Genomic DNA, 57,671 nt, shown 5'->3' with positions numbered 1-57,671 from the left:
ATCACGGTTAGCCTGCTCTCTGACACGAGCAGCACCACCCTCCGGCTGTATAACGCTCGTCCGTATGTCACCCACAAGGAGGAATCGGCGTGGACGACCGGTCGCGGAGGCCTGACCGCCCCCACGGGCAGCCCGGCCGACCCGTCCCGGGACGGGGAAGCAATCGACAACCCCACCCGGGAAGAGGCGGCGCACCCCCTCCCCATCAGCGGGGTGGCGCAGGCCCCACCGGCGGCCCGGCGGGAGGCCCCGGCGGAGGCCCGGAGCATCGTCGGCCGAAGCGAAACCAGCCCGAACGTCCTCCGGACAGCCCGATTCCCGCCGCGGAAGCACCGCGGGAGGACACCTGGAGCCGCGGCAGCGGGGGCCGAGGCCGCCGCGGCAGGATGATCGCCGCGCGCACCCTCGCAGCACTGCTCTCGGTCATCGTCCTGAGCTCGACCGGCATCGCGTGGGGGTACCTGCGAAACCTCAATTCCGGCCTCACCGGCAGCGACGTGATCAGCCAAGGCCTGAGCTCCCCCGACGGCGCCACCGACATCCTGCTGATCGGCAACGACTCCCGCACCGACGCCCAGGGGAATCCGCTGTCCGAGGAAGTGCTGCGCGCGCTGCGCACCACCGACGACGAAGGTGGCGACCTCACCGACACGATGATCCTGGTGCGGATCCCCAACGGTGGCCAGCGGGCCAGCGCGGTGTCCTTCCCCCGGGACACGTTGGTCGACATGGAAGGCTACGGCGAGAACAAGCTGAACTCCGCGCTGAGCAGGGCGAAGGCGAGCGCGGAAGAGGACTTGACCCAGCAGGGCGTCACCGACCCGAAGGAGCTGGAGAAGCGCTCCCGGGCCGAGGGGCAGAAGTTCCTGATCAAAACCATCGAAGACCTCTCCGGTGTCAGCATCGACCACTACTCCGAGGTCAATCTGCTCGGCTTCTACGAGATCACCAAGGCGGTCGGCGGAGTCGACGTCTGCCTGAACGACGCCGTGGACGACAGCGACTACTCCGGCGCCGTCTTCCCCGCCGGTCCGCAGACCATCGCCGGTTCGGACGCGCTCGCGTTCGTTCGCCAGCGCCACGGCCTGCCGCGCGGCGACCTCGACCGGGTCGTCCGCCAACAGGTGTTCATGTCCGGCCTGGCCCGGAAGATCCTGTCCAGCGGCACGTTGAGCAACCCGTCGAAGCTCTCGGACCTGATGAAGGCGTTGAAGAAGTCGGTGGTTCTCGACCAGGGCTGGGACGTCGTGGAGTTCGCCCAGCAGATGCAGGGCATCGCGGGCGGCAACATCGAGTTCCAGACCATCCCGGTCGAGCTGGTGGGTTCGTCCGGATCCGAGGACGTCGAAGCCGATCCGCAAGACGTGAAGCAGTTCGTCGACAACCTGCTGCTCCCCCCGCAGGAACGCGCTGCCAAGCAGCAGGCCCAAGCCGCGGCCGAAGAACGCCGGTCAGAGACCACTGTGGACGTTTACAACACGACCGGCGAGGGCGGCCTCGCGGGCCGCGTTCTCGACTCGCTCTCCGACGAGGGGTTCGGCCAGGGAGGCAGCGGCAACGCCGAGGGCATGAGCAGCTCGGTCGTCTACCACGCGGCGGGAGACGAAGCGGTGGCCAAGGATGCCGCGGAAGTCCTCGGCGGGGTCAAGACCGAGGTCAGCTCGAACGTCACCGCGGGAAGCCTCGAGGTCTACCTGGGCAGCGACTACAGCGGTCCGGGCATGCGCAACCTCACCGGCTCCCAGCCACTGCGGCTGGACGCGGTCCGCGGCGCGGGCCCCGCACCGCAAGTCGGTCCGGCACCGCAACAACAGCAGGGCGACGAGCAATCCCGCATCACCGCGGACGGCGTCCCCTGCGTCAACTGATCGTCGTTCGGGTGCGGTCCGTTGCCGCGGCAACGGACCGCACCCGAATGCCTGCCCTCGGTGATCCACCACCGCTACGCTGATCAGCACGCGCCGGCACGCGAGAGGGGGATTCGTGAACGAGCCGGATCAGCCGCTTTCCGGGGAACCGCTACCGCGCGGGGCCCGCGAAGGCCCCGAAACCCCGGAATCGGACGCCGAAGCTCCCACCTCCGCGGCGGACGCCCCCGGGCGCCACACCGGACGCAGGGTCGCGGTGCTGACGGGACGTTCCGCCCTCGCGCTCCTGTCGGTGGCCGTACTGGTCGCCACCGCGGCGGGGTGGCTGGCCCTCGACCGGATCGCCGATGAGGTGAGCACCTCGACGGTGCTGGCCGAGACCGCTCCGAGCGCGCCGGTCGACAACGACTCCGCCACCGACATCCTGCTGGTCGGTAGCGACAGCCGCACCGACGCGCAGGGCGATCCGCTCCCGCTGAGCGTGTTGAAGGCGCTCCGCACCGAGCGGACCAACGGGATCAACACCGACACCCTGATCCTGGTCCGGGTCCCGCACAACGGCCGGACCCCCACGGCGGTCTCCATCCCGAGGGACGCGTACGTGCCGGTCACCGAGGACCGTTCGGAGAAGATCAATGCCGTGTACGGGTTGGCCAAGCGCCGCGCCACCGACCGGCTGGAGACCGACGGGAGCGCCCGATCCGAGAGGATCGAGCGGGAGTCGGCACTGGCCGGGCAGCGCGCGCTGGTCCGGAGCGTCCAGACGCTGACCGGAACGCGCATCGACCACTACGCGGAAGTGAACCTGCTCGGCTTCCACGAGTTCACCGAGGCCATCGGTGGCGTCGAGGTCTGCCTCAAGAAGGCGACCAGCGACAAGGACTCGGGGGCGGACTTCAGCGCGGGCAGGCAGACGATCCGAGGTGGGGACGCGCTGGCGTTCGTCCGGCAGCGGCACGGCCTGCCGCGCGGAGACCTCGACCGAATCGTGCGTCAGCAGGTGTTCATGGCGGCGCTGGCGAACAAGGTGCTCTCCAGCGGCACGCTCACCGACAGCGCGAAGCTGCGGGACCTGATGTCGGCCGCCAAGCGGTCGGTGGTGCTGGACGAGACCTGGGACATCCCGGGTTTCGCGCAGCAGATGCAGAGCCTGGCCACCGGCAGCGTGGAATTCGTCACTCTGCCCGTCGAGGACGCCACGGCGCGCAACGATCGGGGGCAGAGCATCGTGGCCGTCGACCGGGCACGAGTGCGCGAGTTCGTCACCGGACTGGCGAACGAGCCGACCGCGACAGGCAACTTCACCGGGTCCGCACCGCTGCGGTTGGACGGGTCCGCCCGGCCTGGGCAGCCCGCCACCGAACCGCCCCCGATCAGTTCGGCGGGGGTGCCGTGCGTGAACTGACCGCTCCGGCAACCCTCCGACGAACGGTGTCACCGGCCGACGCGGGCGCATCAGACGAGCAGCGCGGCGGCTACGCTCGCGGGTCGGCTCGTCGGTGCACGGGCTTTCCCTCCCGCGAATTGGAGTTTCGTTGAGCGTCACGCAAGCACTGCTGGGACCGCTGCTGACGAGCGGCGCGCCTCGGCCACTGATCACGCACTACGACGACGCGACCGGCGCCCGGATCGAGCTTTCCCGCGCGACGGTGGCGAACTGGGCGGCCAAGACGGCCAACTGGCTGGTCGACGAGCTGGACATCGAGCAGGAGGCACCGGTGTCGGTCGCGCTGCCCGCGCACTGGCAGACCATGGGAGTCCTGCTGGGTGCGTGGTGGTGCGGTGCGCACGTGACCTCCGATCCGACCGGGGCCGAGGTGGCGTTCGTTCCCGCGTCCGACACCGGGGCCGGCTCGGGCGCGCACGTGATCGCCGCCGTCGGCCTCGACGCTCTCGGCGGCCCCGTACGCGACCTACCCGATGGGGCGGTGGACTACGTTTCGGACATCCGGGTGCACGGGGACGACTTCACCCCGCTGATGCCGGTGTCGGGAAGTGCTCCCGCACTGCTGGGCGCCACCACCGACGAACTGCTCGACAGGACACGGGGACGAACCGCCGAGCTGGGCATCGGAAAGAACGATCGGGTGCTGTCCACCCTCGACTGGGACTTGTCCGGCGGGGTCGTCGACGGGTTGCTGACCGTGCTCTCGGCGCAGGCTTCCCTGGTGCAGTGCACCAATCCGGACCCGAGCAAGCTGGACCAGCGACGGGCCGACGAGCGGACGACGTTGGAACTCGGCGACCGGCCGGTCTGACCCGCGCGACGCGGCGACGTCGTTCGAGACCCAGCCACGTGGTTCACACCGCAGCCACGTGGTGCGAGACACAACCACAGAAAGCTACCAGCGAGTAGCCTGTGTTGCGTGTCAGAGATCGGGACCCTCTTCGAACCGCACGGCGACTTGTTCCTGCCGACCGAGGCAGCAGGCAACCCGTGGGGTGAACTCACCGGCGGCGGCCCGGTCGCGGGCCTGTTGGCGCGAGCCGTCGAGTCCGCCATCGACGACGACCAGCTGGTCGTCGCCCGGCTGACCGTGGACCTGCTGCGACCGGTCCCGCGCACACCCGTCGACGTCTCGACGCGTGTCCTGCGGGCGGGCAAGCGGCTGCAGGTCCTCGAAGCCGTCCTCACCGCCGACGGCGTCGAGCTCGCCCGCGGCGTGGCCCAAGCCCTCCGCCGCACCGACGTCGACGGTGACGGCCCGACGACACCGGTCCCGTTCGAGGGTCCGGAGGGCATCGAGGACGGCGCGCTCCTGCCCGCCGAACTCGGACTGCGGTGGGGCGTGCACGACGTCATCGACGTCCGCTGGATCGCCAACCAGCTGACCGAGGACGGCACCAGCAGGGCGTGGATGCGGATACCGCTGCCGCTGCTGCCCGGCGAACCGCTGAGCCCGCTCGCCAGGACCTCGATCCTCGTCGACTGCATCAGCGCCGCCAGTCCGCTCGGCACCATCTTCGGGCCGTGGATCAACAGCGACATCACGCTCTACCTGCACCGCGAGCCCGAAGGCGAATGGCTCGGCATGGAAATGACCCGCGACGTGCAACCCAGCGGGCTCGGTGTGGCGACGGCACGGCTGTTCGACGAACACGGCCCGGTCGGTAGCGCCAGCGAGGCCGTGCTGGTCAACCAGCTCGGCTGACCGGCCGGTCGACCGAGTCACCCGCACGAGACCGACCGGGCCACCCCGCGCGAGACCGACCGGGGGCCGTCAGCCCTCGTCGACCTCGGCCAGCAAGGCGGCGTGCTTGTCGTGGACCGCGCTCTCGAGGTTCGCCTGGAACCCGGCCATGCTCGCGCGCAGCCGGGCACCGCGCTGCCCGCTGTCGGCGGCGAGCGTGCGGACCGCCAGCAGACCCGCGTTGCGCGCGCCTCCCACGGACACCGTCGCCACCGGCACCCCGGCGGGCATCTGGACGATCGACAACAGCGAGTCCATGCCGTCGAGGTACTTCAGCGGGACGGGGACACCGATGACCGGCAGCACCGTCGCCGAGGCGACCATGCCCGGCAGGTGCGCGGCACCTCCCGCACCCGCGATGATCACCCGGATGCCCCGCTCGGCGGCGTTGCCCGCGTAGTCCAGCATGCGCTGCGGTGTCCGGTGGGCGGAGTACACGCCCACCTCGAACGGCACGTCGAACTCCGCGAGCGCCTGTCCGGCGGCCTCCATCACGGGCCAGTCCGAATCGCTGCCCATGATGACGCCGACCAGCGGTCGTTCCTCGGTCAAGATGTTCCTCCGGGAGGTCTCCGGCCACCGCCCCGGACCGCGGCCGGGGCGGGCGCTTCGCGTTCGGGTCAGTGAATTTCGTAGCCGTCGGGCCATTCGGCGTTCGACAGCCAGTGCGCGGCGAGACCGGCTTGCGAACGCACCTCGGACATCCGCTCACCCAGTACGGTCACGTGCCCGATCTTGCGGCCGGGCCGTGCGCTCTTGCCGTAGAAGTGCACCTTGGCGTGCGGGAAGCGGGCGAACATGTGGTGCAAGCGCTCGTCCAGGCTCATGGTGGGTTCTTCCGGAGCCCCCAGCACGTTGGCCATCACCACGGCAGGCGCGGTGAGTTCCGTGCTGCCCAGCGGGTAGTCGAGCACCGCGCGGAGGTGCTGTTCGAACTGGGAGGTCCGAGAGCCCTCGATGCTCCAGTGGCCCGAGTTGTGGGCCCGCATCGCGAGCTCGTTGATGACCAACCCGTCATCGGTCTCGAACAGCTCGACCGCGAGCACCCCGACGACTTCGAGCTGTTCGGCGATCCGCAGTGCGATGTTCTGGGCCTGCTCGGTCAGCTCCGGGGAAGCGTCCGGTGCAGGTGCCAGCACCTGCACGCAGATCCCGTCGGACTGCACGGTCTCCACCAGCGGCCACACCGCACCCTGCCCGAACGGCGAGTGCGCGACCAGCGCGGCGAGTTCGCGGCGCAACGGGACGCGCTGCTCGATGAGCAGCGGCGCACCACCGTCGAGCAGTTCGGCAACGGTGCGTTCGGCGCTCTCCCGCGAGTCGAGCATCCAGACACCACGACCGTCGTAGCCGCCCCGAGCGGTTTTGAGCACGCACGGCCAACCGTGCTCGTCGCCGAATTCGACGGCCTCCGCGACATTCGTCACCTCGGCGAACTGCGGCACCGGCAGCCCCAGCTCGGCGAGCTTGCGGCGCATCACCAACTTGTCCTGGGCGTGCAGCAGGGCGTCCGGTCCCGGGTGCACCCGCACGCCCTCGTCGGTCAGGGCGCGGAGGTGCTCGCCGGGCACGTGCTCGTGATCGAAGGTCACCGCGTTGCATCCCCGCGCGAACGCCCGCAACGCGTCGAGGTCGGTGTGGTGACCGATCTCGACGTTCGGTGATACGAGCGACGCCGGGTCCTCGGGCGAGGTCGCCAACACCTTCAGCGACTGCCCGAGAGCGATAGCGGCCTGGTGGGTCATCCGCGCGAGCTGCCCACCACCGATCATGCCGACAACTGGGGTTCCGGTGCGGTGGTCCACGAGCACCAGAGCTTAGAGGACGGTTCCGGACGAGCTCGCCGTCGGGAGCGCCGAACGGGACGTGGAGCACAACCGCTACGACATGTCGGCGAGCAGTCGGCAGGCCTCCCCGTGCTCGTCCGGGAGGCGGTTCTCCCGCACCCGCACCGGACCGCACGAGCGCAGGTCCGGGTCACTCCGCATCCGCTGGTTCGTCAACCGGCGAACCAGCTCGCAGCGCCCGTCCAGCGAGCCGTCCCGCCCGGCCAGCACCGCGGCCGTCGAGCCCCGCAGCAGGGTGAGCGTCTCCCCCGAGTCGAACACCGACCGCAGCACATCGGCAGCCACCACCATGCCCATCATGCGCGAGTAGCCGACAACGTCCTCGGTGAGGTCGAGGGTGACGGTGAGCAGGGCGTGGTCCAGGTTCGGTGCCCGCCGCCGCGCGACCGCCGCCCGGTACACCTCGTGCAGGCGCGTCCGCAGGTAGGCCGCCGTCGTCAGCCCGGTCAGGGGGTCCTCCACTTCGCGGCCGACCGCCTGCCGGTCCAGCTCCTCGGCCCAACCGATCGCGGTCGCCCGGACCAGGTGCGCGGGCACCACGTCCGGATCCGGCGCGATGAGCCCCTCGTGTCCGGCCGTGGACACCGCGTGCAGGGCCGCGAGATCGTGCAGCGTACCCGGTAGTGCGACCCCCGCCTCGGCGCGAGCGGCGCCGAACTCACCGAGGGAGGTGACCGGATTCCGCCCGGAAACCACGTCGAGGCAAACCCGGTCCACCGCGTCGGAGGCCCAATCGCTCGGGAACGGCCAACCCGCCGCGAGGCTCGCGGTCCGCCACTTGATCCGAAGCGCTCGCTGCCGTCCCGCCAACGAACACGCGCTCGCGGTGTCGGGGCTCACCCGCCACTTGTTCACCATCTCCTACCGCCTACCTTTCTGTGCACAGGAGGGACGGACGGATCTTTCGCCCATGACGGTGAGTCCGTGGTGCCGCGACGCTGGAACAGATCACAATTGCCCGCGGTAACGGGCCGGGCGGACCGCGCGTTCGGACCTGCCGCTGCGGGCGCTTGTTCCGGGGCGCGTTCCGGGGGCGCGTTCCGGGGCGGTGATCGGCAGCGACCCCACTCCGGAGACATTCCGGCAACGCGTGGAACACGAAGCGGTATCACCGGCCGGGTTCACCCGACCGGTACCTGTGAGGTCGGGCGAATGTCGGATTGAATACGGCATTCGGCGGTGCGTCGTGATCCCCGCGAGCGCATCGTGATCCCCGCGAGCGCATCCGCGGAGACCAACACCCCCGAGCGGGGGAGAAAGGTACGGGCGTGTCGACAGTGCCGGCCGAAACGCAGGGCCCCAGCGACGGGGAACTGATCGAAGCCGTGCGGAACGGTGAGTCCGCCGCGTACGCCGAGTTGTACGAGCGGCACGTCACCGCCGCGCACAACATGGCCAGGCAGGTGTCCCAGTCTCCGTCCGAAGCCGACGACCTGGTTTCCGAGGCCTTCGCGAAGGTCTTGGACACGCTGCGTTCCGGACGTGGCCCGAACACGGCGTTCCGCGCCTACCTGCTCACCGCGATCCGGAACACCGCGTACGACCGGACCCGTCGCGAGCGCAAGATCCAGCTCTCCGACGATGTCACCGCGGTATCCGGCGCGGACGTCAGCGTGCCGTTCAACGACACGGCGGTCGCCGGGCTGGAACGTTCGCTGGCCGCGCAGGCGTTCGAGCGGCTGCCCGAGCGGTGGCGAACCGTGCTGTGGCATCTGGAGATCGAAGGTGAGTCGGCAGCCCAGGTGGCACCGCTGTTGGGGCTCACGCCCAACGGTGTCTCGGCCCTCGCCTACCGGGCCCGCGAAGGCCTCCGGCAGGCATACCTCCAGGTCCACCTCGGCTCGCTCGACGGGAACGAGTCCGGTGTCGCGCAGTGCCGGGCGACCGCGGACCGGCTGGGCTCCTGGACCCGCAGCGGCCTGTCAAAGCGGGAGACCGCACAGGTCGAGACCCACCTGGACGGCTGCGAGCGGTGCCGCGCACTGGCCGCCGAGCTGACCGAGGTCAACGGCTCGCTGCGCGTGGTGCTCGCCCCTGCCGTGCTGGGCGCCTCGGCGCTCGGCTACCTGGCGATGAGCGGTGGCGGTACGGCGGCCGGATCGGCAGCCGGTACTGCGGCCGGTACTGCGGCCGGTACTGCGGCCGGGACCGGCGGTGTGGCCGGCGCTCTCGGTTCGGCACCCCGCCAGGTGCTCTCGAGCGTAGGCACCGTGGCCGCGATGATCGCCGCGATCGCACTCGCGCTAGCCTCCGGCAACGACACGGCGACACCTTCGGCGGCTCCAGCGGCCGCGCCACCTCCCGTTGTCGAGCCCGAGGAGCCAGCGCAACCGCCCGCACCCGAACCACCACCCGCACCCGAACCACAGCCCGAGCCTGAACCACAGCCCGAGCCGCCGCCTGCGGTACCGCCCGAACCGACCCCGGCTCCCGAACCGGCCCCCGCGGCACCCGCACCACCGGCCAACCTCGAACCGTCCCTGCACGCTTCCGGCCCGGCCGAACCGGTCCGGCTGGTGGGAGGGGGTCCCGGTGAGACGGTGCCGATCACGGTGAGCAACAGCGGTACCGCCACTTCCGACCCGCTGACCGCGGACATGTCGCTGCCGCCGGGGATCAGCGCAACCCTGCCGGGATCCGTCTCGAACTCCGGCCCCGCGGGCACCTCACCGCAAAGCGCTTCGAGCGGTGCGACCGCCGTGCGGACCCAAGCCACCGAGTCGCGCCCCGTCAGTTGCGAGCAGCGGCCGGGCGCGATCAGCTGCGTGACCCACAGCGGTCTCGCCCCCGGCGAGTCGTTCACCTTCGACTTCCGGGTGCGCGCCGACGAGAGCGCGACCGGCGGCGAGATCTCGACGGTCGTGCAGGCCGGTGGGCGAATCGAACTGCCGCTGTCGGCCATTCCGGTCCAGGTGAGCCCGCCCGATGTCGACGACGTCGCGGTCGAAGCCTCCGGGTGGGGTGACGTGCCCGCGTTGAACAGCTGGCTCAGCATCAACGTCCGCAACACGGGCACCTCCACCGGCCTGGCCGAAGCGTCCGCCCGAGTTCCCCGAGGGGTGCTGCCGACCGGACTCCCACCCAGGTGCGAGACCTCCCCGAACGCGCCGGTGATCCGGTGCGCGGCCGAGCTGGAACCGGGCGAGAAGTTCACCGGCCGGATCTGGTTGAGCACGTGGCCACTGCCCACCGAACGAGGCGAACAGCGCAGCGCGCACCTGGTGACGATTCCGGTCACGGCCACGTTGGGGACCGCACGGGACGACACCTCGGCCGAGATCCGGTTGTGGCACCCGTGGAAGCCGTTCCCTCCGGGCGATCCGGACGTGGACGAGCCACCCGCGAACCAACCGGCCTGCACGCATCCGTGGAAGCCGGTTCCCGCGCAGTGGGTTTCCGAGACCGCGTGCTGGCTGCCTCCGGACTCCGCACGCCCGCCGTGGCTGCCCGAGCCCTCGGAGCCGACCACGACTTCCCAACACCCGGACGGCACGCCGGGCGGCGACTCGAACGAGCCGGACGCCCCGGACACCACCGAGAAGCCGGGCAACACAGAGAAGCCGGGCAACACAGAGAGCCCGGACACCACCGGACGTCCGAGCACCACGGAGAGCCCCTCGACCACGGAGAGCCCCTCGACCACGGAGAGCCCGTCCACCACGGAGAGCCCGTCCAGCACGGAAAGCCCGTCGGCCACGGAAAGCCCGTCCAGCACGGAGAGCACCGGTGAGACCACGGACGAGCCGCAGCAGTCCGAGACGTCGACGACACCGCCATCGACGACGCCGACCGACCCCGGCAACTCTTCCGGCGCACCGCCGTCCCATCCGGGACAGAACGGGCATCACCCACGAGGACGTCCGCACGAGGAGGCTTGAGCTCGACCGGAACCGCCCGCCGCCCGCCCCGGGCCCCTACACCGACCGGGGGACGGGCGGCGGACGCTCCGTAAACTCGAGCCCGTGTCCGTTGTCGACTCGGTACTGGCCCACGCCCCCAGCTTCTGCCGCGCGATCGCTATCCGACACCGCGAACTGCTCAAGTTCGGGATCGTCGGGGCGGTCACCTTCTTCATCGACACGGCCATCTTCTACACGCTGAAGCTGACGATCCTCGAACCCAAACCCGTCACCGCGAAGGTCATCGCGGTGCTGGTCGCCACGATCGTCTCCTACGTGCTCAATCGGGAATGGTCGTTCCGCACCAGGGGCGGCCGGGAACGCCACCACGAGGCGGCGCTGTACTTCCTGTTCAGCGGTATCGGTGTCGCCCTCTACGCCGCCCCGCTGTGGATATCCCGGTACATCTTCCACCTGCACACCCCGTTCACCACACGGCTCGTCGAGGAGATCGCCGACTTCACGTCCGGGCAGATCATCGGCCTGCTGGCAGGAATGGCGTTCCGCTGGTGGGCCTTCCGCCGGTGGGTCTTCCCCGCCGACGACACGGTCGAGGACGTGCGCGAGGCACGCGCGCGGCAGGACTGACCGCGCGACGAACCGCCCCGGCCCGCGGAACCTGCCCACCAAGCCCGGCTGATCGCCGCCCCGCGAAAATCGCTCAGCGCGGGGTCTGGTCGGTCTTCCAGGGCACGCCGAGCACGTCGTCGGCGCGCGCCACCGGCAGGAAAATCTCGAACGTCGCGGGCCGAGCCAGGCTCAACTCCAACCGCCCACCATCGGCCTCCACCAGAGCGCGGGCCAACGCCAGTCCCACCCCGGTGGACCCCCCTCCGGAGAAACCGCGTTCGAAGACGTACGGAACGATCTCGTCCGGCACCCCGGAGCCGCTGTCGCTGACCTCCACGATGACCGTCCCGCTACCGTGCCTCGCGTGCAGCGTGACCGTGCCCCTGCCGTGCCGCAACGCGTTGTCCAGCAGCACACCGATGGCCTCCCGCAGTCGCGTCTGGGTAGCGCGAGCGAGGAGCCCTTCGGAGACCCGCAACCGCAGGCTGCAGCCGTTGTCCCGCAGCACTTCGCGCCACTCCGACGCGACGTGACTCAGCTCGGCCGACACGTCCAGCGGTTCGGCGTCCCGCGCCCGTGCGGCCGTCGCCGCGGCCAGCAGATCGTCCAGCACGCGGGAAAGCCGTTCGGCCTGCTCCAGCGCCGCCGCGGCCTCCTCGGCGCTGTCCGGTTCCTCGGTTCCCGCGAGGGTTTCGAGTCGCAGGTGCAAGGCGGTCAGACGGCTGCGCAACTGGTGCGAAACGTCGCCGACCAGTTCGCGTTCACGCTGCACCAACTGCGACAACGCCGCTCCGGAGGCGTCGAGGGCATCGGCGACCCGGTCGAGTTCGGGTACCTGGTGTCGTTTCGGGTCGGCCCGGAAATCCCCCGCACCGAGTCGAGCAGCACGTGCCGCGACATCCCGGAGCGGACTGGACAGCTTCCGCGCGGTCAGCGTGGCGACGAACATGCCGGTTCCGGCGGAGAGGACGACCAGCATCACCACCAACCCGGCCACCTGCCACTGCTGGGCGCGCACCGGTGAGCTCGGAGCCGATAGCGTGACGCTGCCGCTCTTGACCATCGACGCCGACTCCTCGATCGGCTCCTTGCCGGGGTCCACACCCAGCTTGTAGACGCCCTTCTGGGTGCGCACGGTCAACATCGCCTCTCTCGGGACGGCGAGTCGAGCGGACTTGATGCTGATCGGCTCGTCGCTGGCCACCTGCTCGTCGAGGAGGGTCGCGATCTGCTGGGCGCGGTTGGACAGGTCGCCCCTGGTGAAGTCCTCGACCAGCTTCAGCGCGCTGAAGCCGAGCGGGAGACCGAGGACCACCGCGGTGACCGCGACCGCGAGCAGGGTCGCCTGCAGGATTCGCCTGCGCATGCTCAGTCCGCGTTGAACCGGAAGCCGACTCCGCGCACCGTCGCGATGCGCTGCTCGTCGGCTCTGCCGTTGCCGTCGCTGAGCTTGCGGCGCAGCCACGAGATGTGCATGTCCAGGGTTTTGCTGCCCTTGCGGCTCGGTTCGGGCCACACTTCTTCGAGGATGTCTTCCCTGGTGACGACTTGGCCCGCGTGTTGCATGAGGACGCGCAGCAGCTCGAACTCCTTGTTCGCCAGCTGCACTTCCCGCTCGTTGACCAGTACGCGGCGGGCGGTCAACTCCAACCGCACCCCGGATGCCTCCAGCGTCTCGGGGGAACCGCGGCGCAGCAGCGCCCGAATCCGGGCCATCAGCTCGGCCAGTCGGAACGGTTTGGCCACGTAGTCGTCGGCTCCGGCGTCCAGCCCGACGACGAAATCGACCTCGTCGGTCCGCGCGGTGAGCATCAGCACCGGCATCCCTCGCCCTTGCGAACGCAGTCGCCGGCAGACTTCCAGGCCGTCCATCTCGGGCAGGCCCAGATCGAGGACGAGCAGGTCGATGCCTCCGGAGGACGCCTCCCGCAACGCGGACGGACCGTCCTCGATGACCTGCACCGAGTACCCCTCCCGCTGCAGCGCTCTCGACAACGGCACAGCGATAGCTGGGTCGTCCTCAGCCAAAAGCACTACGCTCACGTATCCCAGCCTAGAGAGAGTGATTCCGTTCAGGGCAAGTGGCCGACCGATCAACCGCCTTCCGACCACGACGCCGCCCGGCCCACCTGCTCTCGGGCAACCGCACGCGGCGTTCGATTCGACCGTATCGTGCGGTTCTCGATGTTCCCACCTCCCGAAGCGGCGCGGCCGGGCGGACTCGGCGTCGGACTCGTGGTCGGCGGCGAATAGGATTCGCGGGTGTGACCACCGCTGACCTCGAACTCGCGCTGCATCTCGCCGACGTCGCCGACGCGATCACCACCGACCGGTTCCGCGCCCGCGACCTCACGGTAGACCGGAAACCGGATCGCACACCGGTCACCGATGCCGACGTCGCGGTGGAGGACGCCATCCGCGCGGTCCTCGCCGAGCACAACCCCGGCGACGTGGTCGCGGGCGAGGAGCGAGGCGGCGACGCGGGTCCCGGTCGAACCTGGGTCCTCGACCCGATCGACGGCACGAAGAACTTCCTGCGCGGCGTCCCCGCGTGGGCGAGCTTGATCTCGCTGGTCGACGAGGGCCGTCCAGTCGTCGGCGTGATCTCCGCCCCGGCGCTGGGGCGCCGGTGGTGGGCGGCGTCGGGTTCGGGGGCGTGGAGCACCACCGGAGACGGCGCCCCGGAACGGATCTCGGTTTCGGCCGTCGGAGACATCTCCGACGCCTACGTTTCGACGACCAACCTCAGCACCTGGGTGGAGCACCACTCGCGGGAGGCGTACCTGCGGTTGGTCGACGCGTGCTGGGAGAACCGCGCGTTCGGCGACTTCTGGCAGCACTGCCTCGTCGCCGAGGGCGCGATCGACCTCGCCGCCGAACCGATCGTCAACCCGTGGGACGTCGCGGCCGCCCAGGTCATCGTCGAGGAGGCGGGCGGCGGTTTCAGCGACCTGTCCGGACGGGCCCGCTACGACGGTGGCAACGTGCTGACCTCGAACGGACGCCTGCACGACACCGCGCTGAAGCTGCTCTCCTACCAGTGAGCATGTGAGCGGTGACCTGCCGGGTAGTGGTCGGAGTGACCGTGTCGAGGTGATGGCGACCGGCACGCCACCGCCGATGACGAATCCGCTCGCCCACGCTCACTGGCCACCGCTCAGAAGTGCTGTCGACACCCCTCATCCATCGCCGGCTCTGCGATCCGCTCGGCGCCCACGCCCGCTCGGTGGCAATCTGGCTCAGCACCCGGTTCAGCCCTGGTCCCGGACTGGTCCCGGAGTGGTTCAGCCCTGCGCCCGGAGTGGTTCAGCCCTGCGCCCGGATACCGCCAGGGGGCGTACGGGCCGCGTCGACCGGACCGACCACACCTCGCAACGCCTGCGTCCAGGTCAACCTGCCGAAGAGGTAGAAGCAGGCGACCTGCTCGTTGCTGAAACGGGCCCAGTCGTACCGGTTGCCCTGCTCCCGCCAGAACACCTCCCAGCCGGGCACACCGTCGACCTCGTCGCGCAGCAGGCACCACGCGTCGTCGATCTCCGCGCCCACCGAAACCAGTTCGGCCGGCACGCTCATCGCTTCGAGCCAGCCGACCACGGACTCGCTGTTCACCTGGTCGCCTCCTGCGTCTGGGATGCCGGGTCGAGAGCTTTCGCGATCGCGCTCTCCTCGGCGGTTTCGGAGCTGCCGGGCGCCTTGCTCCCGGCGGCCTCGGCCAACTGTTCGCGGTCGATGCGGAGCGTCCGCTCCTCGCTCGCCCGCAGGTCCTCGGTCAGTTCGACGAGCGCCCCCAGCGCGACGAGGTCCACGACCGGATACGTCAACCGGTAGCGGATACCGCCGCCGGGCTGGGCGAACCAGGGCGCGATCGCGACCTGCCACGCGGGCAGCGGACGCATCACCCGGTAGCGGCGGTACGCGCGCCGCAGGTGCTCGGGCGGCAGGCTGCGCTGACCGAACGAGGCGGTCTCGGCGTACAGAACCCTGCCCCGGCCGTCACCGAACCCGTCGACGACGGTTTCCGGATCGAGGACGACCGGCAGCCCGGCCTCGACGCCTCCTTCGGGGAACCGCTCACCGGGTGGCCACGCGTACTCGGCATCGCGTCCGGAGGACTCCGACGCCGCGCTCTTCACGAACTCGCGTTCCCACTCCAGGTCGTTGAGCTCCCCGGTCGGTTCGTACGCCGCGACGAGCGCTTCGGGCGCCTGCTGCCCCTCGTCGGACTGTGCGGGCCCGGCAGCACCGGCGCGTACCCGCGCCAGCGCGTCCTCGTCGCTGATCAGGTCCGAACGCGGATGGTCCTGCGGTGCGAAGCGGTTGTGGGCCCCCGGGGCTTCCTCGACCGCGCCGGGCAGCTGCCTGCTCGCCCGCCCCGAGGCCATCGGCATGTGTCCGATCGGGAATTGGTGCAGCACGAACGCCACCACGGCGGGGTTGCGCTCGCCCTGCCGCAGCGGTCGCTGACCGGCATCCGGCTGGTTCCCGACCGGCTGACCACCCGGCTGACCACCCGGCGGACCACCCGGCTGGTGGGTCGGCGGCTGCGGCGGTGGGACCGCCCCCGCAGCCGGCCGCATCGGCCCTCGATGCGGGGCCTGCTGGCCGTGCGGCGGGAGGTTCTGCGGTGGTGACCCCGGTTGCTGCGGGCGCGGCGGGTTCGCCGAGTTCGGCTGCTGGTGCTGGCCGGGGACGCCGGATGCGGCCGGGGGGCGGGGACCTCCGGCTGGTTGTGGCGGCGCGGCCGGTGGGCGTGGCACCCCCGAACCGGCGGCAGGTGGCGAGGAGAACTGCGCGCCGGGCGGCGGCCCACCCGGCGCCGATCCGGCCGCAGACGGCACGGCACCGCCCGCCGCGGGCGGCGGGGCGGCCGGTGGGGCGCCTGCGGGTGGACCACCGGAAGGCTGGGCGGACCACACCTGGTGCACGGCGTGCGGCGCGGTGACCGACGCCGGGTCCTCGGGGAGCGGCCCGGTTCCCTGGCCACCGATCGAAACGGGGCCCGTGTGTTCGGTACCCGCACGCCACGAAGTCGCTTCGTCCGTTCCGGACCGCCCTTCCGCAGCCACTTCTTCTGCTCCCGATCGCCCCACCGCAGCGGCTTCGTCTGCTGCGGACTCGACCGTTCCGACCCCGGCCTCGGCCACTCCGCCCACGACCTCATCGACCTGACCGACCTGACCGGGAACCTCTCGAGCCCGGTCGAAGGCCGCACCGACCGCGTCGCCGACGTCCTCACGGCCTCCGGTCGGGCCCCGGTCACCGAGCGCACCCGCCGCATCGGCGGCGGACGCACCGGCATGCCCCGCCGCCTCGGCGGCCGAACCACCGAGCCCGCCTACTGCCCCGGCCGTTCCGGTGAGCGAGTTCGCCGCGTCCGATCCCGCCCCCGCGACGTCGGCGAGCGTCCCGCCACCGGCCGTGGCGGCGTCCGCCACCGGTCGCTGGGCCGCATCCGCCAACTGCCCCGGGACGTTCGCGCCCGCACCGGCCGCCACACCCGGCAACCCGGTCTGGGCGGTCGTCCCGGCGTCGACCACGACACCGCTGGAGCTGTCGACCGCCGACCGCAGCGATTCGTGGACCTGCGCGAGCGCACCGGATGCGCCTCGCAACGCGGTGTCGAGGCCCGCGAGCGCCTGCGGGTTTCCGGCGGCAGCGGCCTGCTCCGCGGCAGCCGTGCTCTTGGCAAACGAAACCAGCTCCCGCACGATCCGCACCTTCGCCGCACCGATCTGCTCGGCAGCGTGGTCCAGTCGGTCGGCCGCCGCGGTGCATTCCCGCGCGGATCGGGCGAACCGGCCGCCGTCCCCGGTGAACCCGTCCCACTCGCCGCGCGCGGCCCGGGCCGTTTCCCCGTCGATCGCGCTCAACGCGCCCTGCGCCGCACCATCGGCGTCCCGCGCGAGCGCGTCGATCGATTTCGCGGCCGAGCGCCACTGGTCGGCGGACTCCCGCATGGCGTCCTCGTCGGCCTCCGGCCAGCGAGCACCGGCACGCTCCGCGACGTCCCGCAGTTCCGCGGGAAGTTCGATGCCCACGCCTCGATCACCCCTGTCCGACGATCCGGCCGAGTTCCCCGGCGTTGTCCGAATCGGTTCGTTGCTGATCCGACGCGGTCTCGACGAGTTTCACACCCATCTCGCGCAGACCCGAGACCAGCCCGTCCAGCTCGTCGAGCGCCTGCTCGGTCCCGGGGAGGTGCGTCCCGGCGAACGCCGCTCCGATCTCGTCCCCTCCCCAGCAGGGGCCGGCCGACTCCACGGCCGCACGGGCGTCCCGGGCGGTTTTCCCTGCCTGACCGGCGAGGTCGTCGAACCGTCCGGCGTACTGGCGCAGCTGGTCGAGGTCGCTCCGGAAGCCGCTCATGCTTCGTCCTGCTTCCCGAGCCCCTGCTGCAACCAGCTGTCGGGGGCCGCGTCGTCGTCCTCGTCGGCGAGCCGTTTCCGACTCCCCGATTCCCGCTGCGGCGCCGACTCGTGCTGCTGCGGAGCTTCGGCATCGTTGCTCGCGCCGAGCAAGGCCTCGGGGTCGGATCCGGCCGGCAGCACATCGGCGAGCATGTCGGCGGCTCGTCTCGCGGACTGACGCGCCGCCTCGGTCGTCAGCTCCACGACGCTGCCTGCGAGCCGGTCCGGAGGATGCTTCTCGTACACGTCGGCGGCCAGGTTCAGCTCCCGCAACACGCCCTGCGGACCCACCACGACCTCGATGCGGCCGTCCCCGCTGCGAGCTGTTGTGGTGATCGACGCCAGATCCCGCTGCGTGTCGGCGAGCCGCTCCTGGCTACGCCGGTAATCCGCCATCAGTTCCTCGACCTGCGTGCGGTGGTCGGTCGACACGGCCGCCCCCTTCCCTCCCGGCTCGTCTTCAGGCGCGGTGCGCCGGCGCCCTGGCCGACGTATCCGGTGGCCATCTGCTGGGACGTTCGTCGCAGCGGCGTTGGTTCCCCTTCCGGAGCGATCAGAATTATCGCTGATTCACCGGCGTGTTTCGCCCGCGCGCCGCCGCACGTTTCACCCCGACTTCGCCATGTGAGCACCATCTCAGCTATCGACGGTGGTTGGACTGCGAAAATCGGGCGATGGCCAAGATCGCATACGAAGACCTCGTGCCCGGTTCCGCGTTCGACCTGGGTGCGGTAACCATCGACCGGGACGACATGGTCGACTTCGCTCGGCGGTTCGACCCGCAACCGTTCCACCTCGACGAGCAGGCGGGGAAGGACTCCGTGCTCGGCGGTCTGTGCGCCTCCGGCTGGTACACCGCCTCCTTGTGGATGCGGGCCTACGTCGACGGGCTGCTCGGCGATTCGACGTCCCAGGGGTCGCCGGGCGGGAACGAACTCACTTGGAGCGCCCCGGTCTTCCCCGGCGACACGCTGCGCTTCGAGGCGCGGATCAACGAACGCCGTCTCTCCGGCAGCAAGCCCGGCCTGGGGCTGGTGGAGATCACCGGCACCGCCGACCGCGACGCGGACCAGGTCATGCGCTTCACGTTCCTCGGGATGTTCGGCACCCGAGAAGCTGCCTGACCCGACCGGAGAGCGTCCCGGGCGGAGAAACCCGCCGGGGGGTGCTCAGTGCTGCCCGTACCGGGGACTGCCCACCCGCAGCCCCGCGAGCACGCCCGCGTGCACCGCGCGTGCGAGCGCCGATCCGACGCTCGATCGCGGACCGCCGTACTGTTCTGCTTCCCCGTCGACCGGGCACAGCAGCACCGTGGCGTCCGTGCAGGTACCGGTCCCCTCGACGCCGGAACGGACGAGCGCCTGGGCCTTGGCCTCCGCCACGGTGGCGACCGCGTTGACCAACGCGGCCTCCGTCAACCGCACCGGCAACCAGCAGACCGCGTTGATCGTGCCGGGAAACCACACGGCGGCCTCCCCGCGAACCACCGCCGATTCCTCGGCCGCCCAGATCGGGTAGCCGACACCAGTCGTGGTGGACGCGACGACACCGGTGTCGGCCACGGTCACCTCGTGCCGCACGTCCACGGCCGTGAGCATCCCGACGCCCGCACCGGCGAGGTCCAGTTCGGTGGCCATCTCCCCGACGTGGGCGGACGGGTCGGTCCGGTCGTAGCCCGAGGCCACGGTCGCGTTGAGCACCCAGTCCCGCGCACCGATCCCACCACCGTGCGCGGCCGAGGAGATCGCCAACCAGGGTCGCCGCGCACGCCACACCAGTGCCGGGTGGCCGTCCGCGGTGCCGAGCACCGGCTTCGGGAAAGCATCCGCCGCGGTCACGAGCTCAAGGCCTTGACCACCCGCGAGGGCGACGGCCTGCCGAGCTCACCCGCCATCCAGACGCTCGTCCCGACGAGCGCATCGAGGTCGACCCCGTGCTCGATGCCCAGGCCGTCGAGCATCCACACGAGGTCCTCGGTGGCGAGATTGCCGGTGGCCGACTTCGCGTACGGGCAGCCGCCCAGGCCACCCGCGGAGGCGTCCACGGTGGCCACCCCTTGTCGCAGCGCGGCATAGGTGTTGGCCAGCGCCTGGCCGTAGGTGTCGTGGAAGTGCACCGCGAGCCGGTCCACCGGTACTCCCGCGGCGACGAATGCCCGCACGAGGACTTCGACGTGGCCGGGTGTGGCCACTCCGATGGTGTCTCCGAGGGACAGCTGCGCGCAGCCCATGTCCAGCAGCCGCCTGCCCACCGAGACGACCTGTTCCACCGGGACGGCGCCCTCCCACGGGTCGCCGAAGGCCATCGAAACATAGCCGCGCACGGTCATACCGGCACCGACGGCGTTCGCCACCACCGGCTCGAACATCGCGAACTGCTCGTCGAGACCGCGGTTGAGGTTGCGTCGGGTGAACGACTCGGTGGCCGCCGCGAAGATCGCGACATCCCGCACCTCCGACTCGATCGCGCGGTCGAGTCCCCGCGCGTTGGGCACGAGCACGGGGTAACGCACGCCGTCGATCTTGCGGAGCCCGGCGAGGACTTCGGCGGCGTCGGCCAGCTGCGGCACCCACTCGGGTCGCACGAAGCTGGTGGTCTCCACGATGGGCAATCCGGCGTCGGCGAGCCGGTGCAGGAACTCGATCTTGACTTCGGGGGGCACGATCCCCTGCTCGTTCTGCAGACCGTCGCGCGGGCCGACCTCCCAGATCGTCACCGCCTCGGGCAGCTCGTCCGGACGCGGTGAGGGTACGCGCATCGGCAGGCCCAGGTCGCGTGTACTCATCGCTCGTACTCCCAACCCGACTCATCCCCGTACCGGGATTCGTCGTGAATTTCGCGGTACAGCAGGGTGTGGACCTTCTCCACACCGGGAATGTCGTCGAATTCCAGTGGTTCGTCGGATGCCGACTCCACGATCAGCGTGCCGCACCCCAACATCCGGTCGAGCAGGTTGTGCTCGAACCGCACGCTGTTGATCCGGTTCATCGGGATGTCGATGCCGCTTCGGGTGAACACCCCCTCGCGCACCATCCAGCGGCGCGTGGTGATCACGAAGTGGGTGGTCCGCCAGCGGATCAGCGGGGCCAGGGTGAGCCAGATGACCAGGATCGCGCCCACCCCCGCGAGTGCGATCCACGCTGTCGTCGCCCAGCTCGTCGAGGCGACCAGCGCAGCGAGGTAGGCACCGCCACCGACCACCGCGAGGAACATCAGGACGGGCGTGATCAGCATCTTCCAGTGCGGATGCCGGTGTACGACCACGTACTCGCCATCGCTGAGCAGGTCGTCCGGGTAGGCCATCGAGCTACTTCCTCCTCAATGCGATCGCGCGAGCGTGCACGGATCACGTTAACGCCTTCGCCACGCCACCCTCGCCGCAACTCGGGGAGCCATCAAGCGGGGCGGAGGTGCACCACGTCGCCCGCCGAGACCGGAACCGTTTCGCCTCCGACGTCCCGCACCAGCAGTCGGCCGTGCCCGTCGACGCCGGTCGCCACTCCGCGCAACGACTTGTCGTCGCCCAGCTCGACCCGGACCTGCTTGCCGATCGTGCCGCACAGCCGCTCGTACCGGTTGTGGAGTCCCGCTGCCACCACGTCTCCGGCGTGCTCCCGCCAGCGGTCGTCGACCTCGGCAAGCGAGGTCAGCAATTCCACGGCGAAGCCGGCGCGGTCGACGTTCGCGCCCTGGTCGGCCAGCGAAGTGGCGGGCAGCCCGCCGGAGCCCCGGGGCAAATCGTCGGCACCGTGGTGCACGTTGACTCCCATTCCGAGCACGACGGCCAACCCGTCCGGGGTGGTGATCGCGTCGGCGAGGATCCCGGCGGCCTTCAACCACTCCGCGCCGGCACCGAGCAGCAGGTCGTTCGGCCATTTCAAGGCGGCGGGCAAGCCAGTCGTGCGGTGCACGGTCTCGGCGAGGGCAACCCCGGCGAGCAGCGGCAGCCACGCCACCGACGAAGGGGGGATCGCCGGGCGCAGCACCACGCTGACGTGCAGTCCGTAGCCGCGCGGGGACACCCACTGCCTGCTCATCCGGCCACGCCCGGTCTGCTGCTCCTCGGCCATCAGCACCGTCCGATCCGGCGCGCCCCGGTTGGCCGCGTCGATCAGGTCGGTGTTGGTGGAACCGGTCACGGTGACGACGTCCAGAGCCGCGTACGGCCCGTCGTCGACCAGCCGGGAACGCAAGTGGGCGGTGTCGAGCAGCACGGGAGCGGTCATCGCTCCAGCTTACGAGGGCCCGGAGGCAGCCGGTGCCGGGCATTCCCGGCACCGGCCCTTCCCCAGCGGTAGCCGCACCCCTGCGGGAGGGGGGCCGCGGGGGTCCGGGCGAACGCTCAGCGGGAGTAGTTCAACCCGTGGCCGAGCGGGTACAGCGGCTGCTGTCCGTCCCCGGCGTTGATCGGCTGCTGACCGGAGGAGCGCATCCAGGTCATCGGCAGAGTGCCGGTGGGTTCGTGGTCGCCGAAGAGCACGTCGGCCACCCCTTGTCCCTCGGTGCCGGGCAGCCAGGAGGCCACCAGCGCGTCCCACCCGTCGACTTCACCGATGACGTCGAGCGGTCGCCCCGAAACGGTCACCACGATCACGGGCACGTCGGCCGCGCGAAGCTTGGCCAGGGTGGCGCGGTCCTCGTCGTCGAGACGCAGGTCGTCCGGCCTGTCTCCCTCGCCCTCGGCGTACGGCGTCTCTCCGACGACCGCGATCGCCGCGCGGTAGCTGTTGTTGATGCCGTTGCCGTGGCGGTCGTAGGTCACCTTCGAGGTCGTGGCCGCTCGGACGCCTTCGAGGATGGTGGTGCCGTCGGTGATGTCGCCACTGGAACCCTGCCACGAGATGGTCCAGCCGCCGCTCTGGTTGCCGATGTCGTCGGCGTTCTTGCCCGACACGAACAGCTTCCCGCCGTGTTCGGCGAGCGGTAACGTGCCGTCGTTCTCCAGCAGCACCTGGGACTTCCGGACGGCCTCCCTGGCGAGGTCGCGGTGCTCGGCGCTGCCCACCGAGGGCAGCAGGTCCCGCTGCGCGAACGGGCGCTCGAAGAGCCCGAGCTCGAACTTCTTGGTCAGGATGCGGCGGTTCGCGTCGTCGATGCGTTCCATCGTTACGCGTCCGGCTTCCACTTCGGACCGCAGATAGTTCAGGAACCGCTCGTGATCGCTGGAGAGCATCACCATGTCGATGCCCGCGTTGACGGAGGTGCGCACTTCGTCGGGCGTAAAACCGGGTTCGCCGTCGATCTGGTCGATGGCGTCGTAGTCGGAGATGACGATCCCACCGAAACCGAGTTCGCTCTTGAGCACGTCGTTGATCAGGTAGTCGTGCTCGTGCAGCTTCACGCCGTTCCAGCTGCTGTAGGAGACCATGATCGAACCGACACCGCGTTCGACGGCCGCGCGGAACGGCGGCAGGTGCACGTCGCGCAGTTCGGCTTCGTCCATCCGCGCGTCGCCCTGGTCCTCCCCGCCTGCCGTGCCACCGTCGCCGATGTAGTGCTTGGCGGTCGCCATGATCGACGTCGGCGTCCCGCCGAGTTCTTCGCCCTGGTAGCCGGTCACGGCGGCGGCCATCTCCGAGGGGCGCTCGGGGGTTTCACCGAAGGCTTCGTAGGTGCGGCCCCAGCGATCGTCCCGGGCGACGCAGACGCAGGGAGCGAAGGTCCAGTCGATGCCGGTAGCGGCGACTTCCTCCGCCGTGGCGGCGGCGGCGCGCCGGACCAGTCCGGGATCGTCGGTGGCGCCGAGTCCGATGTTGTGCGGGAAGATCGTCGCTCCGTGGACGTTGTTGTGCCCGTGGACCGCGTCCACGCCGTAGATCATCGGGATGCCGAGCGGGGTGTCCAGCGCCGCGCGCTGGTAGGCGTCGTACATGTCGGCCCACGCCTCGGGCGTGTTGGGGTCGGGCGCCGACCCACCGCCGCTGAGCACGGAGCCGATCCGGTTGTCCGCGACCGCTTCGGGATCGGCGGCCTTCCGTTCGATCTGCACCATCTGACCGAGCTTGTCCGCCGGCGACATCCGCGACATCAGGTCGTCGACCCGGTCGGAAACGGGCTGGTCGGGATCCCGGTAGCTGGGGGCGGCGGCTCCGGCGGCGGGCAGCAGACCACCGAACAGGCCGATCGCGGTGATGCCCGCCAGGACCGGATACAGGTATCGACGTCTTTCACGGACCACCATCGGACCTCCTCGTCGGTGCGTGATCTCGACCCACGACCCTATGGGAGCGCTCTCATCGGCCCAATCGACCAGACGGACGCAACTCCGCAGTCTCCCCCGGCGATCCTGCGGGGCACGGCCGTGCTCGGTGTCGCACCGAGCGCGAGCGGCAGGTAGCCCCGCGCTAGTGTCCTCGCCGTGCGTTTCGTGCTCGCCTCCGCTTCACCCGCCCGCCTCGCCGTGCTCAGAGCCGCTGGGATCGACCCCGTCGTGCGCGTATCCGGTGTCGACGAGGACGCCGTCACCGCGAGTTTGACCAGGCCTGAACCGGACGAACTGGTCACCGCGCTGGCCACGGCCAAGGCCGAGGCCGTCGTTCCCGAGGTGGCGGCCGAGCTGCCGGACTGCGTGATCGTGGGTTGCGACTCGATGCTGTCGATCGGCGGCGCAGTCGTCGGCAAACCCGGCACCGCCGACGTCGCCGCCGAGCGCTGGCGAGGTATGGCCGGGACCACCGGCGAGCTGCTCACCGGGCACGCGGTGCTCCGCCTCCGCGACGGCGCCGTTGCCGAGCGAGCGAGCGAGCACCTGGCCACCACGGTCCGTTTCGGCGAACCGACCGAGGCCGAGATCGACGCCTACATCGCGACCTCCGAACCGCTTGAGGTCGCCGGTGCCTTCACCCTGGACGGCTACGGCGGCTGGTTCGTGGAAGGCATCGACGGCGATCCGTCCAGCGTGATCGGGATCAGCCTGCCGCTGACCCGTTCGCTGCTGGCGGGCGTCGGAGTGGGCGTCACGTCGCTGTGGAACGCGTGAGCACCTCCGGGCGCCGCCCGACCGCACCTTGACGGGCCCACCGGATGTTCGGCGGGCACCGCGATGTCCGCGCTCGAACGTACCTCCGAACCGGTGCTTGCGGGCCTATCATGGACGCGTGGGCAAGAAACCGGGCAAAGACGTGCGCGTCGGCAATCCCGAGCGGGAACGCGCTATCGCGCTGCTCGGTGAACACCTGGCGGCCGGTCGGCTCGATGTCGACGAATACGACCAGCGTTGCTTCACGCTCGCGGGCGCTCGCTTCGCCTCGGAGATCACTGCCGCGTTCGACGATCTTCCCGCTCCGCACCCCTCCACCACGCCCACCACCGAACAACCCGTGCGCGCGGACATCGGCGGCGGGCGGTTGCTCGCGGTGCTGGGGATCGTGGTTGCGCTGCTCTTCGTGGTCCTGACCCGTCAGCTGTGGCTGCTGGCGATCGTCGCGGTCGTCGCCGTGCTGTGGTTCACCCGACGGAGTTAGTACTGCTCAGCGCACCGATCCCGGGCGAGTGGTCGGCGGCACGCGGTGGCCACATCATCTCCATCCGGTGACACGACCGTTGGTTACGGTGACCGCATGCGCAGCTCGCGGAACGCCAGTCCAGTACGGATAGCCGGAGTGCTTTTCGCGGCGGGGCTCCTGCTCGCCGGGTGCGGACTCGGTCAATCCGAGAACACCGCGGACGCGGGGAAGCCGAGTGCACCACCACCGCCCCCACCACCCACCACGAGTGAGCCTCCGCCGCTTCCCGCGCGCCCGTTCGAAGTCCCGCTCGACGACACCGACCCGTGCGAGCTGCTCACCGAGGACCAGCGCGGCCAGCTCGGGTTCGACCGGGACCCGCTGCCCGGCGCCGAAGCCGGTTTCGGCGATGCCGCCACGTGCAGCTTCCGCAACACCAGCGGCAAGGTCGGTGCCCGGCTGGCCCTGATCACCACCGAAGGCATGGGCGTGTGGACCGACGACACGGCCCAGGTCGATGCCACCCCTCTGGTGATCCACGGCTTTCCCGCCCTGGTGATCAAAACACCGGAGCTGGATCTGGCGTGCAACGTGGCCGTCGACACCGCCGAAGGACAACACGTCGACGTGCTCTACCGGGACGACGGCGGCCGACCGGCGCCCCCGCTCGACCAGTTGTGCGCGGGTGCTCGGCGGGTGGCCGAGGACGCCGTCGAAACGCTGATCAATCCGCAGCCGGAAACCTCCATCGCCGAAACAGCTTCCGAACGACCTGCCGCGGACATGAACGAATGAGTTCGATCGTGTCCCTCCCGAGCGTCGCACCACTCACCGCGATTGGAGCACTCCCCAGAGTGACCGTGACTGATTAAGGTGATCGACGGACGTTTTACCTGTGGGAGGGACAACGCGTGCCGCACAGTTCATCGGGCGATGGCTCGTCCACATCCGCCATCAGCCCGGACATACCGGACGTAGCAGGTCTCGGCGGGTCGATGCAGATCGAACCGGCCGCCATTCCGAACCTGGTCAGCGCACTTCAAGCCTCATTGGACACCGTCGGCATCCAGATCGAACACGCGATCACCGAACTCCGAATCCGCCCGTGGGCGGGAGACCCCGTGAGCACCGGGGCGGCCGACGAGTTCAACGAGCGCTCGATCGGCGGCGAGGACGACGCGCTCACCGCCCTGTGCGGTTACCGCGACCAGCTGCAGACGGCGGCCGAATCCTTGGAAATGGCCAGCAGGCAGTACGCGCTCGCGGAGGAGGACAACATCGTCCGCTTCGGCGAGGGTTGCTGACCGCACGGCGGTGGAAGGAGGCGATACGACCGTGAGCGATCACCGCTGGCAGGGATACAGCCACCAGGAACTGTACGACCAGATCCACCAGGGCCCCGGCCCGGACGGTTCGACCGACTCGGTGCGCCGCTGGGGCGAACTGAACCGCGCGCTCGGCGACATCGATACCGACCTGGCTTCGGCGCTGACCGCCGCGATGGCGGGCTGGCAGGGCGTCGCGGCGGAGAACGCGCGCGCCGGTCTGCGCCCGCTGGGCGAATGGGCGGTGCAGGCGCAGCAGGCGGCCCAGTTGATGCGGGACAGGGCCGAACAGCAAGCCGATTACGTCGGGAAAGCCCGGGCCGACATGCCGCCGCCCGTCCCGGTGCGCAACGAGGACCCCGGCACGGCGGTCACGATGCTCACGCACCTCTTCGGCGGCCAGACCGACCACGAAGCGGAGGAAGCGCGCCAGAACGCGGCCGAACAGCGGGCCTTCGAGGTGATGCGCACCTATGAGAGCTCCACCCGGGCCAACACCACCACGCTGGCCTCGTTCGCGCCGGCCCCGCAGGTGGTCGTCGACTCCCCGCCCGCGGTGTCGGGATCCGGCGGGTCGGGAGGTGGCCAACCGGTCACCATCAGCATCAGACGGGCCGCTCCGCCCACGCCGGCCGCGGGTGGGGCCGGACGGGCGAACACGACCGGTTCCGGCGGAGCGGCAGCGCACCGCGGTGGTCGGGTGGACGGCCGCGGCGCGGGAGGTGCCGCTTCCCCGAGCGGTTCGCGTTCCGGTGACGGCGCGCCACGGCACCCCGTCCGACCACGGCGGGACGCGGAACCGGTGGATCACCGGGTCATCGAGGATTCCCGGGGCACCGGCGGATTCTTCGACGACGACCGATCATCCGCCAGGCCGGTGATCGGCGGGGATCCGGCGTGATGTCGTCCGCCACCGACACCGCACGGCGAGCCGTGTCGCTGTCGGCGCTGGAATTCGACGTGCTCACCGAGCACCTCGGGGTGGCCCCAGTACCGCTGGTGCTGCAGGTCCCCTCGCCGGGGCGCACCCACACCGAGCGGGTGGAGCTCGTCGATTCGGCCTGGTCCACGCTCTCCGGACGGGGACTCGGCACTCGAGCGTGCCTCGACGAAGATCTCGAGCGGATGCTTCGGCTGCTCGTGCGGCCCCGGTGCGAGGTCGACGGGAGGCTGTGGCTGCGGCGCAGCGTCCGGGTGCTGGCCGCCTCCGGTGGTGCGGACGGCGCGGAGGGCGTCCTCGTGGTCAAGGACGGGGACACGTTGACGCTGCGGCCTGCCGCCGCGAGCGGGTTGCCGCGAGAAGCCGTGTCCGTGCTACCGCCGATGGGGCCTGGTCCGGGCCGCTCGGTGACCATGCGGAGCGCCGATCTCGACGCGGCGGCCGAGGCCGCGGGCGACAGCGTCGACGATCTGGGCGCGGCTCTGCGGAACCGTGGTGTTCGGGCCGACGACGCCGACGAGCTCACGCGCATGGTCGGGGATACCGATGCGAGCGGACAGTTCGGCGCGGCGGCTCGGGACGAGCGCGGGCGGCGGCTCCGCGCTTCCCACGTCGTCGGGTTCTTCGACCGGCCGCACGGCCGCTATGTCCAGGTGCGGCGAGCATCGGCCTCCGGGGACCAGTGGAGCACGGTCGCACCGGCCGACAGCCGTCGGTTGACCGGACACGTGGGAGAGCTCCTGGGGGCGACCACGGTTCAGCCCGGGTAGTGGGACTCGCCGGGAGTAGCGGGGCCCACGGCTCGGGTGACCGATTGCGACTGGGGCTCGGGGCGCCGGAAGCGGCTCGGGGTCCCGGTGGGGCGGCCCCTTTCCGCACCCCACCGGGACCCCGGCCATACCCGGGCTATTCGGCGCCAGCCCGAGCTGCTCGAACCGAACCGCTCAGCCGAGGGGTTCGATCAGCTCGTCGCGCGCTTCGGGCGCGGCCGAACGCACCTCGTCAGCGGCTTCGTCGTCGGGCTGGCTCTGCGAATCGCGTTCGGCGTCGACCCGGGCCGTGTAGACCTGGATCTCGCGGGCGATCCGCTCCTCGTCCCAGCCGAGAACACCGGCCATCAGGCGCGCGACGGAGTCGGCGCAGTCGACGCCCCGATGCGGGTACTCGATCGAGATCCGGGTGCGCCTGGTCAGCACGTCCTCCAGGTGCAGCGCACCCTCGTGGCTGCACGCGTACACCACCTCGGCCTGCAGGTAGTTCGGTGCGTGCGGGATCGGCTTGAGCAGGTCGGGGCTATCGGCCGCCAACGCGAGCACCTCGTGGATCTCCGCGCCGTACCGGTCCAGCAGGTGCCGGATGCGGTAGGGGTGCAGGCCGTGGTCGGCGGCCAGCTGGTCCGTCTGGTTGACCAGCGCGTGGTACCCGTCGGCCCCGAGCAGCGGGACCTTGTCGGTGATGGACGCGGCGAGCCGTCCCGCCAGGTCCTGGCCGACGGCGTCCACCGCGTCGGCCGCCATGACCCGGTAGGTCGTGTACTTGCCGCCTGCGATCGCGACGAGTCCGGGCGCCACCCGGGCCACCGCGTGTTCGCGGGACAGCTTCGAACTTTCCTCGCTCTCCCCGGCCAGCAGTGGCCGCAGTCCCGCGTAGACACCTTCGATGTCCTCATGGGTCAACGGCGTGGCGAGCACGCCGTTGACGTTCTCGAGGATGTAGTCGATGTCCTTCTTGGTCGCCGCCGGATGCGCGAGGTCGAGGTTCCAGTCGGTGTCGGTGGTTCCGACGATCCAGTGGCTGCCCCACGGGATCACGAACAGCACCGACTTCTCGGTGCGCAGGATCATGCCGCTTTCGGCGACGATCCGGTCGCCTGGGACGACGATGTGCACGCCCTTGCTGGCCCGTACCCGGAACCGCCCGCGACCACCGGACAGGCGCTGCAGTTCATCGGTCCACACACCGGTCGCGTTGATCACCGTCTTGGCCCGGACCTCGGTCTCCTCCCCGGTTTCGACGTCGCGGACGTGCACTCCGGCGATCCGGTCGGCGTCCCGGAGAAAGCCGGTTACCTGGGTGGACGTGCTGATCACCGCGCCGTACTTGCCCGCGGTGCGCGCCACGGTCATGGTGTGCCGCGCGTCGTCGGCCTGCGCGTCGTAGTAGCGGATGCCGCCGACGAGCGAGTCGCGCTTGAGCGCGGGAACCATCCGCAGCGCACCGGATCGGCTCAGGTGCTTCTGCCCCGGCACGGAGCTGGAGCCGCCCATGGTGTCGTAGAGCATCAACCCGGCTCCGACGTACGGCCGTTCCCACACCCGCCGGGTCAGTGGGTAGAGGAAGCTGACGGGTTTCACCAGGTGCGGCGCGAGCTTCGTGAGCATCAGTTCGCGCTCGTGCAGCGCTTCTCGCACCAGGGAGAATTCGAGCTGTTCCAGGTACCGAAGACCGCCGTGGAAGAGCTTGCTCGATCGGCTCGACGTGCCGGCAGCCAGGTCGCGGGCTTCGACGAGCGCGACCCGGAGTCCTCGGGTCGCCGCGTCGAGCGCCGTTCCGGCGCCGGTCACGCCGCCACCGATCACGACGACGTCGAACTCCTCGGAACGCAGCCGTTCCCAGTTGGCGGCTCGATCATCGGGGCCCATGCGTGCTGTGCCGGACTGCTTCGCCCCGGTCGTGTCCTTGGTCACCAGGCGTCCTCCTCGCTTGAATCGCGTCCCACCGCCGACGCGCCGCGGGCTCTCGCCAGCACCGTCCCCGGCGGTCAATCATGCCCGACGAGCAGGCTTTCCGCCCGCCGCGCCACTGCGTTCCACACCCGCTTGTTCGACGGTCGCACCGCGATCCCGGAGGACCTCGATGTCCGAACTCGACGTCTTGGAGTCGACGATCACGATGTCGAAGTCCTCCGCGGGCGCGACCGCGTGCAGCGCGCGCCTGCTGAACTTCGTGTGATCGACGTAGAGCACTCGGCGGCTCGCCGAGGCCAGCATGGCCTTCTTGAGCTGCACCATTTCCTGCTGCGGGTAGAAGCAGGTTCCCCCGGTGACGGCCGAAACCGACATGATCGCCAGGTCCACCCGCATTCCGCGCAGCGCGTCGAGGGCCATCCCGCCGACGAACGCGTCCGCCCACGGCAGGTAGTCGCCGCCGACGCTGATCAGGTGGATCCCCTGCTGCCCGGCGAGCTCGTCGAACACCCCGCGGTGGTTGGTGACCACCGTCAGCGGGGCGCGTTCGGGCAGCAGCCGGGCCAGGTAGACGCCGGTGGTGGAATCATCCAGCATCAGCGCCTGGCCTGGTTCGATCAGTTCGATCGCGGCACGGGCGAGCTCCTTCTTCTCCGCCTCGTTCTGCTGCAGCCGGTACTCGGATGCGGCTTCGTACAGCAGTGACGAAGCAGCCGAGACATACCCGCGGTTGCGGTGCACGAGGCCTTGCGACTCCAGATCGGCGAGGTCCCGGTACACGGTCATGGCGCTGGCACCGACGGTCGCGACCAGGTCGTCGATCCGCATCGTGCCGTCGGCCATGACCAGTTCGGTGATCTTGCGCCGTCGATCCTGTTGTTTTCCGGATGGGCGTCGACCCGTGGTCCCGGACATCGTCGTTCCCCTCACACCGAGGTCTTGCACCAGCGCACTCCATCCTCCTAGCCACGTGCGGAGGCACTTCGATCGGCACCTCCTGGACGGGTCCGCGGCGCGATCAACACCTCGGCATGGGCGACACCTGAACAGGAACACCACCCAAACCGATAAAAACATCATACAGGAACGCTTGCAATGGTTCTTTTCACTTGTCTACTGTGACCTCGCTCGTCAACGGCGACAGCGGAGGGAGATCAACAGTGCTGAAGACATCTCGGAGATCACCCTGTCCAAGATCCGCTGACCGACCGGTGACGGAAATCCAAACCACCCGCTGCCGGGTCGGTTGGTCGGTACGGACCAGTGCACCTCGTGCAAGTGGCGGCAGTCGTGGACACGTGTTGGCAAGCCGCAGTACGGTCCCGGCTCATTCCACGTCGGACAGTCACGCCCGACCGCGCCAACGGCGGCACGATGAGGGGACCACTCGATGAGTCTTGGCGAAATCTTCGTCTCTGAGTTATTCGGTACCGGCCTGCTCGCACTACTCGGTTGCGGTGTCGTCGCGACCGTGACCCTCCGCGACAGCCTCGGGCACAACGGCGGCTGGCTCCTGGTCAACTTCGGCTGGGGTATCGCCGTGTTCATCGGTGCCAGCGTCGCCGCTCCGAGCGGGGCACACATCAACCCAGCCGTCACGTTCGGACTCGCCGTCAACGGCCAGGTCGAGTGGTCGCAGGTTCCCGTCTACATGAGCGCACAGGTCATCGGTGCGGTTCTCGGCGCCGGACTGTGCTATGCCGCGTTCAAGCTGCAGTTCGACACGCACGACGACCCGGCGAGCACGGGGGGCATCTTCTTCACCGGTCCCACCGTCCGCAACTACCCGTGGAACCTGGTCACCGAGATCATCGGTACGTTCGTGCTGGTGCTGTGGATCGCCACGAGCCCCACCGCGCAGGCCACCTCCGCAGGCGCGGTGCCCGTTTTCGGCAACGACGCGCTCGGCTACGCGGCGGTCATGTTCGTCGTCATCGGCATCGGCAACTCCCTGGGCGGCCCCACCGGCTACGCGATCAACCCCGCACGCGACCTCGGACCCAGGATCGCCTACGCGTTGTTGCCGATCCGCGGCAAAGGCTCGGCGGACTGGGCATACTCGTGGGTTCCGATCGCGGGACCACTCATCGGTGGCGCACTGGGTGGCGCGATGGCGCTTATCCTGCCCACCAGCTGACCTCGAACTTCGGTAGTACAGGAAGGTAGGCACCCATGGCCTCCTACGTAGCCGCAATCGATCAGGGCACCACCTCGACCAGGTGCATGATCTTCAACCGATCCGGTCAGGTGGTGGCCGTCGACCAGGTCGAGCATCGGCAGATCTTCCCCAAGGCGGGCTGGGTCGAACACGACCCGGAGGAGATCTGGAGCAACACCCGACAGGTCTGCGCCGGTGCACTGGCCAAGGCCGACCTCGTCACGTCCGAAATCGCCGCGGTGGGCATCACCAACCAGCGCGAAACCACCGTGATCTGGGACAAGTACACCGGAAAGCCGGTCTACAACGCGATCGTCTGGCAGGACACCCGGACCGACAACATCGTCAATGAACTCGCAGGCGATGAAGGCAAGGACCGCTTCCAGCAGAAGACCGGCCTGCCGTTGGCGACGTACTTCTCCGGCACCAAGATCCGCTGGATCCTGGACAATGTGGATGGTGTACGGGCGCGCGCCGAGAACGGCGAGCTGCTCTTCGGCAACATGGACACCTGGGTGCTGTGGAACTCCACCGGCGGCACCGACGGCGGCCTGCACGTCACCGACCCCACCAACGCGTCCCGCACACTGCTGATGGACCTCGAGAACCTGGAGTGGGACGCCGACATCTGCGCCGAGATCGGCGTGCCGATGTCGATGCTGCCGGAGATCCGTTCCTCCTCCGAGGTTTACGGGCACTTCCGGGAACGGGGCGTGTTCGGCGGATTGCCGATCTCGGGAATCCTCGGTGACCAGCAGGCCGCCACGTTCGGACAGGCGTGCCTGTCTCCGGGCGAGGCAAAGAACACCTACGGCACCGGAAACTTCCTGCTGCTCAACACCGGCACCGAGCGGGTCATCAGCGAGAACGGCCTGCTCACCACCGTCGGCTACAAGATCGGCGACAACGACACGATCTACTGCCTCGAAGGTTCGATCGCGGTCACCGGCTCGCTCGTGCAGTGGGTGCGGGACAACCTCGGCATGATCGCCACCGCTCCGGAGATCGAACAGGTCGCGCGAACGGTCGAGGACAACGGCGGGGCCTACTTCGTGCCCGCGTTCTCCGGACTGTTCGCTCCGCACTGGCGGTCCGACGCACGCGGCGCCATCGTCGGGCTCACCCGGTTCGTCGACCGCGGGCACATCGCGCGCGCCGTACTCGAAGCCACCGCCTTCCAGACCCGCGAGGTCATCGAGGCGATGAACGCCGACTCGGGCGTTCCGCTGAAGTCACTCAAGGCGGACGGCGGAATGGTGGGCAACGAGCTGCTCATGCAGTTCCAGGCCGACATCCTCGGTGTTCCGGTGATCCGACCCGTCGTCAGCGAGACGACCGCACTCGGCGCCGCGTACGCCGCGGGTCTGGCCGTCGGATTCTGGGAAGGCGAAGAGGACATCCGCTCCAACTGGTCGAAGAAGAAGCAGTGGGACCCGCTCATGGCCGAAGACCGCCGTGAACACGAGTACCACCAGTGGCAGAAGGCCGTGACGAAGACCTTCGACTGGGTCGAATGATCGTCAGCCCGTAGCGACGTTCAGGCGGCGTGACCTGCACCTTGCGGATCAAGCGCGAGAGCAGGTCACGCCGCCGCGTCTCCGGCAACGTATCCCACAGGACTCGACGCGTCCACTACCGCTGACCTCCCGTAGGACAGCAGTGCGCACCCGTGAATGAACTCCGTCAGCGCCTGTCGCAGGGCCAGTTGCGGACGCGCTCGGGCCTGTTCCTGCTCCTGGTCACGAAGGCCCTGGATTCGTTGCCGTACTCCCGCTGGCCTCATACTGTCCGACCGCTGCACCGGCTGGATCCAGGAGGCCCCGGCTACGACTGGGACGACACCGCCACCGACAAAGGCGAAGACAAGCCACTCAAAGTCGCCGACCGCTCACTCGACGCCGGGCGGTACGGCGCTCTGCTCCTCGGCACGAGCACGGGCCACGCCGCCGATTCCCGTCGCTCGGGCGCACGGCTCGCGCGGGTACGTTCGGCCCATGAGCGATCTCGCGGTGGTACTCGCCTACCTGGCGATCGTCGCCCTGCCGCTGGGCGGAATGCCGTGACTACGCCCGCGTGCGCAGCCGCGGAGTCGATGGTGGACTCATGGGGCCGTTCGAGGGCATGTGGCACCCGGCCGCCCACCGCGCCCGCGTCGAGGTGGAGGTGCGGGAGGAACGGCGCGCACCGGTCGCCGTCACCGGACGACGACCCGTGGACCCTCCTCCGCTGAGCACCGGTGCTCGTCGCGCGAGATCCGGTCACGTCTCCTTCGCGTAGTCCTTGGTGGCGAACCAGTCGACGAGGACCACGTCGTCATCGCCCACGACCCAGGCGTCGTGCCCCTGCGGCAGGCAGCTGACCGATCCGGGCCCCGCTTCGAACTCGGTTCCGTCGGACATCTGCACGTGGATCGTCCCGGCGACGTGGTATTGGAAGTGCGGCGCTTCGCACCACTCCGTACCTGCGATGGGGCGGACGTGCCTGCTCCACTGCCAGCCCGGGTGCAACACCATCCGCCCGATGGTGCCGCCGACCATGTTGAGCAATTCGACATGCCCGTTCTCGAACTCGCGAATCTCGTCCGGCTCGCCGAAAGTCCGGCATTCGACGGCGAGCTTGTGCTGTGTGGTCATGATGTGCTCCTCGCTGAGAAGAACCGACACCACCATCGTTCCTCGCGGCGAACACCGACCCCAGAGGATTCCTGCCCGAGCGAGCCAGGATCAGCAGGCAGGCCGCGCCGACCCGCTCGCCGATCGTGCCGCGTCCGAGGCGGCAACGGCCCGCCGGGAGCGCGGTCACGGAGCGGACACGGCCCCGGTTCGCTCGGGCACGAGGTCGCGCAGCGCGTCCTCGACCATCCGGCGGGTGTGCCGCAACTGTCCCTCCTGCAGCGAGTCCCGAAGCTCGACCAGCTCCCGTACCGTCTCCGACCGACTCCTGCCGCCGCCCCGGTCCAGACTCTTGATCAATCCCAAGGTCGCGAGTGCCTCACCACGCGGCTCCCGGATCGCCCGGAACTTCTCCCGGGCGTCCCGGTAGGCCCGGGCTGCTTCGTCGTGCCAGCCCGCGCGCAACAGCACGTTGCCGCGCATCTTCCGGTTGTAGGCCAGTGCGCTCGACAGATCCATCTCCCGGCAGACCCGCTCCGCCCGGGAAAGCAGGGACAACGCGTCCTGGTGCTCGCCCCGCAGCGATCCCACGTCGGCGAGCCCGCGCAGCGCCCACGCATGACCGCGCTCGTCTCCGGAGTCGGCGGCGATCCGGCTCGCTTCCTCGAAGCGCTCCCACGCCGAATCCAGATCCCCGGTGTGCCGGTCGATCTGCGCGATTCCCTCCAACGCCCACACCACGTGGCGGGACTCGTTGCGCTCCCGCGCATGGGCGAGCACGTAATGGTGCAGCTCGCGGGCCTGCTCGTGGTCGCCCCTGATCCGCAACGTCTCGGCGATCCCGGCGAACGCATAACCGAAAGCCGTGGAATCTCCGGCTTCCTGGGCCAGGTCCCGCCCGGCGGCCAGCCAACGCACCGCCAGATCGAGGTTGCCGCGCTGGCGGGCCAACGTTCCCCCGCTCCACAGCGCCCAGGCCATCGCGGAGCGGTCCCCGGTTCCCCTGGCGATGCGGTAGCTCGACTTCCACGCCGACTCGGCCTGGTCCAGCCGCCCCAGCCTGCGGCACGCCTCGCCGAGAGCCAATCGCGATCGCCCGAGCTCGGCGGCATCGCCGTCGCGTTCGGCCGCGCGTTCCCGCTCCCGTGCCGCCACCAGCACGTCCACGAGCGCCGTGTTCACCGACAACTCGCTGAGCGCGCCCTGGTATTCAGGGGCGAACGCCTTGCCGATCATCCGAGCCACCTTCGTCTCGCCGCACGGGTTGGTGCCGCACGAAGCCAGGCACCAACCCGTTTCCGCGCCGTCGACACCAGCGCAACGAAGGGAGCGGTGACGTCGACGGCCTTTCATCCCCGACGTCTCGAAAACCTACGGACGAGCATCGGGTGCCGGATCGGCCGAAGGGTCGGGCCCGATCATTCGAAAGGCCGGTGGTGCGAAGGGGTTCCGAGCCGATCGCGCGAGACCGTCAGTGATTACCCGGACGCTGGTCGACGGGTAGTTGGCATGCGGGGGTGGAACCGGGCAGTCGGGACCGATTGGCCGACACCCACCGGTAGGCGATATCCGCGAATATGCGCACTACCGGGGCGGAGAGCACCCATCCGAGCAGTCGCCACGGGAAACCGCACTGCATGAGAAGTTCGGCGACCGCCGCCGCACCGCCGAACACGCGGCCACCGGGCGCGACCCAGAGCACCTCATGGCGTGCCCGATCCCGGGTCACGCGCAGCGCCGACAGGTCGGCTTCCTGCCACGGCACGATCTCGGCCCGCACCGGAAGCTGTTCGACCCAACGCGCGCTGCGGGTGCAGAACCCGCAGTCGCCGTCGTAGACCAAGATCGGTGTCTCGTGCATCGGATCCCAGTGTGTGCGCCGAAGGCGGGACGGTCCAGCCGATGCGAGCCCGGCGAGACCGCCCCTGATGGATGACCGGCGGGTCAGTCCAGATCGTCGTGGCGCATCAGCTGCCGGCCCGCCTCGGTGACCGAGCCGGACAGCGACGGGTACACCGAGAAGGTGTTCGCCAGGTTCTCGACCGTGACCTGGTTCTGCACGGCCATGGCGATCGGCAGGATGAGTTCGCTGGCGTTGGGAGCGACCACGACACCACCCACGACCACGCCGGTCTGCGGGCGGCAGAACACTTTGAGGAAACCACGGCGCAAACCGGCCATCTTCGCGCGCGGGTTCGTCGCCAGCGGCATCACGACCGCTCGCGCGGGCACCTCGCCGGAGTCGATCGCCTGCTGGCTGATGCCCACCGTGGCGATCTCCGGGTGGGTGAACACGTTGGCGGCGACGGTCTTGAGCTTGATCGGCGCAACACCTTCACCGAGGGCGTGCCACATGGCGATCCGGCCCTGCATCGCCGCGACCGACGCGAGCAGCAGCAGACCGGTACAGTCGCCGGCCGCGTAGACGCCGGGCACGTTGGTGCGCGACACCCGGTCGACGGGGATGTAGCCGCCGCGATCCAGCTCGACCCCGACGCGCTCCAGCCCGAGATCGTCGGTGTTCGGCACGGAGCCGACCGTCATCAGCGCGTGGCTCGCCTCGACCTGGCGGCCGTCGGCGAGGTGGATGAGCACACCTTTTTCGGTGCGTTCCACCCGCTCGGCCCGCGCGTGCTTGACGACCTCGGTTCCCCGTTCGGCGAAGACTTCTTCCAGAACCCCGGCCGCGTCCGCGTCCTCGTGCGGCAGCACGCGGTCCCGGCTGGAGATCATGGTGACCTTGACGCCCATCTCGGTGTAGGCGGAGGCAAACTCGACACCCGTGACACCGGAACCGATCACGGCCAGGTGTTCGGGGAGTTCGGGGAGGTCGTAGAGCTGTCGCCAGTTCAGGATCCGCTCACCGTCGGGTTTGGCGCCGGGCAGCACGCGGGGCGTCGCGCCGGTGGCGATCATGACGCAGTCGGCGATGATCTCCTCGGATCCACCGCCCGCGAGTTCCACCCCGATCCGGTGCTGGGCCAGTCCCTGCTCGGTGTTGGTGAACCGCGCGGTGCCCGCCAGAACCCGGACGCCTTCGCGCCGAACCCGGGCGCGGATATCGGCCGACTGGGCCAGTGCCAGTCCCTTGACGCGGCCGTGGACCACGGCGACATCGACCTCGGAATCGTCCCGGTTCAGTCGAACACCCAGTTCGCGCGCGTCGCCCGCGCCGGATCTGGCTCCGGCCGACGCGATGAAGGTCTTCGACGGCACGCAGTCGTAGAGCACGCATGCCCCGCCCAAGCCGTCCGGTTCGACCAATGTGACGTCGGCCCCGTGCTGCGCGGCGACCAGCGCCGCCTCGTAGCCTGCGGGTCCGCCACCCATGATCACGATGCGGGTCACTTCGCGTTCCTCCCGTATACCAGCCTTGTGGGCGCTGGACCAACCGTACGCGGCGGCGAACGCCCGCAGTGCCTTCCGGTCGCACCGGTATGTGTGATGTTCGGCAAACGGGTGATACCGACACGGTCCGGACACCGGGAGTGGCTCACCTGTTCGAAGGTATTCCCTGGTCCGGGGAGTTCGGAGCCGCTCGGGCGCTTCCGGGCGGAGTCGCCGCATTCACACCTTCCGCCAACGGTGATGCGATCCACCCCACCGTTGTTGCACGCGATCGCTACCCTGTGGGACGTGCCGCTGTACGCCGCGTACGGATCGAACATGGATCCGGCCCAAATGATGGAGCGAGCCCCGCATTCTCCGGTCGCCGGGACGGGCTGGCTGAAGGACTGGCGGTTGACCTTCGGTGGTGAGGATTTCGGCTGGGAAGGCGCCCTCGCGACCATCGTCGAGGAACCCGGGGAACAGGTGTTCACCGTTCTCTACGACGTCAGCCCGGAGGACGAGCGCCAGTTGGACCGCTGGGAGGGGTCCGAGCTCGGCCTCCACAAGAAGCTGCGGCTTCGGGTGGATACGCTCGACGGCTCCGTGCTCGCCTGGCTGTACGTGGTCGACGCGTACGAGGGCGGGTTGCCGTCGGCCCGGTACATCGGAGTGATGGCCGATGCCGCGGAGGCTGCCGGTGCACCTGCCGACTACGTGAAGATGATCCGCACTCGACCGTGCGGCAACGTCGGTCCCTGACCGTCGCGGCGGCCGACATCGTGTGCTGCCGCTCCGGGCAGGGCGCCCACCTCCGTTCTGCGCAGGCTTGCGACCGCCTCGCGCAACCCGAGGCGGTCGGACCGGATGGCGTGGTCGTTGTCACTGGCCGCTGAACCACGCGGGCGCCGGTGCCGATCGGTCTCACAGCCAACCTCGGTCGAGCAGTTCGGTCCGGAAGCGTTCGTAGTTGTCCGCGAGGTCCGCCACTTCGCCGGCCGCCGGTTCGATCAGCTGTCCGGCGGGCACCATTTCGGTTGCCGCCGTGCTCAGATCGGGATGCACCGACCCGGCGGCCGCCAGCAGTGCCGCGCCCAGTGCGCTGCCCGCTTCGGGAACGCGCAACACCGGCCGGTCGAGCACGGTGGCCCGGATCCTGCACCACACCGCGCTACCGGCCCCGCCACCTGCCGTCCGTAGCGGGCCGTCTGCGACGGCACCGAGAGCGGCGAGCCGTTCGAGCGCCAAGCGTTCGCAAAAGGCCACCCCTTCGAGCCGGGAGCGGTGATCGTCCACGTCGTCGGCGGGGTCGCCCAGCATGAAGCGGGCCGCTTCCGCGGCCTGAAAGGGAAACCTCTCCCCCACACCTCGAAGCGGGTAGTGAACAACTCGGGCCGGACCCCGCCGGGCGGCCTCGGCGTCGAGCTCGGCGAGCGGCCGGGTGCTCGTTCTCGACAGCGCCGACCCACCGACGTTGGCGGCACCGCCGGGCAACCAAGCGCCGTCCGGGTGCAGGTGGCTGTAGACCGCGCCGGACGGATCGTGGACCAGCTGCCCGGAAACCCCCTTGAGCACGAGGGTGGTACCCAGGATCGTCACGAACTGCCCCACGTCCACGGCACCGCTGGCGAGCTGTCCGGCACAGCCGTCGGTCATGCCCGCCCGAACGACGCAGCCCACCGGCAGCCCCGTCGCACGCGAGCCGGCCGGTTCCACTTCTCCCAACACCTCGGTGGGCCGGACGACTTCGGGCAACAACGAGTCGGGAACCCCGAGCGCGTCGAACACCTCGTGGGCCCATTCACCGGCGACGACGTCGTAACCGCTCTTGAGCGCGTGGCTGGAGTCGGTGGCGACCGGATGGCCCACCAACGGCCGGGCGATCAGTTCGGGAGTGTGGCAGGCCAGCACCGCATCGTCGGGGCGGCCGGCGGCCAACCATGCGATGCGGGCGATGCCGGACCCCGCGGACGGTGTGGTGCCGGTTCGACGCCAACGGTCGGCTCCGGCCTCGGCAGCTGTTCGAGCGGGCTCCTCAGCACGGCGGTCGTCGTACATCAGGGCCGGAGTCACCGGTTCGCCCGCACCGTCGACGAGCACGACGGTGCCGGAAGTAGCCGAGATCGCCAACGACCGGATCTCGTCGGCCCTGGAGCCGAGGGCCACCGTGCACTCGGCCAGGCAATCCCGGGCGGCAGGCCACCAGCTACTGGCGTCCTGCTCGGACCGCCCGCCGGACGACCGCACCGGTTCGGGCAGTGGCCGGGCGGCCGCCGCGATCAGCCCGCCTGCTTCGTCGTGCACCTGGACGCGCACGTTCGCGGTGGCCACATCGACCCCGGCGACGAGTCCGCCCATCACCGCTGCCCCGCGAGTCGGTCGAGCGCACCGGGCAGCTCGGCCATCGACGGCAAGGCGATGTCGGGCTCGGCGAGCTGTGCGGTGGTCGGTTCCGGCGGCGCCTCGCCGCGCAGGATCCAAACGGTGCGCAGGCCCACCTCCTGGGCGCCCCGAACATCGGTGTCCAGTCGATTGCCCACGTGCACGGCATTGCGGGCGGACACCCCCGCAGTCTTCAGAGCGTGGTGGAAGATCGCCGGGTCCGGCTTCTCGGCGCCGACGACCTCGGATATGGCCCAGACGTCGATGAACTCGGCGACGCCGTCGCGGCGCAACGCCTCCTGCACGACCTCGCGTTGATTGGCCACCACGGCAACGCGGCAGTGCTCGGTGATCCGGCGCAGCGCGGGGAGTACGTCCGGGTACAGGGCCGAGGGCGGGTACGTCCAGTACCGGTTGGCGTGTTCGGACAGCCGCCGCCGATCTCCCGGCCCCAGGAACCGTTCGGTCATCGCACTCCGGAGTGATCCGCTCTGTGCTTGCCGCTGCCGATCGTAGACCTGCTGAAACTCGGTTTCGTCGACGTGCGTCCCGTGTTCGGCAGCCAGTTCGCGGGTGGCCCGCAACAAGGCGTCCCGGTAGGCGGCATCGTCGTAGACCGGTCCGCCGACGTCGAGGAGGACCAGCTCGACGGGTACGGCCTCCGGTGACTGCCGCGCTGCCGCGGCCATCGCCGTGGGCGCCTGCGCTGGTTCTGGACCTGGGTCTGACACGTCTGGTCCTTTCGGTGCTGACCGGGTGGTCCGGGCATCGAGCACGGAGATTCCCACCGAGGACGGAACTATAACTAACGTTCTGAAACTTATAACACCGAGAATGTGATTTCAGCTCTCGTGCAGCGACTCACAGGCGGGCCTCAACGCCCGCCCAGGAGCGCGACCGCCCGCCCGGCAGGGGACCGATCGCGGCCGCCCCCGGCCTCGGCGGCCATGCTCGGATCCGCCCGGGCCAGACCGAGCAACGCCGACCCCTGTCGGGTCCCGCGCCGATCCACCCGTCGGTCCAGTCGCTCCCCGACCATCGCCCGGAAGCGTCCACCAGCGGCCCCGAGGTCGACCAACGCCTGCTCGAGGCACGCCAATGCCACCCGCTGCGGCCCCGTGCACAGCAACTCGGTGATCGCCACGTCCAGCGCCTGCGCCCGGAGCCCGTTCAGCAGCACGACATCGGATTCCCTGATCCAGGCTTGGGTGATGACCAGGCCGGGCAACGCGCGCACCTGTCGATCGTAGGGGACCGTCACGTGCACGCTCGGACCTTCGGCGGCCGCACAGCCGTGCATGGCGACGGCCGTGGGGCCGGAAAGGACCGCGCTCGGACCGCTCCGGATCAGCGCAGCGGCAGCTCGGGTCAGCGGATCGTGCTCACGGCTGCCCGCGACCACCACACCCCGCCAGGGTTCCGACAGGTACCGCTCCCGGATCATGTCCGCCACGGTCCGCGAGCCGAACCGCCCCTCGGCGTCAGCCCGCGAGAGCGCTCCGTGCCCGGGCAGGACGCGGAGCACATCCAGCGCCGTCGGGTCCGGCCCACCGGCACCGGCCGCTCCACTGGCAGCACTGCCCCGCTCAGGTCCTCCGCCGCCGGGCCCCGCACTGGCAGTTCTCGAGCAGGCAGGCCCCGCGCTCCCGGTTCTCGCACTGGCAGGTCCCGCGCTGGCAGGTCCCGCGCTGGCAGTTCCCGCGCTGGCAGGTCCCGCGCTGGCAGTTCCCGCGCTGGCAGGTCCTGCGCTGTTGGGGAGCCCGTCCGCTGCTCGGCAATCGATGTTCGAAGTCATACTTGAAAGAGGCCGCAGACCTCGCCACAGATTCACCTCGATCGTGTGACTCCGAAGGTGCAACGGCATCGAGTCCCCGGCATTGGATCCACCGGCATCCGGACCACCGGCGCCCGGCACCACCGAGCGCCCGGCACCACCGAGCGCCCGGCACCACCGAGCGCCCGTGAGCGCCCGGCTTCCGACGCCGGCTACCGGCCCAAGGCCGCCATCGCCGTGTGCACCATGACCCGCACGCCTGCGTGCAGCGCCCGCTCGTCGAGCTGGAAAGTCGGCTGGTGCAGGTCCTTCACCCGTCCCTCGCTGGAAGAACGCACCCCGAGCCTGCCGAACGAGCCGGGGACGTGCTCCAGGTACCAGCCGAAGTCCTCACCACCGGAAGACTGCGGTGTGCTGGTCGACGCGTGTTCGCCCAAGCCCTCCTCGATGCCCGCGCGCATCAGTTCGGTGCTGTCGGCGTCGTTGACCACCGGTGGAACGCCACGGCGGTGGTGGAGGTCGAATCCCACCCCGAGCGGCGCCAACAGGCCCTCCACCAGTTCGTGGACGAGAGGTTCCAGCTCGGCCCAGGTCCCCCGGTCCCCGGTCCGCAGCGTCCCGCTGAGCACCCCGCTCTGCGGAATCGCGTTGGGTGCCTCACCCGCGTGCACCGCACCCCACACCAGGACGGTCCCGGTCCTCGGGTCGACGCGCCGGGACAGCAAAGTCGGCAGCCCGGTAGCCACGGTGCCCAGGGCATGCACGAGGTCGGCGGTCAAGTGAGGACGGGACGTGTGGCCTCCCGGGGAGGTGAGCCGCAGCTCCAGCAGGTCACTCGCCGACGTGATCGGCCCGACCTTGGTGCCGACCCTGCCCACCGGCAGTCGAGGGTCGCAGTGCAATCCGAAGATGCGTTCGACACCGTCCAGCCCGCCCGCGGCCAGTACGTCGAGCGCCCCACCAGGCATGACCTCCTCGGCAGGCTGGAAAATCAACCGAATGCGCCCGGGCAGGTGCGGCGCCGTCGACAACGCCATCGCCGCACCGAGCAGGATCGCGGTGTGCGCGTCGTGACCACAGGCGTGGGCCGCACCTTCCACTGTGGACGCGAAGGGCAGGCCGGTAGCTTCCGTCAGCGGCAGGGCATCGATGTCCGCGCGGAGGGCAATGGTCCGCTTCGCCTGGTGGGCCTCCGGCCCGATGTCGCAGATCAAACCGGTCCCGCCGGGCAACGTGCGCGGGCGCAAGCCGATCTCGGTGAGCTTGTCGAACAGAAGCGCGGTCGTTCGGTGCTCGGCCCTGGACAGCTCCGGATACGCGTGGAGGTGACGCCGCCACTCCACCACCCGCTGCGCGTTCTCGTCGAGCCAAGCGTCCAACCAGGACGGTCCGCGCCCGGCACCGAGATCGTCCACAACGAATTCCACGTCGGACCCCACGGGGGACATAGTGGTGCCGATGCCCGTACTCGGCTCGTCGGCGTCACCGGCCTGCCCCGCTTGTTCGACCTCCTCGGGTGCGGCCGCTCCCCGACCTCCGGAGACCTGTTGGCGGTCCGCGGACTGCTTCCCATCCGTTCCGCGCGAATCCACAACTGTCACGCCACGCCTCCTGACGCGAAATAATCGTCTGCTGAACACGCCCCCGAAATCCCGGGGCGACTCCGTACCGCAGCGAGCAATCGAGCGCGCTGCTCACCGTCGAGCACCGCGGCCACCGTGGTCGCAGCCATGGCCATCGAGCCGTCGAGCACCGCGCGGTCCGCGGACGTACCCGCACACGCCGCCGCGAACTCTTCCTGGTGGTTGGCGGCATCACCGCAGTCCACCGCGATCATCGGATGGATCGCGGGCAGTACTCGGGTCACATTGCCCATGTCGGTGCTGCCGATGATCCGTTCCGGTTCCCCGCTCCGATCGGCCGGTCGGCGTCCGAGCTCGGAGATGGCCGAACGGTAGGCCTCCGACAACCACTCGTCGGGAGCCAGCTCGGCGTAGATCGGCGAGACCTGGTCGATCTCCCAAGCACATCCGGTCGCTGTAGCACCGGCCTCGAAGCAGGCCCGGACGCGGTCCTCCAGACGCTGCAGGGACTGCGAGTCGGCGGCACGCAGGTTGTAGACCGCCGTGGTCTCGGCGGGAACGATGTTCGGCGCCGCGCCACCCGAACTCACGATACCGTGGACCATCTGCCGGGGCTCGAGGTGCTGGCGCAGCAAACCGATCGCCACCTGCGCGACCGTGATGGCATCGGCGGCGTTCACTCCGGCCTCCGGCGCTGAGGCGGCGTGCGCGGCGCGACCGGTGTAGCGCACCTCGAGATCGTTGATGGCCAGGGATCCGGGTGCGCAGACGTCCTCCGGCCCCGGGTGCACCATCATCGCCATGGCCACGTCGTCGAAGACGCCGCGCCGGAGCATCAGCACCTTGCCACCACCGGTTTCCTCGGCGGGGGTACCGATCACCCGGACGGTGATGCCGAGTTCCTCGGCGGTCTCCGCGAGCGCGAGCGCCGCACCCACCGCCGCGGCGGCGATGATGTTGTGACCGCAGGCGTGGCCGATGGCGGGCAACGCGTCGTACTCCGCGCAGATGGCGACGACGAGTTCGCCGCTGCCGCGTTCGGCGGTGAATGCGGTGTCCAAGCCGGCGACCGGACGGGTCACTTCGAAACCCTGTTCGGCCAGGACGTCGACGACCTTCGCTGCGCTGCGGTGTTCGGCGAAGGCGAGCTCCGGCTCGGCGTGGATGTCCCGCGCGAGCCCGACGAGTCGCCGCCGATGCTCTCGGACGGCGGCGTCGCAGCGTTCACGCGCGATCCGAGCCGTCTCGGACGCTGCCGTCTCGGACGCTGCCGTCTCGGACGCTGCGGGATGGGGATACGGGCCGGTACTCATTTGCCGCCCATCTTGCAGCATTCAGGCGGGCGGCACGGCTTCGCGCGGGGCCGGGATGGATCACCGGTAGCACCACTGCGACAAGCGGCCCGGCTGATTCAGCCGAGCCGAACTCGCCGGCAGGGTGTGGGTCGGCACCGGTCGGGGGGCTTCCCGGTGCCGACCCACGTCTGTGCGGGGCGATGCCCCAGTCCCGATCGATCCGTCGCTACGGTATCGATCGCTTCCCATGTCACGGTCGTGGCACGTGTGACTGGTGTGCTCTACACGTACAGTTGTGAAAATCCCACAGGTTTGGCGTCAGGTCCAGTCCACAGCGAGAATTCGTTTGCTGAAGACTCGTGAAACCGACCGATCGGCCGCTTTCGAGTCCTCGGCTTTCAGCCGCGCTTTTTCCACGGCAAGCCTATGATCGGCTTCTTTCGCAACTTTCGGGACAACAGCACCAGGCCGATCAGTACCGCACCGGCCACGCCGATGCCATACCGCTGCGAGGTCATCGGCTCTTCGGACGACCGCCCGTTCTCAGGTATCGGCGGCGCGGGTTCGGGCTGCTGCGCATGCACTTGCACCTGCATCTGCATTGTCCCGGCCCCCTGGGACGGCTCCGCGCCCGCGGTTGCCGGCGCGATCGCCATGGAACTTCCGAGCGCGATGGCCGCGATCGTTCGAGGGATCCGCGACGACTTCACGGCTCCACACCCTTCCGCACAGAAATCTTCCAAGGAAACAAAAGCAGGACCGAACGCGCCGAGTCCCCGGTCGAACGCAAACGCTCGACACGGCCCCGGAGGAACGCGGCTCTTCGCACCGAATCATTTGATCACATTCGGCGCCGGTACTGGTCCCCGGCAGCGGAGTTCGCCGGAATGTCGCAGCTTTCCCGAAACAACTGCCGAACGTGTCCGCCCAGCTCAGGGACGAACCGCGAACAAGCGTGATTTCACGCACGCGGAGTGCGCGAACAGCTACCCTTCGCCACTTCGGACGCCGCGCGCGAGGGGCCGGACAGGCAGCCTGCAGCGGGGCCGAAGGATACCGGCGCCGAGCGCATCTGGAGCCGTGCGCGTCAGGAGCGGAACCGCCGCTCCCGTTCGAGACGGTTTCCCAGGTCGTCGACGACCAGCGTCTTGTGCCGGGCATTGCCCGAGCGGTACGCCGCACGACCGACCAGCTGCGAGAGGATGGGTGAGGTCAGCATCTGGAACAGAGCGACGAGCACGAGCCCCGAAACGTACTTGACCTCTACCTGCGTGGCCGTGCCGATCAGCACCAGGATCAGGCCGAGAGTTTGCGGCTTGGTCGCCGCCTGCAACCGCGAGGCGACGTCGGGGAAAGTCAGCAGGCCGATCGCACCCATCAGGCACGAGAACGCTCCGGACAGCAGGCACACGGCGGAGAACACGTCGAGCCAGGTCACTGGTAGGGCTCCTTCTTCTCCACGAGACGGGCCGCGGCGACCGAACCGACGAACGCCAGCAACGCGAACGTGGCCAGCAACGCGATGTTCGAGCCGTCGTTCTGCGAGGCCATACCCACGCACGTGCCCGCGACGATCAGCGTGATCAGCACGTCGACCGACACGATCCGGTCAAGCGTCGTGCTCCCCCGGATGAGACGCACCAGGACGAGCAATCCGGCCGCGCACAGCAGACCGAAGGTCACCGCGAACACGACAGCCATCAGCTCCCTCTCCTCGAACGCTCCTTGATAGCTGCCACCTCGGCGTGCGATCCGACCGCCCGCACGACCTTGTCCTCCAGCAACAGGACATCGCGACGCACCGACTCGACGTCGTCCTGGCCCATTCCGAGCGTGTACACGTAGCAAATCCGATTGACGCGGTCGATCTGCAGGACGAACTTGCCCGGCGCCAGCGAGACCGCGTTGGCCACCATCGCGATCAAGTGATCGGAGTCGTTGGCCATGGTCACCGCGACGATGGCCGCCTTCACCCGGGGGCCGTACCGCACCGCCTGCCACGAGACCCGGAGCGTCGAAACGAGCAGATCCCACGCCAGGTACAGCGCCAGGCCGAGCAGCGGCAACGGGTGCACGACGATGGCGGTGACGATCGGCGGTACCGGGAACACGGTGGTGACCAGCAGCGCGACCAGGACACCGAAGAACAGGGTTCCGATGTCGAACGTTCCCCACAGCATGACCCATACGAGGGCCAACCAGATCAGCAGCGGCAACCGCCGCACGATCCGCGCGAACGGCCTGTGGGAACTCACCGAGCGCTCCGGGCTCACGTCCCCTCCTCTCCGAGCACGGCCGTGCGGTACGGACCGCCGTCCATCAGGTCGATCGCCGCACGCTCGCTGATCGCGGCAAGTGGACCCGCCGCGACGGCGATGACCACGCTCGCCGCCACCAGCACTCCCGTCGCGGCCACCATCGGCCTGGACGAGACGGCCGTTCCCACGACGAGTTCGTCGGTCGGATCCGGGTCCGCCTCCGGAGAACGGACCGCGCCCCAGAAGACCCGCGTCCACACCCGCGCCATGGCGTACAGCGTCAGCAGACTGGTCAGCACCGCACCGCCGGTGACCGCGTAGGCCGTCCAGGTACCGGCCTCGACACCGGCCTGCAGGAGCGCGAGCTTGGCCACGAACCCGGAGAACGGCGGCACGCCCGCGAGGCTCAGCGCGGGCAGTGCGAACAACCCCGCGATCAGCGGGGCGGCCTTGGACAGGCCTCCCATCCGACTCAGCGCCACCGTGCCGGTGTGCCTGGTGATCAGACCACTGACCAGGAACAGGGTCGCTTGGACTGTGATGTGGTGGACGACGTAGAGGATCACGCCGGTCATGCCCGCCGCGTCGTAGACACCGAGCCCGAACAGCATGTACCCGATGTGGCTGACCAGCAGGAACGACAGCATCCGGTTGAGGTCGTTCTGCGCCAGCGCACCGAGTGCGCCCACGATCATCGTGATCAGCGCGATCGCGAGCATCAGCGTCCAGCTCGTCGAGTGGTCGAACACGAGCGTCTGGGTGCGGATCATGGCGTAGATGCCGACCTTGGTGAGCAGGCCCGCGAACACCGCGGTGACCGGAGCCGGCGCGGTCGGGTAGCTGTCCGGGAGCCAGAAGTGGAGCGGAACCATCGCGGCCTTGATGCCGAAGACGATGACCACCAGCAGCCCGAGCGCGTTCTGCAGACCTTCCGGCAGCTCGGCCACCTTGTTCCCGAGGTCGGCCAGGTTCACCGTGCCGGTGGAGGCGTAGACCAACGCGATCATCGTGATGAACAACAGCGACGAGGTGAGGCTGACGATCACGTAGGTCATGCCCGCGCGGATGCGGCTCGGCGTGGTGCGGCGCGTGATCAGCACGTACGACGAGGAGAGCATGATCTCGAACGCGACGAACAGGTTGAACAGGTCGCCGGTGAGGTACGCCAGCGACACGCCCGCGCACAGCATCAGGTACATCGGGTGGAACGTGGTGCTGGAGGTGTCCCGCCCGTAGTCGGCCACGCGCTGTCCGACCGAGTAGATCAAGACCGCCAGCGTCACGACCGAGGAGACCAGCAGCAACAGCGCGGCGAGCCGGTCGGCGACCAAGGTGATCCCGAACGGGGCGGGCCAAGCACCGACCTGCAGGACGACCGGGCCGTGGTAATCGGTCGCCCACAACAGCACGGCCGCGTCGGCGATGATGGCACCCAGCACCACGATCCCGAGCACCCGCTGGATGTCGGCGAACCGGCCGAGTGCCAGCGACATCCCGGCAGCGGCCAGGGGCAGCAACACCGGAATGGCCAGCAGAACGCTCACTGCGTCGCCTCCGTCTTCAGATCCTCGCCTCCGGAGGTGCCCTCGGACGTCTCGCCCTCGGACTCGGCCAGCCTGCGTTCCAGCCGACTGATCCGGCGGTCTTCCAGGTCGTCCCGGACCTCGTCATCACCGAGCATCGACCACGATCGATAGGCCAAGGCGAGCAGGAACGCCGTCAGCGCGAAGGTGATGACGATCGCGGTCAGCGCCATGGCCTGCGGCAGCGGATCGGTCATCTCCTCGGGCCGGGCGACGTCGAGCATCGGAGGCCGTCCCGGCGGTCCGCCCGCCAACTGCAGCAGCAGGTTCGCACCGTGCCCGACGATCACGATCCCCATCAGGATGCGCATCAACGAGCGTTGCATCAGCAGGTAGAAGCCGACCGAGTAGAGCACCGCCAGCACGAGGGCCATCGACAGGTTCACCGTCATGTCCGCTGTTCCCGTTCTTCCGCCAGCACGTCGGCCTCCACCCCGGAGCCGAGGGTTCGGAGCAGATCGAGCACCACACCGACGATCAGCACGAACACGCCGATGTCGAGCAGGATGCTGGAGACGAATTTGATCTGGCCCAGCAGTGGGACGGTGAACTTCGTGATGGTGCTCTCCAACACCGTGCCGCCGAACAGCAGCGGCAGGAAACTCGTCGCGGTGGCGATCGTCAGGCCTGCGCCGATCAGCACCGGCGGTCGCAGCGACACGATCGCGCTGTCGTCCATCCGGCCGCCCGCCAGATAGCGCAGCACGAAGGCCTGGCCGGCCACGAGCCCACCGGTGAAGCCGCCACCGGCCCGGTCGTGCCCGGCGAACAACAGGTAGATGGCCAGTACCAACACGGTGGGGAACACGGTGCGGGCGGCCAGCTCGAGCAGGACGGTGCGTTCCTGGTGCCTGCGCGGGAACCCGGAGAGCAGCCAGCGTTCGGTGGGCGCGTCCCAGCTCGTCCAGGGAAGTTCCTCGGGCGATGTCACGCGGTGTCGGTCGGTCATTCGCGCACCTCCTCCTGCCGTTCGTCGCCGCCGACCGAGGCCGCCGGTTCGGACGTCGTCTCGCTGAGCCTTCGGCGCTCGAAGCGCGAAGCCAGCACCAGGCTCGCCACACCGGTCGCGGCGACCGCCAGCACCGAGATCTCGCCGACGGTGTCGAGGGCCCGGAAGTCCACCAGGATCGCGTTGACCACGTTCGTGGCCCCCGCTCCTTCCTCCGCCCGGTGGATGAACTCGGCGCTCGACACCTGCGGAGCCTCCCGCGCGGAGCTGAAGAGCACGGCGGCCAGCGAAATGAACACGCCACCGGCGCCGGCGATCAGCAGTTTCGGAACCCGCAGCATCCGCCGGACGTCGCCCTGCGTGAACCGGGCGGGAAGCCTGCGCAGCACCAGGACGAAGGCCACCATCGTGAGGGTCTCCACCACGAACTGGGCGAGCGCGAGGTCGGGACCACCGTCGAGGATGAACAGACCACCGATGCCGTAACCGATGACGCCGACCATCAGCACCGCAGTCAGCCGCCGCCTGGAACGCACCATCCCCACGGCGGCGACGATCACCACGATCGCCAGCGGAACCTGCAGCGGTTCGTCGTAGAGGCGGAGGTCGTCGGGCAGGCTGGTTCCCACGAGCGCGGTTCCGGGAACGACCAGCACCGTGAGCAGGATGATTCCCAGGTAGGTGGGCAACGAACCGACCTGCACCCGGCCGGTGACGCCGACGGCGACGCGTTCCAGCAGCGCCATCAGCACTTCGTAGCCTCGCTGGGCGGTGAGCACCTTCGGCAGGCGCGCGCGCAGCTCCTCCACCCGTGCACGACGGAGATGCAGGAGCACACCACCGGCGACCGCGATCGCCGACAACAGCAGCGGCAGATTCAAGCCGTGCCACAGGGCCAGGTGGTAGTCGCCCGGGGTCGTCGTGACCGACTCCGCGTACTTGCTCGTGAGCGCGTCGGTGACCGGGTAGGCCACACCGAGCACGAGGCCGAGCGCGGCCGGGATCCCGGCGGTGATGAGCAAGCCCGGTCCGGGTGGCTTGGGTTCCGTCTGGGCCACGCCGGGCTTCTCGGCGAAGGCTCCCCACAGCAGGCGGAGGCTGTAGCCGACGGTGAGCGCCGAACCCAGCACCAGGCCCGCGTCGATCAGTGCTCCGGAGACGGTGCCGTTGAGGAAGGCGCCGAACGCCGCTTCCTTGCCGAGGAATCCGAGCATCGGCGGCAGGCCGGCCATCGAGGCGGCGGCGACGGTGGTCAGCGCCGCCAACCACGGGAGTCGCTTGCCCAGTCCGGACAGTTCCCGGATGTCCCTGGTTCCGGCCTGGTGGTCGATGATGCCGACGATCAGGAACAGCGACGCCTTGAACATGCCGTGGGCGAGCAGCATCGCCGCACCCGCGATGGCGGACTTGTAGGTGCCGACCCCGACGAGCAGCATCAAGAAGCCCAGCTGGCTGACGGTGCCGTAGGCCAGGAGCTTCTTGAGGTCGTGTTCGTGCAGCGCGCGCCAGCCGCCCATGAGCATGGTGGCGAGTCCGAACACCGCGGTGAGCACCCACCACGGGGTGAGCCCGGCGAAGATCGGCGCGAACCGCGCCACCAGGAAGACGCCGGCTTTGACCATCGACGCCGCGTGCAGGTACGCGCTGATCGGCGTCGGAGCGACCATCGCTGCGGGCAGCCAGTTGTGGAACGGCAGCTGCGCGGACTTGGTGAACGCCCCCACCAGGATCAGCAGGGCCGCGACGACCGCGGAGGTGCCGCTCGGAGGGTCGGTGGCCAGTTCGGAGATCCGGTAGGTGCCCGCGGTCTCACCGAGCACGACGAATCCGAGGAGCATCACCAGCCCGCCCAGCGTGGTGATCATCAGCGCTTGCAGTGCCGACCGCCTGGACTCGCGGCTGACTCCGGCCTGACCCACCAGCAGGAAGGAGCAGATCGTGGTCAGTTCCCAGAAGATGTAGAGGGTGATGAGCTCGTCGGCGAGGACGAGGCCGAGCATCGCACCGGCGAAGGCGAGCAGCAGTGGGGCGGAACGGCGCGCGTCGCCGCTGGCGGCGCCGAAGTAGAACGGTGAGTAGAGCAGTACCAGGACACCGATCCCGCACACGAGCACGGACATCAGCACCGACAGCGGATCGAGCCGGAAGGTGAACGCCAGGTCGATCACCGGAGCCCACGCCAGTGATTCCGTGATCTCCGCACCGCGGAGCACGTCCCCGGTCCGCGCCAGCACCCAGGCGAGTGCGCAGGCGGGCGGCAGGGCTGCGAGGTAGAAGGCGAGGCCGGTCCTGCGGCGGGCGACCATCGGGAGAACCAGAGCGACCAGCAGGTGAGCCGTGACGAGAGCGAGCAAGTACACCTCCTCGAAGCCGGTACGGCGCGGCCACACACGTCGACACCAGGCACGGGAGCGCTCATCGCCCGCCCGGCGCCACCGGGGTCGGGGCCGGTGGCACCACCGGACTCACCCCGATACTTCCGGTTTCGCTCCACCGTTTCGATCGGCACGGGACCAACCGCCCGGATCACGCCCCCCGGTCTTCGGGCTCGTCAACGCGGTCCGATCGCTGACCAACTTATCCGAGATGAGTGACTCGCACATAATCGCGCGGGGTCGTGTCGGTACCGCGCCGAGCGTTCTGTAACACCGATTTTTCGTTGCGGCGAAATGGACTTTCACGTCTGCGGACCGCCGTCACCGCACGCGTCCGACGTGGGTTATGTCACGCGATCGCCGGCCGGAGTACTACTCACTATTATTAACGACCCGCGAGGGGTGCTCGCGGTGCCGCGAACTACCCGGGACTCGCCCCGCCGCGCGGATCGACAATGGAAAATGACGCCGTGCCCACGCCACCCGAGGACGACGCACCGACCGGCTCGACCCGACTGATCGCCGACAGGTACCGACTCGACCACGAGATCGGCGGTGGCGCCATGGGCACCGTGTGGGCCGGCACCGACGAGCTCCTCCGCAGGCAGGTGGCCGTCAAGGAAGTTCGGTTGCCTCCCGGCATGCCCGAGGGGGAAGCCGCGGAGCTGCGGGAGCGCGCACTGCGGGAGGCTCGCGCGATCGCCGTGGTCAGTCATCCGAACGTGGTCACGCTCTACGACGTCGCTCGGCAGGACGGCGAACCGTACGTCGTGATGGAACTGGTTCCCTCCCAGAGCCTGGCGACGATCCTCGACGAGCACGGCGCGCTCGCCGAGGCCCAGCTGGCGCTGATCGCCGATGGCGTCGCCGCGGCACTGGAAGCCGCACACCGGGCGGGTGTGGTGCACCGCGACGTCAAACCCGGCAACGTGCTGCTCGGTGATGGCGGCCGGGTCAAGCTCAGCGATTTCGGGATCTCCCGCAACCTTTCCGAATCGACCATCACCCGCACCGGGATCATGCTCGGCACCCCCGCCTTCATCGCCCCGGAAATCGCCTCCGGCGACCCGGTCACGGCCGCAGCGGATCTGTGGGGGCTCGGCGCGACGCTGTTCGCCGCCGCAGAGGGCCACCCGCCGTACGACATCGGCGACGACGCGGTCGCCACCGTCACCTCCGTCGTGCACGACCCGGTTCCGGCTCCGACCACCACCGGGCCGGTGGCCGAGGTGATCGCCGGACTGATGGTCAAAGACCCCGATTCGCGGATGCCGCTGACCGACGTGCGACGGCGACTGTGGAGCCTGCTTCCGGAAAACGGTTCGCGGCCGTTCGACCTGCTCCTCGATCCGGAGGCGGCCACGATCCGGGTGCCCCGACCAGCGGCAGCACCGGCAACCCCGGCATCGGCGGCGGCGTCGGCGGCGTCCCTCGCGGCCGACGCCGACGGTAGCGGCGGAGCGCCCCGGGATGCCGAAGCACCTTCCCCACCACTCGCGGGCGATCCCGGCCCGCTGCCGTTCACCCCACGCGAGCCCGCACCTCGAAGCCGAGGTCGGGCCCAACGCCGCCTGGCAGCGACCGCGACCGCGCTCGTCGCCGTGCTGCTGTTCGCCGCGGCGTCGGCCGGTGGCTTCGTCGCCGTCCGCACGTTCGCGGGGGCCGCGCTCGTACCGAGCGGCCCGGAACGTTCCCAGCCGCCCACACCGCCGTCGATGGTCCGATGGATCGACGACACGGCGCACACCTCCGACGGCGGGGGCAACGGGCGGTTCGCGATCACCGTCCCGGCCGAGTGGACCGTCTTCCACAGCGAGCGGGAGGACTTCACCAACAGCAAGAGCATCCACTTCGTGGCGCCCGCCGGGGACGACGAGGTCGTCGTGCAGCGGTTCGGCGGCTTCTTCGACGACGGGTACGACGTCGACGACTACCTCGACGAGCTGCCGGAACTCGCGGCGGGCAGCCGCGGCGAACTGATCATGCACGTGGAACGGCCCGGCAGCGACGGGGCCGTGCTCCGGCACCTGGCTTACACGACCGTGGAATCCGGCATCGTCGCTTCGTCGGGTCCGGACATGCGGCGGGCGACGGTCGCCGAGCTGCTTCGGCGGGGCGACGACCTGTGGGTCGTCCGAGCCACCGTTCCGGCATCCGAGCAACCGCGAGGAGCGGACCTGTTCAAGGCGGTGCGCCCGGATTTCATCCCCGAGGTCTGAGCGGCCCTGCCAGAAGATCAATGACCTGGCATGGAGCACGAACGGACGCGTGGCGCTCGTCCAGCAGTAGCGCCGAAGTGCGCTGGAAATCCGAGACGGACAGCAGGGTCGCCCAGGTGTCATTCCAGCCTGGTGCTGGCAGGCTGGAATGGTTTCGGGGTGGAACTCGCCTCACGTACCCCAGCGGACGTGGCTGGAGTTGGATCAGAGCCCGCGCCGTCTCGTCTCCTCATGCCTGGAGGGGTGAGCCGTCGAAGTTTTCGCGGATTCGGGCTCGAATGACAGGAATGCGACGTGATTTATGCCATTGCCAAATTCGGGCACTTGGCCTAATGCTCACCCATCGGGAGACGTTAGAGTAGCGCTCGCACGATTTGAGTAGGTTTGAGGCAAATGTCCGTCTGGTTTTCAATTGGATGAGGATCACGTGAAGCGCGGATTTTCCTGGGCAGGAAGCTCGCTTGCTGCCATCGCGATCGTTTTGGCTTCCTCCGGTCCCGTTGCCGCAGAGGAAACCTCTTCCGATAAAAGCGGTCCATTCTGTGCGACGATGGTTGGCGAAGCACCGCCAAGCGGAAACTCCCCTGTTCTGGCTGAGGCATGCTCCGAAGTGTCCCCCGAGGACGCAGCCACGAAGATGAGGGCCGAGTATGCCGAACAAACAGGTGGCGCAGAATCAGTGGCCACCATGGCAGACCTTCCGCTCATGCATTGGTACGAGCACGGGAACTTCAATCGCGACCTGGCTGGTGCGATGACAACCATTTACGGATCAGCCGGAACCTGCGACACGGCCGGTTACCGAGTGGAGCCCGCTGCTTGGTGGCAGGACAACTTGTCCAGCATATTCGGCGATGGCTCTTGTGCATATGCCGATATCACCAACAGGGCATTAAATTACACGAAAAGAAACGTGCATGTCCATTACGACTACAATCCAGGACTGGGTAGTTTCGACAACAATGTCGGGATAGTCAATATCCATGCCTGACCTTAGAGTGATTTCCCTTGGTCGCGTCAACTGGAAGAGGATTACTCATCCTCGGCGCGATAAGTCTCGCGGCGTCCGCTTCGGCGGACGACCATTGTTTCTGGGTTAACCATACCTCGAGAACAAGGTGTCACGGAGCGCTATGGGAGACCGTCGCGCTTCGTGCTCTTCCTGCAGCCACATGTCGGTTCCGACTACGAGATCACGTTCTATATATGGGGCACTACCCTGATGAAGATCTTTGTGGGTCTCCCGTCGCTGAGGGAGGCAGGATGCCACCCATGTTCGTGATGACGAGGAGTCGATGTGCCGAGTGACCTGTCTGCCGAGGTACCGGAAGTGTCCGGCCGCCGCACGCTGTCGACCGTGCCGGTCCTGTTGCTCGTGGGGCTGGTCGGGGTGCTCTCCGGCGTATTCGCCGCCTATAGCTATTACGACGATCTCCTGCGTGCCTTCGCGCACGCCCTGACGCCGTGGGTGCTGCTCGCCGTCGTGGTGAGTGCGCGACGCCCCACGCGCGACGCCGCGCTCCGCACCGTCACCGGCCTGGTCGGTGCCGTGGTCGCGTTCTACGTCGGCAAGCCGCTCTTTTACGGCGTGCACTACCCGAACGTGCCGACGATCGGTGTCAATCCCAGCGACGTGGTCCTGTGGACGGTGTTCGCGGTGTTCTCCGGGACCGTGCTCGGCGGCGTCTTCTCGAGAATCGGCGGCGCCTCGTGGGCGAGCGCGGCGGCAACCGCTGCCGCGATCGCGCTGCTGGCCGCCGCGACCATCAGCGAAACGGGTTTCCGGATCCGTGGGGACGACCTGTTGTTGATCGCCTTCTCCGCCTGCGCCGTGGCCGTCGTGCTGTTCCTCGCCGACACGACGGGCGAGCAGTTGAAACGAACCGCTGTCCTCGTGGTTCCGCTCGTTCTGGCAAGTCTCGCGCTCGTCACCGCACCCGACCTGATCGAGCAGGTGCTCATCCAGCTGTAGTGGGGTTCGGGGCTACCCGGCCGGATTGCACGTTCTACGGACGACCCGGCCGGGGTGCTCCACGCGGCACCGCGGCCCGGGAACAAGCGCTAGGGTCGCGTCCCGTGACTCCTTCGACGACACCCGATCCCTCGGCGGCCGCGAGCACGGCGGCGGCGAGCCTCGCCGAACTCAGCGGCGCGGCCCATCACGACCTCCTCGTGGTACTCGGGTCCGGCTGGCAACCCGCCGCCGAAGAACTCGGCACCCCGGCAGCGGAGCTGCTCATGTCCGACCTGCCGGGGTTCGCCCCTCCGAGCGCGACCGGTCACAGCGGCAAGATCTGGTCGATTCCGGTCGCGGGCAAGCAGGTGCTGGTGATGCTCGGACGCACCCACCTGTACGAGGACAAGGGAATCGACCCGGTCGTGCACGGCGTGCGCACCGCCGTCGCGGCCGGTTGCCAAACGGTGATGCTCACCAACGCCGCGGGCGGCCTGCGCGAGGGCATGGCCGTCGGCCAGCCCGTCCTCGTCAGTGACCACGTCAACATGACCGCCCGGTCACCACTCGTCGGCGCCAACTTCGTCGACCTGACCGACCTCTACTCGTCGCGGCTTCGGGATCTCGCGCGCGAGATCGACCCGACGCTCGAGGAGGGCGTGTACGCGGGCATGCCGGGACCGCACTTCGAAACGCCCGCCGAGATCAGGATGCTGCGCGGCAACGGGGTCGACCTCGTCGGCATGTCCACCGTGCTGGAGGCGATCGCCGCGCGCGCGGTTGGCGCGGAGATTCTCGGGGTTTCGCTGGTGACCAACCTGGCGGCGGGCTTGTCCGGGGAGCCGCTGAACCATCAGGAGGTCCTCGAGGCCGGTCGGGCCTCGGCGACCCGGATGGGCAAACTCCTGCGCGCGCTCGCCGAGCGGATCTGACGCGGCGGGCCGGTTGAGCGGGGAGCGGGAAACGATGCGAGGCACAGTCGATCCGGCGCTGCGCGACGCCACCCTCCGGTGGATCGCCGAT

55 protein-coding genes (1 of these 55 only partly in view) are annotated in these 57,671 nt (G+C 69.4%); 22 read left to right on the top strand and 33 right to left on the bottom strand.

Annotated features, from left to right (window positions below; translation table 11 throughout):
• Positions 1-386 precede the first annotated feature (386 nt).
• From ACYVAN_RS19090 to ACYVAN_RS19075, 4 genes are all read left to right on the top strand, one after another.
• Positions 387-1,868, top strand: coding sequence for an LCP family protein (locus tag ACYVAN_RS19090; RefSeq protein WP_460961503.1), 1,482 nt, complete (start codon positions 387-389; stop codon positions 1,866-1,868).
• Positions 1,869-1,983: 115 nt separating this feature from the next.
• Positions 1,984-3,273: an LCP family protein gene (locus ACYVAN_RS19085; protein WP_460961501.1), complete on the top strand. Its 1,290-nt coding sequence runs from the start codon at positions 1,984-1,986 to the stop codon at positions 3,271-3,273.
• A gap of 130 nt (positions 3,274-3,403) precedes the next feature.
• Entirely contained in the window at positions 3,404-4,126 is a 723-nt protein-coding gene (locus tag ACYVAN_RS19080; protein ID WP_460961499.1) for a TIGR03089 family protein, read from the top strand.
• Between the two features lie 108 nt (positions 4,127-4,234).
• Positions 4,235-5,020 (top strand): thioesterase family protein, encoded by a 786-nt coding sequence (locus ACYVAN_RS19075; RefSeq protein WP_460961497.1) that lies wholly within the window; start codon positions 4,235-4,237, stop codon positions 5,018-5,020.
• Positions 5,021-5,089: 69 nt separating this feature from the next.
• On the opposite strand, the gene purE is transcribed toward ACYVAN_RS19075, so the two are convergent.
• The 3 genes from purE to ACYVAN_RS19060 all read right to left on the bottom strand — a co-directional run bounded on the left by purE (position 5,090) and on the right by ACYVAN_RS19060 (position 7,764).
• Positions 5,090-5,578 (bottom strand): 5-(carboxyamino)imidazole ribonucleotide mutase, encoded by a 489-nt coding sequence (gene purE / locus ACYVAN_RS19070; RefSeq protein WP_460961591.1) that lies wholly within the window; start codon positions 5,576-5,578, stop codon positions 5,090-5,092.
• Between the two features lie 101 nt (positions 5,579-5,679).
• Positions 5,680-6,870 carry a 5-(carboxyamino)imidazole ribonucleotide synthase gene (locus tag ACYVAN_RS19065; protein WP_460961495.1) on the bottom strand — a complete coding sequence of 397 codons (1,191 nt, stop codon included), beginning with the start codon at positions 6,868-6,870 and terminating at the stop codon, positions 5,680-5,682.
• Positions 6,871-6,939: 69 nt separating this feature from the next.
• Positions 6,940-7,764, bottom strand: a complete 825-nt coding sequence (locus ACYVAN_RS19060) for a hypothetical protein (protein ID WP_460961493.1) — start codon at positions 7,762-7,764, stop codon at positions 6,940-6,942.
• A gap of 410 nt (positions 7,765-8,174) precedes the next feature.
• Between ACYVAN_RS19060 and ACYVAN_RS19055 the strand changes: the two genes are divergently transcribed.
• The gene (locus ACYVAN_RS19055; RefSeq protein WP_460961491.1) at positions 8,175-10,784 is read left to right on the top strand and encodes a sigma-70 family RNA polymerase sigma factor; all 2,610 of its coding nucleotides are present in this window, start codon (positions 8,175-8,177) and stop codon (positions 10,782-10,784) included.
• An 84-nt stretch (positions 10,785-10,868) separates the two neighbouring features.
• Complete coding sequence (locus ACYVAN_RS19050; RefSeq protein WP_460961489.1) at positions 10,869-11,393, top strand: GtrA family protein; 525 nt, start codon at positions 10,869-10,871, stop codon at positions 11,391-11,393.
• A gap of 73 nt (positions 11,394-11,466) precedes the next feature.
• Here the strand turns inward: ACYVAN_RS19050 and ACYVAN_RS19045 are convergent, their stop codons facing one another.
• A complete protein-coding gene (locus ACYVAN_RS19045) occupies positions 11,467-12,741 on the bottom strand; it encodes an ATP-binding protein (protein ID WP_460961488.1) in 1,275 nt (424 codons plus the stop codon).
• 2 nt (positions 12,742-12,743) lie between these two features.
• Positions 12,744-13,418 (bottom strand): response regulator transcription factor, encoded by a 675-nt coding sequence (locus ACYVAN_RS19040; protein ID WP_460961486.1) that lies wholly within the window; start codon positions 13,416-13,418, stop codon positions 12,744-12,746.
• Between the two features lie 221 nt (positions 13,419-13,639).
• Here ACYVAN_RS19040 and hisN point away from each other — a divergent pair, with 221 nt between their 5' ends.
• Entirely contained in the window at positions 13,640-14,419 is a 780-nt protein-coding gene (gene hisN, locus ACYVAN_RS19035) for a histidinol-phosphatase (protein ID WP_460961484.1), read from the top strand.
• A 262-nt stretch (positions 14,420-14,681) separates the two neighbouring features.
• Here hisN and ACYVAN_RS19030 read toward each other — a convergent pair whose 3' ends face one another.
• From ACYVAN_RS19030 to ACYVAN_RS19015, 4 genes are read right to left on the bottom strand one after another with little or no spacing between them, the layout of a single operon-like run.
• Positions 14,682-14,984 carry a hypothetical protein gene (locus tag ACYVAN_RS19030; protein ID WP_460961483.1) on the bottom strand — a complete coding sequence of 101 codons (303 nt, stop codon included), beginning with the start codon at positions 14,982-14,984 and terminating at the stop codon, positions 14,682-14,684.
• The gene (locus ACYVAN_RS19025; protein WP_460961481.1) at positions 14,981-17,413 is read right to left on the bottom strand and encodes a TNT domain-containing protein; all 2,433 of its coding nucleotides are present in this window, start codon (positions 17,411-17,413) and stop codon (positions 14,981-14,983) included. The genes ACYVAN_RS19030 and ACYVAN_RS19025 overlap by 4 nt, the downstream gene beginning before the upstream one ends.
• A gap of 7 nt (positions 17,414-17,420) precedes the next feature.
• Positions 17,421-17,741, bottom strand: coding sequence for a WXG100 family type VII secretion target (locus ACYVAN_RS19020; RefSeq protein WP_460961479.1), 321 nt, complete (start codon positions 17,739-17,741; stop codon positions 17,421-17,423).
• Positions 17,738-18,214, bottom strand: a complete 477-nt coding sequence (locus ACYVAN_RS19015) for a YbaB/EbfC family nucleoid-associated protein (protein ID WP_460961477.1) — start codon at positions 18,212-18,214, stop codon at positions 17,738-17,740. The genes ACYVAN_RS19020 and ACYVAN_RS19015 overlap by 4 nt, the downstream gene beginning before the upstream one ends.
• A 242-nt stretch (positions 18,215-18,456) precedes the next feature.
• Between ACYVAN_RS19015 and ACYVAN_RS19010 the strand changes: the two genes are divergently transcribed.
• Entirely contained in the window at positions 18,457-18,906 is a 450-nt protein-coding gene (locus tag ACYVAN_RS19010) for a MaoC family dehydratase (RefSeq protein WP_460961475.1), read from the top strand.
• A 45-nt stretch (positions 18,907-18,951) separates the two neighbouring features.
• On the opposite strand, the gene ACYVAN_RS19005 is transcribed toward ACYVAN_RS19010, so the two are convergent.
• The 5 genes from ACYVAN_RS19005 to ACYVAN_RS18985 all read right to left on the bottom strand — a co-directional run bounded on the left by ACYVAN_RS19005 (position 18,952) and on the right by ACYVAN_RS18985 (position 23,963).
• A complete protein-coding gene (locus ACYVAN_RS19005) occupies positions 18,952-19,620 on the bottom strand; it encodes an adenosylcobinamide amidohydrolase (RefSeq protein WP_460961473.1) in 669 nt (222 codons plus the stop codon).
• On the bottom strand, positions 19,617-20,567 hold the full coding sequence (locus tag ACYVAN_RS19000) for a hydroxymethylglutaryl-CoA lyase (RefSeq protein WP_460961471.1): 951 nt from the start codon (positions 20,565-20,567) through the stop codon (positions 19,617-19,619). The genes ACYVAN_RS19005 and ACYVAN_RS19000 overlap by 4 nt, the downstream gene beginning before the upstream one ends.
• The gene (locus ACYVAN_RS18995; protein ID WP_460961469.1) at positions 20,564-21,085 is read right to left on the bottom strand and encodes a PH domain-containing protein; all 522 of its coding nucleotides are present in this window, start codon (positions 21,083-21,085) and stop codon (positions 20,564-20,566) included. The genes ACYVAN_RS19000 and ACYVAN_RS18995 overlap by 4 nt, the downstream gene beginning before the upstream one ends.
• A gap of 92 nt (positions 21,086-21,177) precedes the next feature.
• Entirely contained in the window at positions 21,178-22,008 is an 831-nt protein-coding gene (locus tag ACYVAN_RS18990; protein WP_460961467.1) for a biotin--[acetyl-CoA-carboxylase] ligase, read from the bottom strand.
• Positions 22,009-22,124: 116 nt separating this feature from the next.
• Positions 22,125-23,963 (bottom strand): glycoside hydrolase family 3 protein, encoded by a 1,839-nt coding sequence (locus ACYVAN_RS18985; RefSeq protein ID WP_460961465.1) that lies wholly within the window; start codon positions 23,961-23,963, stop codon positions 22,125-22,127.
• 177 nt (positions 23,964-24,140) lie between these two features.
• Here ACYVAN_RS18985 and ACYVAN_RS18980 point away from each other — a divergent pair, with 177 nt between their 5' ends.
• The 6 genes from ACYVAN_RS18980 to ACYVAN_RS18955 all read left to right on the top strand — a co-directional run bounded on the left by ACYVAN_RS18980 (position 24,141) and on the right by ACYVAN_RS18955 (position 28,262).
• The gene (locus tag ACYVAN_RS18980) at positions 24,141-24,761 is read left to right on the top strand and encodes a Maf family protein (RefSeq protein WP_460961463.1); all 621 of its coding nucleotides are present in this window, start codon (positions 24,141-24,143) and stop codon (positions 24,759-24,761) included.
• A gap of 118 nt (positions 24,762-24,879) precedes the next feature.
• Positions 24,880-25,245: a DUF1707 SHOCT-like domain-containing protein gene (locus tag ACYVAN_RS18975; RefSeq protein ID WP_460961461.1), complete on the top strand. Its 366-nt coding sequence runs from the start codon at positions 24,880-24,882 to the stop codon at positions 25,243-25,245.
• A 96-nt stretch (positions 25,246-25,341) separates the two neighbouring features.
• A complete protein-coding gene (locus tag ACYVAN_RS18970; RefSeq protein WP_460961459.1) occupies positions 25,342-26,022 on the top strand; it encodes a DUF3558 domain-containing protein in 681 nt (226 codons plus the stop codon).
• A 116-nt stretch (positions 26,023-26,138) separates the two neighbouring features.
• Positions 26,139-26,531, top strand: coding sequence for a hypothetical protein (locus ACYVAN_RS18965; protein ID WP_460961457.1), 393 nt, complete (start codon positions 26,139-26,141; stop codon positions 26,529-26,531).
• A gap of 31 nt (positions 26,532-26,562) precedes the next feature.
• On the top strand, positions 26,563-27,453 hold the full coding sequence (locus ACYVAN_RS18960; RefSeq protein WP_460961455.1) for a PPE domain-containing protein: 891 nt from the start codon (positions 26,563-26,565) through the stop codon (positions 27,451-27,453).
• A complete protein-coding gene (locus tag ACYVAN_RS18955; protein WP_460961453.1) occupies positions 27,453-28,262 on the top strand; it encodes an ESX secretion-associated protein EspG in 810 nt (269 codons plus the stop codon). Before ACYVAN_RS18960 ends, ACYVAN_RS18955 begins: the two co-directional genes overlap by 1 nt.
• Positions 28,263-28,436: 174 nt before the next feature.
• Here the strand turns inward: ACYVAN_RS18955 and glpD are convergent, their stop codons facing one another.
• Both glpD and ACYVAN_RS18945 read right to left on the bottom strand, forming a co-directional pair.
• Positions 28,437-30,179 (bottom strand): glycerol-3-phosphate dehydrogenase, encoded by a 1,743-nt coding sequence (gene glpD / locus ACYVAN_RS18950; protein ID WP_460961451.1) that lies wholly within the window; start codon positions 30,177-30,179, stop codon positions 28,437-28,439.
• Positions 30,180-30,257: 78 nt separating this feature from the next.
• Positions 30,258-31,094, bottom strand: a complete 837-nt coding sequence (locus tag ACYVAN_RS18945; RefSeq protein WP_460961449.1) for a DeoR/GlpR family DNA-binding transcription regulator — start codon at positions 31,092-31,094, stop codon at positions 30,258-30,260.
• Between the two features lie 475 nt (positions 31,095-31,569).
• Here ACYVAN_RS18945 and ACYVAN_RS18940 point away from each other — a divergent pair, with 475 nt between their 5' ends.
• A complete protein-coding gene (locus tag ACYVAN_RS18940; RefSeq protein WP_460961447.1) occupies positions 31,570-32,316 on the top strand; it encodes an MIP/aquaporin family protein in 747 nt (248 codons plus the stop codon).
• A 35-nt stretch (positions 32,317-32,351) separates the two neighbouring features.
• Complete coding sequence (gene glpK, locus ACYVAN_RS18935) at positions 32,352-33,854, top strand: glycerol kinase GlpK (protein ID WP_460961445.1); 1,503 nt, start codon at positions 32,352-32,354, stop codon at positions 33,852-33,854.
• Between the two features lie 741 nt (positions 33,855-34,595).
• On the opposite strand, the gene ACYVAN_RS18930 is transcribed toward glpK, so the two are convergent.
• The 4 genes from ACYVAN_RS18930 to ACYVAN_RS18915 form a co-directional block, all read right to left on the bottom strand.
• A complete protein-coding gene (locus tag ACYVAN_RS18930; protein ID WP_460961443.1) occupies positions 34,596-34,970 on the bottom strand; it encodes a cupin domain-containing protein in 375 nt (124 codons plus the stop codon).
• Between the two features lie 165 nt (positions 34,971-35,135).
• Complete coding sequence (locus tag ACYVAN_RS18925) at positions 35,136-36,185, bottom strand: tetratricopeptide repeat protein (protein ID WP_460961442.1); 1,050 nt, start codon at positions 36,183-36,185, stop codon at positions 35,136-35,138.
• A gap of 235 nt (positions 36,186-36,420) precedes the next feature.
• Positions 36,421-36,810, bottom strand: coding sequence for a thiol-disulfide oxidoreductase DCC family protein (locus ACYVAN_RS18920; RefSeq protein ID WP_460961440.1), 390 nt, complete (start codon positions 36,808-36,810; stop codon positions 36,421-36,423).
• Between the two features lie 83 nt (positions 36,811-36,893).
• Complete coding sequence (locus ACYVAN_RS18915; RefSeq protein ID WP_460961438.1) at positions 36,894-38,297, bottom strand: NAD(P)H-quinone dehydrogenase; 1,404 nt, start codon at positions 38,295-38,297, stop codon at positions 36,894-36,896.
• A 240-nt stretch (positions 38,298-38,537) separates the two neighbouring features.
• Between ACYVAN_RS18915 and ACYVAN_RS18910 the strand changes: the two genes are divergently transcribed.
• Positions 38,538-39,038: a gamma-glutamylcyclotransferase family protein gene (locus ACYVAN_RS18910; protein ID WP_460961436.1), complete on the top strand. Its 501-nt coding sequence runs from the start codon at positions 38,538-38,540 to the stop codon at positions 39,036-39,038.
• Positions 39,039-39,200: 162 nt separating this feature from the next.
• Here ACYVAN_RS18910 and ACYVAN_RS18905 read toward each other — a convergent pair whose 3' ends face one another.
• The 13 genes from ACYVAN_RS18905 to mbhE all read right to left on the bottom strand — a co-directional run bounded on the left by ACYVAN_RS18905 (position 39,201) and on the right by mbhE (position 52,454).
• Positions 39,201-40,634, bottom strand: a complete 1,434-nt coding sequence (locus ACYVAN_RS18905) for an FGGY-family carbohydrate kinase (protein ID WP_460961433.1) — start codon at positions 40,632-40,634, stop codon at positions 39,201-39,203.
• A complete protein-coding gene (locus ACYVAN_RS18900; RefSeq protein ID WP_460961432.1) occupies positions 40,634-41,389 on the bottom strand; it encodes an HAD family hydrolase in 756 nt (251 codons plus the stop codon). The genes ACYVAN_RS18905 and ACYVAN_RS18900 overlap by 1 nt, the downstream gene beginning before the upstream one ends.
• A gap of 143 nt (positions 41,390-41,532) precedes the next feature.
• Positions 41,533-42,111: a hypothetical protein gene (locus tag ACYVAN_RS18895; RefSeq protein WP_460961430.1), complete on the bottom strand. Its 579-nt coding sequence runs from the start codon at positions 42,109-42,111 to the stop codon at positions 41,533-41,535.
• Between the two features lie 533 nt (positions 42,112-42,644).
• Positions 42,645-44,033, bottom strand: coding sequence for a M20 family metallopeptidase (locus ACYVAN_RS18890; protein WP_460961428.1), 1,389 nt, complete (start codon positions 44,031-44,033; stop codon positions 42,645-42,647).
• Entirely contained in the window at positions 44,030-45,328 is a 1,299-nt protein-coding gene (locus ACYVAN_RS18885; protein WP_460961426.1) for a M20 family metallopeptidase, read from the bottom strand. Before ACYVAN_RS18885 ends, ACYVAN_RS18890 begins: the two co-directional genes overlap by 4 nt.
• Positions 45,329-45,708: 380 nt before the next feature.
• A complete protein-coding gene (locus tag ACYVAN_RS18880) occupies positions 45,709-46,020 on the bottom strand; it encodes a hypothetical protein (RefSeq protein ID WP_460961424.1) in 312 nt (103 codons plus the stop codon).
• 377 nt (positions 46,021-46,397) lie between these two features.
• Positions 46,398-46,748: a monovalent cation/H(+) antiporter subunit G gene (gene mnhG / locus ACYVAN_RS18875; protein ID WP_460961422.1), complete on the bottom strand. Its 351-nt coding sequence runs from the start codon at positions 46,746-46,748 to the stop codon at positions 46,398-46,400.
• A complete protein-coding gene (locus ACYVAN_RS18870; RefSeq protein WP_460961420.1) occupies positions 46,745-47,011 on the bottom strand; it encodes a monovalent cation/H+ antiporter complex subunit F in 267 nt (88 codons plus the stop codon). The genes mnhG and ACYVAN_RS18870 overlap by 4 nt, the downstream gene beginning before the upstream one ends.
• Positions 47,011-47,583 carry a Na+/H+ antiporter subunit E gene (locus ACYVAN_RS18865; RefSeq protein ID WP_460961418.1) on the bottom strand — a complete coding sequence of 191 codons (573 nt, stop codon included), beginning with the start codon at positions 47,581-47,583 and terminating at the stop codon, positions 47,011-47,013. The genes ACYVAN_RS18870 and ACYVAN_RS18865 overlap by 1 nt, the downstream gene beginning before the upstream one ends.
• Positions 47,580-49,112 (bottom strand): Na+/H+ antiporter subunit D, encoded by a 1,533-nt coding sequence (locus ACYVAN_RS18860; protein WP_460961416.1) that lies wholly within the window; start codon positions 49,110-49,112, stop codon positions 47,580-47,582. The genes ACYVAN_RS18865 and ACYVAN_RS18860 overlap by 4 nt, the downstream gene beginning before the upstream one ends.
• Positions 49,109-49,543 carry a Na(+)/H(+) antiporter subunit C gene (locus ACYVAN_RS18855; protein WP_460961414.1) on the bottom strand — a complete coding sequence of 145 codons (435 nt, stop codon included), beginning with the start codon at positions 49,541-49,543 and terminating at the stop codon, positions 49,109-49,111. The genes ACYVAN_RS18860 and ACYVAN_RS18855 overlap by 4 nt, the downstream gene beginning before the upstream one ends.
• Complete coding sequence (locus ACYVAN_RS18850) at positions 49,540-50,100, bottom strand: MnhB domain-containing protein (RefSeq protein WP_460961412.1); 561 nt, start codon at positions 50,098-50,100, stop codon at positions 49,540-49,542. The genes ACYVAN_RS18855 and ACYVAN_RS18850 overlap by 4 nt, the downstream gene beginning before the upstream one ends.
• Positions 50,097-52,454: a hydrogen gas-evolving membrane-bound hydrogenase subunit E gene (mbhE, locus tag ACYVAN_RS18845; RefSeq protein WP_460961410.1), complete on the bottom strand. Its 2,358-nt coding sequence runs from the start codon at positions 52,452-52,454 to the stop codon at positions 50,097-50,099. The genes ACYVAN_RS18850 and mbhE overlap by 4 nt, the downstream gene beginning before the upstream one ends.
• Before the next feature lie 491 nt (positions 52,455-52,945).
• Between mbhE and ACYVAN_RS18840 the strand changes: the two genes are divergently transcribed.
• The 5 genes from ACYVAN_RS18840 to ACYVAN_RS18820 form a co-directional block, all read left to right on the top strand.
• On the top strand, positions 52,946-54,694 hold the full coding sequence (locus ACYVAN_RS18840; RefSeq protein ID WP_460961408.1) for a serine/threonine-protein kinase: 1,749 nt from the start codon (positions 52,946-52,948) through the stop codon (positions 54,692-54,694).
• 412 nt (positions 54,695-55,106) lie between these two features.
• Positions 55,107-55,685 carry a hypothetical protein gene (locus tag ACYVAN_RS18835; RefSeq protein WP_460961406.1) on the top strand — a complete coding sequence of 193 codons (579 nt, stop codon included), beginning with the start codon at positions 55,107-55,109 and terminating at the stop codon, positions 55,683-55,685.
• Between the two features lie 306 nt (positions 55,686-55,991).
• Positions 55,992-56,666, top strand: a complete 675-nt coding sequence (locus tag ACYVAN_RS18830; RefSeq protein ID WP_460961404.1) for a hypothetical protein — start codon at positions 55,992-55,994, stop codon at positions 56,664-56,666.
• A gap of 104 nt (positions 56,667-56,770) precedes the next feature.
• Positions 56,771-57,580: a purine-nucleoside phosphorylase gene (locus ACYVAN_RS18825; RefSeq protein ID WP_460961402.1), complete on the top strand. Its 810-nt coding sequence runs from the start codon at positions 56,771-56,773 to the stop codon at positions 57,578-57,580.
• A 34-nt stretch (positions 57,581-57,614) separates the two neighbouring features.
• Positions 57,615-57,671, top strand: partial view of a phospho-sugar mutase gene (locus ACYVAN_RS18820; protein WP_460961400.1) — the 5' end (the start) only. 1,647 nt of this gene lie beyond the right edge of the window; only the first 57 of its 1,704 coding nucleotides appear in the window; the start codon lies at positions 57,615-57,617; its stop codon lies beyond the right edge, outside the window.

It is taken from the genome of Parasphingorhabdus pacifica, from assembly GCF_054779195.1.
This window is presented reverse-complemented; position numbering and strand designations above follow the sequence as displayed.

What these genes read in the sequence shown, in the direction of transcription:
- ACYVAN_RS19090 (WP_460961503.1), top strand. Translation starts at nt 387, where the DNA reads ATGATCGCCGCGCGCACCCTCGCAGCACTGCTCTCGGTCATCGTCCTG.
- purE (WP_460961591.1), bottom strand. Translation starts at nt 5,578, where the DNA reads ATGGGCAGCGATTCGGACTGGCCCGTGATGGAGGCCGCCGGACAGGCG.
- ACYVAN_RS19060 (WP_460961493.1), bottom strand. Translation starts at nt 7,764, where the DNA reads ATGGTGAACAAGTGGCGGGTGAGCCCCGACACCGCGAGCGCGTGTTCG.
- ACYVAN_RS19045 (WP_460961488.1), bottom strand. Translation starts at nt 12,741, where the DNA reads ATGCGCAGGCGAATCCTGCAGGCGACCCTGCTCGCGGTCGCGGTCACC.
- ACYVAN_RS19020 (WP_460961479.1), bottom strand. Translation starts at nt 17,741, where the DNA reads ATGAGCGGCTTCCGGAGCGACCTCGACCAGCTGCGCCAGTACGCCGGA.
- ACYVAN_RS19010 (WP_460961475.1), top strand. Translation starts at nt 18,457, where the DNA reads ATGGCCAAGATCGCATACGAAGACCTCGTGCCCGGTTCCGCGTTCGAC.
- ACYVAN_RS19000 (WP_460961471.1), bottom strand. Translation starts at nt 20,567, where the DNA reads ATGAGTACACGCGACCTGGGCCTGCCGATGCGCGTACCCTCACCGCGT.
- ACYVAN_RS18995 (WP_460961469.1), bottom strand. Translation starts at nt 21,085, where the DNA reads ATGGCCTACCCGGACGACCTGCTCAGCGATGGCGAGTACGTGGTCGTA.
- ACYVAN_RS18990 (WP_460961467.1), bottom strand. Translation starts at nt 22,008, where the DNA reads ATGACCGCTCCCGTGCTGCTCGACACCGCCCACTTGCGTTCCCGGCTG.
- ACYVAN_RS18985 (WP_460961465.1), bottom strand. Translation starts at nt 23,963, where the DNA reads ATGGTGGTCCGTGAAAGACGTCGATACCTGTATCCGGTCCTGGCGGGC.
- ACYVAN_RS18970 (WP_460961459.1), top strand. Translation starts at nt 25,342, where the DNA reads ATGCGCAGCTCGCGGAACGCCAGTCCAGTACGGATAGCCGGAGTGCTT.
- ACYVAN_RS18955 (WP_460961453.1), top strand. Translation starts at nt 27,453, where the DNA reads ATGTCGTCCGCCACCGACACCGCACGGCGAGCCGTGTCGCTGTCGGCG.
- ACYVAN_RS18945 (WP_460961449.1), bottom strand. Translation starts at nt 31,094, where the DNA reads ATGTCCGGGACCACGGGTCGACGCCCATCCGGAAAACAACAGGATCGA.
- ACYVAN_RS18940 (WP_460961447.1), top strand. Translation starts at nt 31,570, where the DNA reads ATGAGTCTTGGCGAAATCTTCGTCTCTGAGTTATTCGGTACCGGCCTG.
- glpK (WP_460961445.1), top strand. Translation starts at nt 32,352, where the DNA reads ATGGCCTCCTACGTAGCCGCAATCGATCAGGGCACCACCTCGACCAGG.
- ACYVAN_RS18930 (WP_460961443.1), bottom strand. Translation starts at nt 34,970, where the DNA reads ATGACCACACAGCACAAGCTCGCCGTCGAATGCCGGACTTTCGGCGAG.
- ACYVAN_RS18925 (WP_460961442.1), bottom strand. Translation starts at nt 36,185, where the DNA reads ATGATCGGCAAGGCGTTCGCCCCTGAATACCAGGGCGCGCTCAGCGAG.
- ACYVAN_RS18920 (WP_460961440.1), bottom strand. Translation starts at nt 36,810, where the DNA reads ATGCACGAGACACCGATCTTGGTCTACGACGGCGACTGCGGGTTCTGC.
- ACYVAN_RS18910 (WP_460961436.1), top strand. Translation starts at nt 38,538, where the DNA reads ATGCGATCCACCCCACCGTTGTTGCACGCGATCGCTACCCTGTGGGAC.
- ACYVAN_RS18905 (WP_460961433.1), bottom strand. Translation starts at nt 40,634, where the DNA reads ATGGGCGGACTCGTCGCCGGGGTCGATGTGGCCACCGCGAACGTGCGC.
- ACYVAN_RS18885 (WP_460961426.1), bottom strand. Translation starts at nt 45,328, where the DNA reads ATGAGTACCGGCCCGTATCCCCATCCCGCAGCGTCCGAGACGGCAGCG.
- ACYVAN_RS18870 (WP_460961420.1), bottom strand. Translation starts at nt 47,011, where the DNA reads ATGGCTGTCGTGTTCGCGGTGACCTTCGGTCTGCTGTGCGCGGCCGGA.
- ACYVAN_RS18855 (WP_460961414.1), bottom strand. Translation starts at nt 49,543, where the DNA reads ATGACGGTGAACCTGTCGATGGCCCTCGTGCTGGCGGTGCTCTACTCG.
- ACYVAN_RS18850 (WP_460961412.1), bottom strand. Translation starts at nt 50,100, where the DNA reads ATGACCGACCGACACCGCGTGACATCGCCCGAGGAACTTCCCTGGACG.